Origin of the sequence: Mesorhizobium sp. M0633 (genome assembly GCF_040320645.1) — a bacterium.
Taxonomy (GTDB): Bacteria; Pseudomonadota; Alphaproteobacteria; order Rhizobiales; family Rhizobiaceae; genus Mesorhizobium.
Genome location: NZ_JAMYQC010000020.1, coordinates 54,848 through 110,417, shown reverse-complemented (window position 1 = coordinate 110,417; position 55,570 = coordinate 54,848). Strand labels below are relative to the sequence as shown.

At 62.3% G+C, this 55,570-nt stretch carries 57 protein-coding genes and 2 pseudogenes (2 of these 59 cut by a window edge); 23 read left to right on the top strand and 36 right to left on the bottom strand.

Going from position 1 to position 55,570, the window contains the following annotated elements:
• The 3 genes from smc to NKI47_RS21080 all read right to left on the bottom strand — a co-directional run.
• On the bottom strand, window positions 1-1,834 hold the 5' portion of the coding sequence (gene smc / locus NKI47_RS21090; RefSeq protein WP_352593407.1) for a chromosome segregation protein SMC. It extends 1,625 nt beyond the left edge of the window; the window shows 1,834 of its 3,459 coding nt (coding positions 1-1,834); it begins with the start codon at window positions 1,832-1,834; the stop codon falls past the left edge of the window.
• A 117-nt stretch (window positions 1,835-1,951) separates the two neighbouring features.
• Window positions 1,952-2,698: a DsbA family protein gene (locus NKI47_RS21085; protein ID WP_352593404.1), complete on the bottom strand. Its 747-nt coding sequence runs from the start codon at window positions 2,696-2,698 to the stop codon at window positions 1,952-1,954.
• Window positions 2,699-2,827: 129 nt separating this feature from the next.
• Entirely contained in the window at window positions 2,828-3,328 is a 501-nt protein-coding gene (locus tag NKI47_RS21080; protein ID WP_352593401.1) for a DUF721 domain-containing protein, read from the bottom strand.
• Window positions 3,329-3,377: 49 nt separating this feature from the next.
• Here NKI47_RS21080 and mutY point away from each other — a divergent pair, with 49 nt between their 5' ends.
• From mutY to NKI47_RS21065, 3 genes are all read left to right on the top strand, one after another.
• Entirely contained in the window at window positions 3,378-4,490 is a 1,113-nt protein-coding gene (mutY, locus tag NKI47_RS21075; protein ID WP_352593398.1) for an A/G-specific adenine glycosylase, read from the top strand.
• An 11-nt stretch (window positions 4,491-4,501) separates the two neighbouring features.
• Window positions 4,502-5,113: an HAD family hydrolase gene (locus NKI47_RS21070; RefSeq protein ID WP_352593395.1), complete on the top strand. Its 612-nt coding sequence runs from the start codon at window positions 4,502-4,504 to the stop codon at window positions 5,111-5,113.
• Between the two features lie 192 nt (window positions 5,114-5,305).
• On the top strand, window positions 5,306-5,509 hold the full coding sequence (locus tag NKI47_RS21065; protein WP_352593392.1) for a hypothetical protein: 204 nt from the start codon (window positions 5,306-5,308) through the stop codon (window positions 5,507-5,509).
• Between the two features lie 8 nt (window positions 5,510-5,517).
• Here NKI47_RS21065 and NKI47_RS21060 read toward each other — a convergent pair whose 3' ends face one another.
• Entirely contained in the window at window positions 5,518-6,651 is a 1,134-nt protein-coding gene (locus NKI47_RS21060; RefSeq protein ID WP_023674154.1) for a site-specific DNA-methyltransferase, read from the bottom strand.
• A gap of 180 nt (window positions 6,652-6,831) precedes the next feature.
• Here NKI47_RS21060 and NKI47_RS21055 point away from each other — a divergent pair, with 180 nt between their 5' ends.
• A complete protein-coding gene (locus NKI47_RS21055) occupies window positions 6,832-7,521 on the top strand; it encodes an HAD family hydrolase (RefSeq protein ID WP_023674153.1) in 690 nt (229 codons plus the stop codon).
• 38 nt (window positions 7,522-7,559) lie between these two features.
• Here the strand turns inward: NKI47_RS21055 and NKI47_RS21050 are convergent, their stop codons facing one another.
• The gene (locus NKI47_RS21050) at window positions 7,560-8,258 is read right to left on the bottom strand and encodes a hypothetical protein (protein WP_352593389.1); all 699 of its coding nucleotides are present in this window, start codon (window positions 8,256-8,258) and stop codon (window positions 7,560-7,562) included.
• A 128-nt stretch (window positions 8,259-8,386) separates the two neighbouring features.
• On the opposite strand from NKI47_RS21050, the gene thrC reads away from it, so the two are divergent.
• Genes thrC through NKI47_RS21030 form a run of 4 tightly spaced genes read left to right on the top strand, consistent with a single transcriptional unit; the run spans window position 8,387 to window position 14,594 of the window.
• Window positions 8,387-9,784 (top strand): threonine synthase, encoded by a 1,398-nt coding sequence (gene thrC, locus NKI47_RS21045; RefSeq protein ID WP_352593386.1) that lies wholly within the window; start codon window positions 8,387-8,389, stop codon window positions 9,782-9,784.
• 14 nt (window positions 9,785-9,798) lie between these two features.
• Window positions 9,799-11,091, top strand: a complete 1,293-nt coding sequence (locus tag NKI47_RS21040; RefSeq protein ID WP_023674150.1) for a M16 family metallopeptidase — start codon at window positions 9,799-9,801, stop codon at window positions 11,089-11,091.
• 15 nt (window positions 11,092-11,106) lie between these two features.
• Window positions 11,107-11,703: a GNAT family N-acetyltransferase gene (locus NKI47_RS21035; RefSeq protein WP_352593383.1), complete on the top strand. Its 597-nt coding sequence runs from the start codon at window positions 11,107-11,109 to the stop codon at window positions 11,701-11,703.
• 2 nt (window positions 11,704-11,705) lie between these two features.
• Window positions 11,706-14,594 carry an EAL domain-containing protein gene (locus NKI47_RS21030; protein ID WP_023674148.1) on the top strand — a complete coding sequence of 963 codons (2,889 nt, stop codon included), beginning with the start codon at window positions 11,706-11,708 and terminating at the stop codon, window positions 14,592-14,594.
• A gap of 24 nt (window positions 14,595-14,618) precedes the next feature.
• On the opposite strand, the gene NKI47_RS21025 is transcribed toward NKI47_RS21030, so the two are convergent.
• Complete coding sequence (locus NKI47_RS21025) at window positions 14,619-15,227, bottom strand: YqgE/AlgH family protein (protein ID WP_031211061.1); 609 nt, start codon at window positions 15,225-15,227, stop codon at window positions 14,619-14,621.
• Window positions 15,228-15,374: 147 nt separating this feature from the next.
• Here NKI47_RS21025 and NKI47_RS21020 point away from each other — a divergent pair, with 147 nt between their 5' ends.
• The 3 genes from NKI47_RS21020 to NKI47_RS21010 all read left to right on the top strand — a co-directional run bounded on the left by NKI47_RS21020 (window position 15,375) and on the right by NKI47_RS21010 (window position 17,391).
• Complete coding sequence (locus NKI47_RS21020; RefSeq protein ID WP_352593380.1) at window positions 15,375-16,181, top strand: protein-disulfide reductase DsbD domain-containing protein; 807 nt, start codon at window positions 15,375-15,377, stop codon at window positions 16,179-16,181.
• Window positions 16,182-16,263: 82 nt separating this feature from the next.
• Window positions 16,264-16,764, top strand: a complete 501-nt coding sequence (locus NKI47_RS21015; protein WP_023674145.1) for a peroxiredoxin — start codon at window positions 16,264-16,266, stop codon at window positions 16,762-16,764.
• Window positions 16,765-16,911: 147 nt separating this feature from the next.
• A complete protein-coding gene (locus NKI47_RS21010) occupies window positions 16,912-17,391 on the top strand; it encodes a DUF2938 domain-containing protein (RefSeq protein WP_352593377.1) in 480 nt (159 codons plus the stop codon).
• 4 nt (window positions 17,392-17,395) lie between these two features.
• Here the strand turns inward: NKI47_RS21010 and NKI47_RS21005 are convergent, their stop codons facing one another.
• The 12 genes from NKI47_RS21005 to coxB all read right to left on the bottom strand — a co-directional run bounded on the left by NKI47_RS21005 (window position 17,396) and on the right by coxB (window position 27,134).
• Window positions 17,396-17,989 carry a histidine phosphatase family protein gene (locus tag NKI47_RS21005; protein WP_352593374.1) on the bottom strand — a complete coding sequence of 198 codons (594 nt, stop codon included), beginning with the start codon at window positions 17,987-17,989 and terminating at the stop codon, window positions 17,396-17,398.
• 42 nt (window positions 17,990-18,031) lie between these two features.
• On the bottom strand, window positions 18,032-18,559 hold the full coding sequence (rnhA, locus tag NKI47_RS21000; RefSeq protein WP_352593371.1) for a ribonuclease HI: 528 nt from the start codon (window positions 18,557-18,559) through the stop codon (window positions 18,032-18,034).
• Entirely contained in the window at window positions 18,556-19,518 is a 963-nt protein-coding gene (locus NKI47_RS20995; RefSeq protein ID WP_023674141.1) for a homoserine kinase, read from the bottom strand. Before NKI47_RS20995 ends, rnhA begins: the two co-directional genes overlap by 4 nt.
• 5 nt (window positions 19,519-19,523) lie before the next feature.
• A complete protein-coding gene (ispH, locus tag NKI47_RS20990; protein WP_352593368.1) occupies window positions 19,524-20,528 on the bottom strand; it encodes a 4-hydroxy-3-methylbut-2-enyl diphosphate reductase in 1,005 nt (334 codons plus the stop codon).
• 107 nt (window positions 20,529-20,635) lie between these two features.
• Window positions 20,636-21,391 (bottom strand): SURF1 family protein, encoded by a 756-nt coding sequence (locus NKI47_RS20985; protein WP_352593365.1) that lies wholly within the window; start codon window positions 21,389-21,391, stop codon window positions 20,636-20,638.
• On the bottom strand, window positions 21,388-21,774 hold the full coding sequence (locus NKI47_RS20980; RefSeq protein WP_352593362.1) for a DUF983 domain-containing protein: 387 nt from the start codon (window positions 21,772-21,774) through the stop codon (window positions 21,388-21,390). The genes NKI47_RS20985 and NKI47_RS20980 overlap by 4 nt, the downstream gene beginning before the upstream one ends.
• Before the next feature lie 82 nt (window positions 21,775-21,856).
• Window positions 21,857-22,738 carry a cytochrome c oxidase subunit 3 gene (locus NKI47_RS20975; protein WP_023674137.1) on the bottom strand — a complete coding sequence of 294 codons (882 nt, stop codon included), beginning with the start codon at window positions 22,736-22,738 and terminating at the stop codon, window positions 21,857-21,859.
• 1 nt (window position 22,739) lies between these two features.
• The gene (locus tag NKI47_RS20970) at window positions 22,740-23,372 is read right to left on the bottom strand and encodes a cytochrome c oxidase assembly protein (protein WP_352593359.1); all 633 of its coding nucleotides are present in this window, start codon (window positions 23,370-23,372) and stop codon (window positions 22,740-22,742) included.
• A 7-nt stretch (window positions 23,373-23,379) separates the two neighbouring features.
• Window positions 23,380-23,547, bottom strand: a complete 168-nt coding sequence (locus tag NKI47_RS20965) for a cytochrome c oxidase system small membrane protein (protein WP_502898063.1) — start codon at window positions 23,545-23,547, stop codon at window positions 23,380-23,382.
• Complete coding sequence (locus tag NKI47_RS20960; RefSeq protein ID WP_352483710.1) at window positions 23,544-24,488, bottom strand: heme o synthase; 945 nt, start codon at window positions 24,486-24,488, stop codon at window positions 23,544-23,546. Before NKI47_RS20960 ends, NKI47_RS20965 begins: the two co-directional genes overlap by 4 nt.
• Window positions 24,489-24,564: 76 nt before the next feature.
• Window positions 24,565-26,217 carry a cytochrome c oxidase subunit I gene (ctaD, locus tag NKI47_RS20955; protein WP_031211058.1) on the bottom strand — a complete coding sequence of 551 codons (1,653 nt, stop codon included), beginning with the start codon at window positions 26,215-26,217 and terminating at the stop codon, window positions 24,565-24,567.
• Window positions 26,218-26,255: 38 nt separating this feature from the next.
• Window positions 26,256-27,134 (bottom strand): cytochrome c oxidase subunit II, encoded by an 879-nt coding sequence (gene coxB, locus NKI47_RS20950; RefSeq protein WP_031211057.1) that lies wholly within the window; start codon window positions 27,132-27,134, stop codon window positions 26,256-26,258.
• Between the two features lie 371 nt (window positions 27,135-27,505).
• Here coxB and NKI47_RS20945 point away from each other — a divergent pair, with 371 nt between their 5' ends.
• From NKI47_RS20945 to NKI47_RS20930, 4 genes are all read left to right on the top strand, one after another.
• A complete protein-coding gene (locus NKI47_RS20945; protein WP_023674131.1) occupies window positions 27,506-28,030 on the top strand; it encodes an invasion associated locus B family protein in 525 nt (174 codons plus the stop codon).
• A gap of 127 nt (window positions 28,031-28,157) precedes the next feature.
• Window positions 28,158-29,570, top strand: coding sequence for a metalloprotease TldD (gene tldD, locus NKI47_RS20940; protein WP_352593356.1), 1,413 nt, complete (start codon window positions 28,158-28,160; stop codon window positions 29,568-29,570).
• Between the two features lie 151 nt (window positions 29,571-29,721).
• Complete coding sequence (locus tag NKI47_RS20935; protein ID WP_023674129.1) at window positions 29,722-29,997, top strand: AbrB/MazE/SpoVT family DNA-binding domain-containing protein; 276 nt, start codon at window positions 29,722-29,724, stop codon at window positions 29,995-29,997.
• Window positions 29,984-30,373 carry a type II toxin-antitoxin system VapC family toxin gene (locus NKI47_RS20930; protein ID WP_023674128.1) on the top strand — a complete coding sequence of 130 codons (390 nt, stop codon included), beginning with the start codon at window positions 29,984-29,986 and terminating at the stop codon, window positions 30,371-30,373. The genes NKI47_RS20935 and NKI47_RS20930 overlap by 14 nt, the downstream gene beginning before the upstream one ends.
• A gap of 54 nt (window positions 30,374-30,427) precedes the next feature.
• On the opposite strand, the pseudogene NKI47_RS20925 reads toward NKI47_RS20930, so the two are convergent.
• The 3 genes and pseudogenes from NKI47_RS20925 to NKI47_RS20915 form a co-directional block, all read right to left on the bottom strand.
• Window positions 30,428-30,798 (bottom strand): annotated as a pseudogene (locus NKI47_RS20925) (antitoxin Xre/MbcA/ParS toxin-binding domain-containing protein).
• Window positions 30,799-30,873: 75 nt separating this feature from the next.
• The gene (locus tag NKI47_RS20920; protein WP_352578614.1) at window positions 30,874-32,115 is read right to left on the bottom strand and encodes a class I SAM-dependent RNA methyltransferase; all 1,242 of its coding nucleotides are present in this window, start codon (window positions 32,113-32,115) and stop codon (window positions 30,874-30,876) included.
• Window positions 32,112-32,891, bottom strand: coding sequence for a TlyA family RNA methyltransferase (locus NKI47_RS20915; protein WP_352593353.1), 780 nt, complete (start codon window positions 32,889-32,891; stop codon window positions 32,112-32,114). The genes NKI47_RS20920 and NKI47_RS20915 overlap by 4 nt, the downstream gene beginning before the upstream one ends.
• 175 nt (window positions 32,892-33,066) lie before the next feature.
• Here NKI47_RS20915 and NKI47_RS20910 point away from each other — a divergent pair, with 175 nt between their 5' ends.
• Window positions 33,067-33,468, top strand: coding sequence for a GFA family protein (locus tag NKI47_RS20910; protein ID WP_352593350.1), 402 nt, complete (start codon window positions 33,067-33,069; stop codon window positions 33,466-33,468).
• 27 nt (window positions 33,469-33,495) lie between these two features.
• Here NKI47_RS20910 and NKI47_RS20905 read toward each other — a convergent pair whose 3' ends face one another.
• From NKI47_RS20905 to NKI47_RS20875, 7 genes are all read right to left on the bottom strand, one after another.
• Complete coding sequence (locus NKI47_RS20905) at window positions 33,496-33,789, bottom strand: hypothetical protein (protein ID WP_352593347.1); 294 nt, start codon at window positions 33,787-33,789, stop codon at window positions 33,496-33,498.
• Window positions 33,790-33,999: 210 nt separating this feature from the next.
• On the bottom strand, window positions 34,000-35,913 hold the full coding sequence (gene dxs / locus NKI47_RS20900; protein ID WP_352593344.1) for a 1-deoxy-D-xylulose-5-phosphate synthase: 1,914 nt from the start codon (window positions 35,911-35,913) through the stop codon (window positions 34,000-34,002).
• Window positions 35,914-35,994: 81 nt separating this feature from the next.
• Window positions 35,995-36,915, bottom strand: coding sequence for a pirin family protein (locus tag NKI47_RS20895; protein WP_352593341.1), 921 nt, complete (start codon window positions 36,913-36,915; stop codon window positions 35,995-35,997).
• 9 nt (window positions 36,916-36,924) lie between these two features.
• Complete coding sequence (locus tag NKI47_RS20890) at window positions 36,925-37,191, bottom strand: DUF2277 domain-containing protein (protein WP_023716908.1); 267 nt, start codon at window positions 37,189-37,191, stop codon at window positions 36,925-36,927.
• Between the two features lie 109 nt (window positions 37,192-37,300).
• Window positions 37,301-37,552 carry an exodeoxyribonuclease VII small subunit gene (locus NKI47_RS20885; protein ID WP_352593338.1) on the bottom strand — a complete coding sequence of 84 codons (252 nt, stop codon included), beginning with the start codon at window positions 37,550-37,552 and terminating at the stop codon, window positions 37,301-37,303.
• Window positions 37,553-37,555: 3 nt separating this feature from the next.
• A complete protein-coding gene (locus NKI47_RS20880; RefSeq protein ID WP_352456880.1) occupies window positions 37,556-38,482 on the bottom strand; it encodes a histone deacetylase family protein in 927 nt (308 codons plus the stop codon).
• Between the two features lie 133 nt (window positions 38,483-38,615).
• Entirely contained in the window at window positions 38,616-39,269 is a 654-nt protein-coding gene (locus NKI47_RS20875) for a TetR/AcrR family transcriptional regulator (RefSeq protein WP_352593335.1), read from the bottom strand.
• Window positions 39,270-39,387: 118 nt separating this feature from the next.
• Between NKI47_RS20875 and NKI47_RS20870 the strand changes: the two genes are divergently transcribed.
• On the top strand, window positions 39,388-40,611 hold the full coding sequence (locus NKI47_RS20870) for an MFS transporter (protein WP_352593332.1): 1,224 nt from the start codon (window positions 39,388-39,390) through the stop codon (window positions 40,609-40,611).
• 59 nt (window positions 40,612-40,670) lie between these two features.
• On the opposite strand, the gene ribB is transcribed toward NKI47_RS20870, so the two are convergent.
• Window positions 40,671-41,771, bottom strand: a complete 1,101-nt coding sequence (ribB, locus tag NKI47_RS20865) for a 3,4-dihydroxy-2-butanone-4-phosphate synthase (protein WP_352593329.1) — start codon at window positions 41,769-41,771, stop codon at window positions 40,671-40,673.
• A gap of 101 nt (window positions 41,772-41,872) precedes the next feature.
• Window positions 41,873-42,982 carry a chorismate synthase gene (aroC, locus tag NKI47_RS20860; protein WP_352571393.1) on the bottom strand — a complete coding sequence of 370 codons (1,110 nt, stop codon included), beginning with the start codon at window positions 42,980-42,982 and terminating at the stop codon, window positions 41,873-41,875.
• A gap of 275 nt (window positions 42,983-43,257) precedes the next feature.
• Here aroC and NKI47_RS20855 point away from each other — a divergent pair, with 275 nt between their 5' ends.
• Window positions 43,258-43,521 (top strand): DUF1344 domain-containing protein, encoded by a 264-nt coding sequence (locus NKI47_RS20855; protein ID WP_023716902.1) that lies wholly within the window; start codon window positions 43,258-43,260, stop codon window positions 43,519-43,521.
• A gap of 63 nt (window positions 43,522-43,584) precedes the next feature.
• Here NKI47_RS20855 and NKI47_RS20850 read toward each other — a convergent pair whose 3' ends face one another.
• The 4 genes from NKI47_RS20850 to NKI47_RS20835 all read right to left on the bottom strand — a co-directional run bounded on the left by NKI47_RS20850 (window position 43,585) and on the right by NKI47_RS20835 (window position 48,063).
• Window positions 43,585-44,172 (bottom strand): histidine phosphatase family protein, encoded by a 588-nt coding sequence (locus tag NKI47_RS20850; protein ID WP_352571394.1) that lies wholly within the window; start codon window positions 44,170-44,172, stop codon window positions 43,585-43,587.
• A gap of 31 nt (window positions 44,173-44,203) precedes the next feature.
• On the bottom strand, window positions 44,204-45,022 hold the full coding sequence (fabI, locus tag NKI47_RS20845) for an enoyl-ACP reductase FabI (RefSeq protein ID WP_352593325.1): 819 nt from the start codon (window positions 45,020-45,022) through the stop codon (window positions 44,204-44,206).
• Window positions 45,023-45,547: 525 nt separating this feature from the next.
• Complete coding sequence (locus NKI47_RS20840) at window positions 45,548-46,705, bottom strand: DUF1501 domain-containing protein (protein ID WP_352593322.1); 1,158 nt, start codon at window positions 46,703-46,705, stop codon at window positions 45,548-45,550.
• The gene (locus NKI47_RS20835; RefSeq protein ID WP_023674107.1) at window positions 46,696-48,063 is read right to left on the bottom strand and encodes a S8 family serine peptidase; all 1,368 of its coding nucleotides are present in this window, start codon (window positions 48,061-48,063) and stop codon (window positions 46,696-46,698) included. The genes NKI47_RS20840 and NKI47_RS20835 overlap by 10 nt, the downstream gene beginning before the upstream one ends.
• 173 nt (window positions 48,064-48,236) lie before the next feature.
• On the opposite strand from NKI47_RS20835, the gene NKI47_RS20830 reads away from it, so the two are divergent.
• A complete protein-coding gene (locus tag NKI47_RS20830; RefSeq protein WP_352593319.1) occupies window positions 48,237-48,815 on the top strand; it encodes a hypothetical protein in 579 nt (192 codons plus the stop codon).
• Window positions 48,816-48,825: 10 nt separating this feature from the next.
• On the opposite strand, the gene NKI47_RS20825 is transcribed toward NKI47_RS20830, so the two are convergent.
• Window positions 48,826-50,556 (bottom strand): adenylate/guanylate cyclase domain-containing protein, encoded by a 1,731-nt coding sequence (locus NKI47_RS20825; protein ID WP_352593316.1) that lies wholly within the window; start codon window positions 50,554-50,556, stop codon window positions 48,826-48,828.
• A gap of 233 nt (window positions 50,557-50,789) precedes the next feature.
• On the opposite strand from NKI47_RS20825, the gene NKI47_RS20820 reads away from it, so the two are divergent.
• Window positions 50,790-51,965 carry a YcaO-like family protein gene (locus NKI47_RS20820; RefSeq protein WP_352593313.1) on the top strand — a complete coding sequence of 392 codons (1,176 nt, stop codon included), beginning with the start codon at window positions 50,790-50,792 and terminating at the stop codon, window positions 51,963-51,965.
• 177 nt (window positions 51,966-52,142) lie between these two features.
• On the opposite strand, the pseudogene NKI47_RS20810 reads toward NKI47_RS20820, so the two are convergent.
• A pseudogene (locus NKI47_RS20810) lies at window positions 52,143-52,358 on the bottom strand (SDR family oxidoreductase); the annotation flags it as partial.
• Window positions 52,359-52,459: 101 nt separating this feature from the next.
• Here NKI47_RS20810 and NKI47_RS35180 point away from each other — a divergent pair.
• The 3 genes from NKI47_RS35180 to NKI47_RS20795 form a co-directional block, all read left to right on the top strand.
• Window positions 52,460-53,722, top strand: a complete 1,263-nt coding sequence (locus NKI47_RS35180; RefSeq protein WP_502898062.1) for a tetratricopeptide repeat protein — start codon at window positions 52,460-52,462, stop codon at window positions 53,720-53,722.
• Window positions 53,723-53,992: 270 nt separating this feature from the next.
• Entirely contained in the window at window positions 53,993-54,721 is a 729-nt protein-coding gene (locus NKI47_RS20800) for a DUF6065 family protein (protein ID WP_352593310.1), read from the top strand.
• A 33-nt stretch (window positions 54,722-54,754) separates the two neighbouring features.
• On the top strand, window positions 54,755-55,570 hold the 5' portion of the coding sequence (locus NKI47_RS20795) for a DMT family transporter (RefSeq protein ID WP_352593308.1). 87 nt of this gene lie beyond the right edge of the window; 816 of the gene's 903 nt are visible here — the first part of the coding sequence; its start codon is at window positions 54,755-54,757; the stop codon falls past the right edge of the window.

The following is a 55,570-nucleotide window of genomic DNA, read 5'->3' as shown; positions in this document are numbered from 1 at the left end:
AGAGCGCGCCTTCGCGGCTGACCAGCCGTTGACCGGGAGCAAGCAGCGTCTGCAGCCGTCTTCCGTCGGCGGCTTCGACAATGCCGATCTGGGCCAGCCTGCGGGCCAGCTGTGCCGGCGCACGCACAACGCTGGCGAGGCTCCTTATGCCTTCGGGCAATGCGGCGTCGGCAGGCTGGATTTCGCTCTGGCCCCAATGTACCGGCGCACTGCGGTCGAGCGGCACGTCGAGATCTTCGCCAAGCGCGGCACCCAGCGCCGTCTCGTAGCCACGCTCGACGCTGATCTGCTCCAGCACCGAGGGAAATAGATCGCCGCTGGCGGCGTTGAGGATCTTGGCCAGCGTGCGGGCCTCGGTTTCGATCCGCGCCAGCTCGGCCTTTGCGTCCTGAACCGGTGGGCGGGCAGCACTTTCGCCTGCACGCGCCTCGGCGACCGCCTGTTCGGCGGCAATGGCGGCTGCCTCAGCCTCTTCGAGCAGCGCCAGCGCCTGATCGACCAGCAGCCGCTTCTCGGCGGGATCGGGCAGGCCGGCGACCCTGGAGACGATCTCCGACAGTTCGCGGTCGACATCGGCAAGCTGGCGGGCAAAGCGGTCGCGGCGCTCAGCGGTGTCGCGCAGCGTCCGTTCGATCTGGTTGCGCGAGGCGGCAGCCTCCGCCCGTTCGGCGGTCAGCGCGGCGAGCCTGGCCTCGCTCGAGGCAAGTGTCGATGCCGCCTGCTCGAAAGCCGCGCGGGTGCTGGCCTCGCGCTCGGCGGCGCCGGCGTTTTCGGCGTTGAGCGCGGCTTCTTCGGCGGCGAGGCGTTCGAGGATATCCGCATTGTCGCGGACCATGCGCTCCTCGCGGGCAAGGTCGCCATCGAGCTGTTGCAGTCGGCGGTCGAGCTCAGCCTGGCGGGCGCGGATGCGGCCTGCCTCTTCCTCGATCTGCGCCTTGGCGATCGATAGACGCTGGAAGGCGGCGGCGGCAGCGGCTTCCGCATCGCGCAGGTCCGGCAGCCGGTGGGCGTTGATGCCTTGTTCCCTGGCGGCAGCCATCTGGGCGGCGGCACGGTCGCCGACCAGCGCGGTGGCAATCGCCAGCGCCGAACGCGCTTCGCCTTCCTGCGTCTTGGCCAGCGTCCAGCGCAGATGCAGCAGCGTCGCTTCGGCCTTGCGGATGTCGGCCGACAGGTTCTTGAAGCGCGAGGCCTGGCGGGCCTGGCGTTTCAGGCTTTCGATCTGGCTTTCCAGCTCGCCGACGACGTCGTCCAGCCTTTCGAGGTTCTGTTCCGCCGCCTTCAGCCGCAGCTCGGCTTCGTGGCGGCGCGTATGCAGGCCGGAAATTCCGGCCGCCTCTTCCAGCAGCGCGCGGCGCGCCTGCGGCTTTGCCTGGATCAGCTCGCCGATGCGGCCCTGGCCGACCATCGAGGGCGAGCGGGCGCCGGTCGACTGGTCAGCGAACAGCAGCTGCACGTCCTTGGCGCGGGCTTCCTTGCCGTTGATGCGGTAGAGCGAGCCGGCCTCGCGCTCGATGCGGCGCGAGACCTGCAATTCATCGGCGTCGTTGAAAGCGGACGGCGCGGTGCGGTCGCTATTGTCGAGGAAGAGCGTGACTTCGGCGGTGTTGCGGGCCGGACGCGTTCCCGAACCGGAAAAGATCACGTCGTCCATACCGGACGCACGCATGTTCTTGTAGGAGCTTTCGCCCATAACCCAGCGCAGCGCCTCGACCAGGTTCGATTTGCCGCAGCCGTTCGGCCCAACGATGCCGGTCAGGCCGCGTTCGATGACGAACTCGCCGGGTTCGACGAAGGATTTGAAGCCGAGGAGGCGAAGGCGCGAGAACTTCATTCGCGCCGGCCCATAGCCAAGTTCCGCAAAAGTCTTCCGCGGCTTTGCGACAAGAACCCGCGGCACAACAAAAAGCCGCGCACGCCGAAGCGCAGCGGCTTCGGCGTCGCCGAAACGTCAGAGCAGAGGGTCGATGATGGCCGACATTTCCGCAATCGACATCGCCCCTTTGTAGGTCTTTCCGTTGATGAAAAAGGTCGGTGTGGAATCGACCTTGAATTCGTCGGCGCCGCGCTTCTGGACGGATCTCACATCGTCCAGAAGTTTCTGATCCGTCAAGCAGGCCTCGAAGGACTCCTGTGTAAAACCGGCAAGCTTGGCGATTTGCAGCAGTGCGTCCTTGGTATTGTTCACACCAACCCAGTTCGCCTGCTGCCTGAACAGCACGTCGACCATCGGGAAATAATTGTCCTTGGAGCAGCGCGCCAGCATGAAACCGGCTTCGGCGCTGGGATCGAACGGAAATTCGCGCAGGATGTAGCGGGCCTTGCCGGTGTCGATATATTTCGTCTTCAGCTCCGGAAAAGTGGTTTCGGCGAAATGCGCGCAGTGCGGGCAGGTCATCGAGGCATATTCGACGATGGTGACCTTTGCGTCGTCCTTGCCGAGCTGCATGTCGGGCAGCGCGCCCGGCTTCAACAAGGCCGCCATGTCCACCGTACCCTGAGCTTCCGGCGCCTTGGCGGCGGCTGGAGCGGCCGGCTTCGCAGGGTCGGCGGGTTTCGTCGAATCGGCGGGGGCCGCAGGCGTCACATCCTGCGCCTCGGCTTTCTCGCCCGAGTCGCTGCATGCGGCAAGCAGAGCCACCGCTGGTATGGCGGCCAGCGAAGACAAGAGGTTTCTGCGGGACAAGGAGCGGATCATACGAATCACCTGGCAATAGTTGGATTTTGCAATGCAAAGGCTACAAAAAGCGAGAGTTGGCGCGAATTAAGGCATTGCCGTCCCTATTCCAATCGCCAAGTTCGAGCATGCCATCACGATAGCGCGAGATCACGGCTTCTTTTGGCCGAGAATGGTGGCGCCAAGCCGCTCCAGCGAGGCGCGCAGCCCGTCGTCCTCGATCAAACCGACCGCGCCTGACAGCTTCGCCTTCTCGGCCACGGTCAGCGGCCGCAAACTGGGTTTCGGCTTTTCCCGGCCCGTCATTACCGGCTTCTGCACGATCCTGATCCGGCCGATCGCATTGAAACCGAGAAACGCATTGACCCGGTTGATGATCTCGCCGGTCTCGTGCTGCAGATGCAGTGCCGCCACACCCTCGCAGGCAATGACCAGCACCGCCGGCTCGAACGGATCGTCCTCATGCATGCGGCGCGGCCACTGGATCTTTTCCGGGCGCGAGCGGCCGGCAAGCCGCGGCCCGGCAATCTCTTCCCACGACTGGACCAGCCCGATCGACATGCCGGCCCGCTTGCGCAGCACCGGGTCGAGTATCTCGGTTGCGAGATCGCTCACCGGAACGGGATTGCCGAAGGGCCTTTTCCCTGCCATGTGCGTTCTCCAGCTTCAGCACCAGTGGATTAGGGCCGATCCTCGATCAATGGCACTGCACGACCAGACCCGCAAGGCCGTATCCGGAGACGATGGCGAGATCGCGTTCCGGCTGCTTGGCTGGTACGACGCGCATCACCGCGACCTGCCCTGGCGCGTTCCGCCGCGCGCGCTGGCAGGCGGCGCGCGGCCCGATCCCTATCTGGTCTGGCTTTCCGAGGTAATGCTGCAGCAAACCACGGTCGAGGCGGTAAAATCCTATTTCCGGGCTTTCGCGCAGAAATGGCCGACGGTCGAAGCACTGGCGGCGGCACCGACCGAAGACATCATGAAGGCCTGGGCCGGGCTCGGCTATTATTCTCGCGCCCGCAACCTCAAAGCCTGTGCCGATCTCGTCGCGCGGCAAGGCGGTCGCTTTCCGGACAGCGAGACCGGTTTGAAGGAACTGCCCGGGATCGGCGCCTACACGGCGGCGGCAGTCGCGGCGATCGCTTTCGACCGGCCCGCCGCCGTCGTCGACGGCAATGTCGAGCGGGTCGTCTCACGGCTGTTTTCGATCGCCACGCCGCTGGGCGAGGCCAAGGGCGAGATACGCGGCCATGTCGAGCGCATGGTCCCCCGGACAAGGCCGGGTGACTTCGCCCAGGCGATGATGGACCTGGGCGCGACGATCTGCACGCCGCGCCGGCCCGGCTGCATGCTTTGCCCGGTACGGCAGGATTGCAGCGCGACCACCTCAGGCGACCCCGAACGCTTTCCGGTCCGCCTGCCAAAGGCCGAAAAACCCTTGCGCCGCGGCGCCGCTTTCGTTGCCGTCAGGGGCGACGGCGCCATCCTTTTGCGCAAGCGCGCGGATAAAGGCCTGCTCGGCGGCATGACCGAAGTGCCCACGACCAGCTGGACCGCGCGGATCGACGGCGCCACCACCGATGCGGCAGCCCCGTTCTCCGGCGACTGGCGGCGGGCCGGACGCATTGGCCATGTCTTCACCCACTTCGCGCTCAAACTCGACGTGTTCAAGGCGGAGACCGACAGCGCCGCCCCGGCAGGGCATTTCTGGTCGCTGGCGCATGAAATTTCCGGGGAAGCGCTGCCGACCGTCATGAAAAAGGTAATCGAAGCGGCGATACCGGGCGCGACGACGAAGCAGCGGCCGCATTGAAAGAGAGAAGAATGACTGAAATCCGCCACATCGTTTTCGACATCGGCAAAGTGCTGATCCACTACGATCCGAACCTGCCTTTCAGCCGCTTGATCCCCGATCCCGACGAACGGAAATGGTTCTTCGACAATGTCTGCACGCATGACTGGAATATCGAGCAGGACCGCGGCCGCAGCTGGGAGGAGGCCGAAGCGCTGGCAATCGCGGAGTATCCCGAGCACGCCGAAAACGTCCGCAATTTCCGCCGGCACTGGCACGAGATGGTGCCTCATGCCTATGAGGACAGCGTCGCCATCATGATCGGCCTGATCGACAGCGGCCATGACGTGACGATGCTGACCAATTTCGCCGCGGATACGCTTGCCGAGGCCCGCGAGCGTTTCGATTTCCTCAATCGGCCGCGCGGCGTGACCGTTTCCGGCGACATCCGCCAGATCAAGCCGGATCGCGCCATCTATGATCACCACGTCGCCGCGTTCGGCCTCGATCCGGCAGCCACGCTGTTCATCGACGACAGCCAGAAGAATGTCGACGGCGCCAAGGCGGCCGGTTGGCAGGCTGTGCTGTTCACCGACGCCCAGACGCTCAAGGCGGACCTTGAGCGATACGGCATCGCGACCTGACCGGAATTCAAAATGGGCAAACTTTTTTTAACCTTTGATCCCGACTGGCCAATACTCGATGCTGATATCGAGCATGGCCATTTTCGGGGACGTGGCTCCGCAAATTTTCCAACGAACGACGTAAGGGAATTTCTCGCGTCGCTGCGAGCCTATCCCCTTTAGCGCGCAACTCTGGCACTGAGTTCGCCCGGCTTGATAAATATCTCGGTCTTCCCGGCAGACGGTGTCGGCCATTTGACCGTCCAGATTGAGGTTGCGGAAGAGATCCAGGCCCGTGATTTTACACGCGTTCGGCTTCGTACGGACTATTCGCGTCTGGCCCGCTTCACCAGCCAGCTTTCACTGATGGCCAAAGGTGAGTTGACCGAAATTATTTTGGAGGAAGATAAGGCCTGATCCTACGATCAGGCCCCTGCCCGCTCCATGCCCAGCCGCGCAATGCGGCGAAGCTCGTCGATCGGTGTCAGGCCGCCGCTGCGCTCATAATGCCAGAAGGTCCAGCCATTGCAGGCGTCGAGCCCCTGGACTTCCGCACCGATCTTGTGGATCGACCCGGCACTGTCGCCGATCGCCAGCGTGCCGTCGGCGCGCACTTTTGCCGCCCAGCGCTTCTTGGCGTCGTAAAGCGTGGCGCCTGGCGCCACCAGGCCATTGTCGAGAAGCGTGACGAAGGCGACGCGCGGCTCAGCGCGCTTGCCGGTCAGTACCGTCAAATTGGCGCCTTCCAGCGGCCGGACCGCATCGATACGTTCCATGGCGGCATCGATATAGGTTTGTTCGCGCTCGATGCCGACGAAGTGGCGGCCAAGCCGCTTGGCCACAGCCCCGGTGGTTCCTGAACCGAAGAACGGGTCGAGCACGATGTCGCCCGGCCTGGTCGATGCCGTCATGACGCGGGCAAGCAACGCTTCCGGCTTCTGCGTCGGATGCAATTTGTCACCATTGTCGTTCTTCAGGCGCTCGCCGCCGGTGCAGATCGGAAACAGCCAGTCCGAGCGCATCTGGACGTCGTCGTTCGATGCCTTCAGCGCCTCGTAGTTGAAAGTGTAGCCCTTGCCCTTCTGGTCGCGCGATGCCCAGATCATCGTCTCATGCGCGTTCTGGAAACGGCGGCCACGGAAATTGGGCATTGGATTGGTCTTGCGCCAGACGACGTCGTTGAGGATCCAGAAGCCCAGGTCCTGCATCTTTGCCCCGACCCTGAAAATATTGTGGTAGGAGCCGATAACCCAGATCGTGCCGTTGGGCTTCAACACACGGCGCGCCGCCAGCAGCCAGGCGCGGGTGAAGGCGTCGTAGGCCTCAAAACTGTCGAACTGGTCCCAATGGTCGTCGACGGCATCGACCTTGGATTGGTCGGGCCGGTGCAGATCGCCATCGAGCTGCAAATTATAGGGCGGATCGGCGAAGATCACGTCGATCGACTTTTCCGGCAGCCGTTCGAGCGCGGCGACGCAGTCGCCCTTCAGGATCGTATCCAGCCACTCGGATTGCTGGGGAGCATCGGAAAGCTCGTCGAGAAGACGCACGGCAGACATTGTGACACCCAAGGCACGCGTTACTGTTTACTGTCCGTTATGGTTACCGATCAGCGTAAATATTCAGTGAAGCAGCCCGCCGAATTTGCGAAGCCCGGCCTGTTGGTGTATGCCGCGCCGCCTGAGCCGTTTGGACCAAAGGGCCCTCGGCATTCCCCTCATCCCGCTTTCCGGATCACCATGCCCCAGCCAGACCTTGTCATCTTCGATTGCGACGGCGTGCTCGTCGATTCCGAAATCATCGCCGCGCGGATCGATGCCGAGCTGTTGACCTCGGCCGGCTACGAGATATCGGCCGAGGAGATTTCCGAGGTCTATGCCGGGTTGACTTTCAAGGACATCATGATGCGGGTCGAGGAAAAGTCCCGGATCCCGTTCCAGGCCTCGCTGATCGACAAGGAGGAACAGCTGGTCGATCGTCGGCTGCGCAGCGACGTGCGTGCCATCGACGGGGCGCACGAGGCTGTCGCCGCGGTAGCAGTGCCGCGCTGCGTCTGTTCGAATTCGCGTTCGGAGCGAATCGAATTCATGCTGGAGAAGGTGCAGCTTTTGCCGTTCTTTGCCGGCCGTATCTTTTCCTCGCTGGAAACCCCGACCGGGAAATCCAAGCCGGCGCCGGACGTGTTTCGGTTCGCCGCGGAAAAGCTCAAGGCCGATCCTGCGAACACCTTTGTCATCGAGGATTCGGTGCATGGCGTCACCGGCGCCAAGACGGCGGGAATGCGCGTCATCGGCTTCACCGGCGCGGCGCACAGCTATCCCGGCCACGCCGATGCGCTGACCGAGGCCGGCGCGGAAACGGTCATCCGCCGCTGGGCGGAACTGAAAAGCGTGATCGCCGCGCTGTCGGAATGGTCGGCGGACGCCTGAGAGGCCGCCTCCAACCGCCGTGGCGCGAATGCAGCGGCTCAGTTGGTCGCGGCGGCTTTCTTCTTCCTCGGCTTGTCTGTCGCTACTTTCGGAGCGCCCTCGTCATACCCGGCATATGCCTGGTAGTCCTTCGCCGTCGGCTCCGGAACGACGACGTTGGAATCGGTGAAGACGAACTGCGTGGCACTCGAAGGATCGGTAACCTGGACCTGATAGGAGTGAAGCTGCGAATAGAGAACTTCGGTGCCGTGCATCACCGCGATGCGGATCGGCATGGTGATGGAGCCGGGGGTGAACATCGGGCCAGGCACGACCTTGCCGGCGACGGCTATCTTCATCGACAAGGAGCCGTTGGCGCGGCTGCAGTCGCGGGTCACATCGGTGATCGAAGCCTGATAGATGATCTTGGCGGAATCGTCCGGCTGATCGGCGCCAGCCGCGTCCGCTGCCGGCTGGGCGGCTTCCTCGGCGGCAACATCGGTTTTTTTCTTCGGCTTCGGACCGCTCTTGGCGTAGGTATTGAAGAAGGCAGTGCCGTCACGCAACGTCACTTTCGGGCAATAGGCCTGCAGCTGGCTGGAAAGCACCTTGGGATCGGGTGGCGGTGGCGGTGTCGTATCCTTTTTGCCGAAGCCGAGAATTCCATTGTCGCTCGATTGGCAACCTGCGGCGGCAAGCATAAAGCCGGCGAGCGCCAGACCCGCGACAAAACGACCGTTGAATGAATGAAACGCCATGAACTGCACTTCCCTCTCGCAAAGCCGGTGACGTATATCAACCGCGCGGCAAAAATGCGACTGAGCCTGCGCAGAAATCCACCACCTCGCGGCGGGCGAAAATTCCCGGCAGCAATGGAAACGTGACGATGCAATATGTGAGTACCCGCGGGGAAGCGCCCGCGCTTGGATTTTCCGACGCGGTGCTGGCCGGACTGGCGCGCGACGGCGGGCTCTACCTGCCGAGCGCCTGGCCGCATTTTTCCGCAGCCGAGATCCGCGCCATGCGCGGCCTTGCCTATCCCGATCTTGCCATCCGTGTGCTGTCGCCGTTCCTCGGCGGCGAGATCGCGGCGCCGGTGTTCGAACGGCTGGTGCGCGAAGCCTATGCGACCTTCCGCCATGAGGCCGTCTGCCCGCTCGTGCAGACCGGGCCGAACAGCTTCGTGCTCGAGCTGTTCCACGGCCCGACGCTCGCGTTCAAGGACGTGGCGATGCAGCTTCTTGCGCGGCTGATGGACCATGTGCTGGCCGAGCGCGACCAGCGCGCCACCATTGTCGGTGCCACCTCCGGCGACACCGGAGGGGCCGCCATCGATGCCTTTGCCGGGCGCAACCGCACCGACATCTTCGTGCTTTTCCCGTACGGCCGCGTCTCGCCGGTACAGCAGCGGCAGATGACGACCTCGACCGCCGCAAACGTCCATGCGTTGGCGATCGAAGGCAATTTCGACGACTGCCAGGGCCTGGTAAAGGCCATGTTCAACGACCACGGTTTTCGCGACCGGGTATCGCTGTCCGGCGTCAACTCGATCAACTGGGCCCGCATCATGGCCCAGATCGTCTATTATTTCTCGTCCGGCCTGTCGCTCGGCGCGCCCGACAGGCCGGTTTCCTTCACCGTGCCGACCGGCAATTTCGGCGACATCTTCGCCGGCTATGCCGCCAAGAAGATGGGGCTGCCGATCGAACGGCTGATCATCGCCACCAACGACAACGATATTCTGGCGCGCACGCTGGCGACCGGCGAATACCGCATGAAGGGGGTCTTTTCGACCACGTCGCCCTCGATGGACATCCAGGTGTCTTCGAACTTCGAACGCTTGCTGTTCGAAGCGTCCGGCCGCGATGCCTCGACCGTACGGCGCTACATGAACGGGCTCAAGCAGTCCGGCGCCTTCACCATCGAGCCCGGCGAAATCGCCAAGATCCGCTCCGAATTCGACGCCGGCCGCGCCACCATGGACGAGGTCGCCGCCACCATCCGCACCACACTTGCGGCGAGCGGCTATCTGCTCGACCCGCATACGGCCGCGGCCGTGCATGTGGCCGCCGGCAAGGCTGCGGGTGAGGTGCCGATGGTGGTGCTGGGCACTGCGCACCCGGCAAAGTTTCCCGCCGCCGTCGAAGCCGCCAGCGGCGTATCGCCTGCCCTGCCTGCATGGCTAGGCGGGTTGATGAGCGCCCAGGAAAAATACACGGTACTTCCATCCGACCTGAAAATGGTGGAAGATTATCTCGGCCGCCACACGCGGGCGGCGCGTTAGGGAGTAATTGCCATATGGGTGTTGAGGTAAGCCGTCTGTCGAACGGCCTGACAGTCGCCACCGAAACCCTTCCAAGCCTCGAATCTGTTGCCCTTGGCGCCTGGGTCAAGTCGGGCGCACGCAACGAGCGTGACGAAGAGCACGGAATGGCGCACTTGCTCGAGCACATGGCTTTCAAGGGCACCAGGCGGCGAAGCGCCTTCGAGATCGCCTCGGAGATCGAGGACGTCGGCGGCGAGATCAATGCCGCCACCAGCGTCGAGACGACCTCCTATTATGCAAGGGTTCTAAGCGACGACGTGCCGCTGGCCGTCGATATCCTTTCCGACATCCTGCAGGAATCCGAATTCGATCCGCAGGAGTTGGAACGAGAGCAGCATGTGATTCTGCAGGAGATCGGCGCCGCGCACGATACGCCCGACGACGTCGTTTTCGATCACTTTACCGAGACCGCCTTCCGCCACCAGACTATCGGCCGCTCGATTCTTGGCACGCCGGAAACCGTCAAATCCTTCACTTCGAAGCAGCTGCACGACTTCATCGAACGACAGTACGGCGCCGAGAACATGGTGATGGTGGCGGCCGGCGATATCAAGCACGACGATTTCGTGCGGGAGGTCGAAAAGCGTCTCGGCAGCTTCCGCGGCAAGGCCGACGGCACCATCCCGCAATATGCGCAGTATGTCGGCGGCGATTTTCGCGAGGACCGCGACCTGATGGACGCCCAGATCGTGCTGGGTTTCGAGGGCCGCGCCTATCACGTCCGCGATTTCTATGCCTCCCAGGTCCTGTCGATGATCCTGGGCGGCGGCATGTCGTCGCGACTTTTCCAGGAAGTCCGCGAGAAACGTGGCCTGTGCTATTCGGTCTATGCCTTCCATTGGGGTTTTTCCGACACCGGCGTCTTCGGGGTCCATGCGGCGACCGGACAAAGCGATATTGCCGAGCTGGTGCCTGTGATCATCGACGAGCTGCAAAAGGCCGGTGAAAACATCCTGCAGGAGGAGCTTGACCGGGCGCGTGCCCAATACCGCGCCGGGCTGATCATGTCGGCCGAGAGCCCGGCCAGCCGCGCCTCGCAGATCGCCAGGCAGTTGCTTCTGTTCGGCAGGCCGATCGCCAAGGAAGAGCTGATGGAGCGGCTGGCGGCGTTGACTGTCGAGCGGCTGACGGATCTGTCGTCCCGGCTTTTTTCGACCAAGCCGACGCTTACAGCCGTCGGGCCGGTGGGTACGCTCGCGCCCTATGAGGCAATCCTCGATTCGCTTTCGGGCACGCAGACCACTGCCCGTAAGCTTGCCGTCTAAGCCTATTCGAGCGTCGTGTTCGCGCTCCCTTTCTTTCGCCGCGACCTGCCGGCACTGAAGGGCGAGCTTGTCACGCTGCGCGTACCGCTGACCAACGACTATCGCGAGTGGTCGGTGCTGCGGAGTGAAAGCCGCGCTTTTCTTGAGCCGTGGGAGCCGCGATGGACCCCTGACGAACTCGACCGCACGGCGTGGCGGCATCGTATCGGGCGCTACCGCGAGGACTACGCGCAGGGGACGGCGATCGCCTTCTTCATCTTCGAGAAAAGCAGCGGCAGGCTGGCCGGCGGTATCACCCTCAGCAATATCCGCCACGGGGTCGCCCAAAGCGGCCATATCGGCTACTGGATCGGCGAGCGCTTCAGCGGACGCGGCCTGATGACCGATGCCGTCAAGGTGGTGACGCGTTTCGCCTTCGAAACGCTGCGATTGCACCGGATCGAAGCTGCCTGTATTCCCGACAACGCCCGGTCGATCCGCGTGCTTGAAAAAGCCGGATTCCGGCGCGAAGGACTGCTACGATCCTATCTCAGGATCAACGGCATCTGGCAGGACCATTACCTATACGCCCGAATCGCGGACGATCCGCCGGGCGTTGGAACAAAGGACTGATTTTGACGAATTTTCTGCGCAAGGGGTCGCTGCTTGCCTTTATGCTGGCGGCAATCGTCACGCTCTGCGCGGCATCCTCGGCGTTTGCCGTAGAACCGATCAAGATCGCCCGCGACGACGTTGCGCTCGATCTTTCGGGGGCCGTCTCGATCTACCGGAACCAGGGCGAGAATTTTCAGGTGTCGACCGCGCCAGGCCCGGACGGCATCGTGCGGCGCATCGAGGTCGAGGCAAATGATGCGCGCTCGACCGGTGACTGGGCGGTGTTCGCGCTCGCTAATACCACCGACCAGCAGCTCGACAGGCTGATTGTCGCACCGCATTTCCGGCTGGTGAATTCCGGCCTGTTCTGGCCCGATCTCGGCTCGACCCGTATCGCTGCGATCACGCCCAGCGAAGGCTTTGCGCTCGACCGTCAGACCAGCCCCGACGCCGACGTGTTCCGGGTGACGTTGAACCCCGGAACGGTGATTACCTTCATCGCCGAGCTCGCCTCGCCCAAGCTGCCGCAGGTCTATCTGTGGGACCCTGAATCCTACAAGGATTCGGTCAATTCCTACACGCTGTTTCGTGGCATCGTCATCGGCATCGCCGGCCTGCTGGCGCTGTTCCTGACCATTCTTTTCGTCGTCAAGGGGACCTCGATGTTCCCGGCAACGGCGGCCCTAGCCTGGGCGGTGCTTGCCTATATCTGCGTCGATTTCGGCTTTCTCAACAAGATCATAGAGATATCACCGGGCAATGAGCAGATGTGGCGCGCCGGAACGGAGGTGGCGCTCGCGGCGACCTTCGTGGTGTTCCTGTTTGCCTATCTCAACCTCAACCGGTGGCACGGCCATTTCAGCTACGGCGCACTGGTCTGGATCCTCGGGCTGGTGCTGATCGCCGGTGTCGCCATCATCGATCCGGCGGTTGCCGCCGGAATTGCCAGGCTGTCCTTCGCCGCCACCGCGCTGACCGGGCTCGGCCTGATCATCTTCCTCGGTATCCGCGGTTACGACCGCGCCATCATGCTGGTGCCCAGTTGGGTGATGGTTCTGCTGTGGCTATGCGGATCGTGGATGGCAATCACCGGCATGCTGGACAACGATATCGCTCAGCCGGCGCTGGGCGGTGGGCTGATCCTCATCATCCTGCTGATCGGCTTCACCGTGATGCAGCACGCTTTTGCCGGCGGCGCGCTGCATCAGGGCCTGTTCTCCGACCTTGAGCGGCAGGCGCTGGCGGTTGCCGGATCGGGCGATACTGTGTGGGACTGGGACGTGCTGCGCGACCGCGTCGTCACTCGTCCCGACGTCAGCATTCAGCTCGGTCTTGCCCCCAACAGCCTCGGCGGCCCTGCCCGCAACTGGCTGCCGGTGCTGCATGCCGACGACCGCGACACGTTTCGCACGACGCTCGACGTGGTGCTCGAGCATCGGCGCGGCCGGGTGTCGCAAAACTTCCGCCTGCGCGGCGCCGACGGGCACTATCACTGGTTTTCGTTGCGCGCCCGGCCGGTGATCGGCTCGGACGGCGAGGTCATCCGCTGCGTCGGCACCATGGTCGACGTGACGGAGCAGAAGAAATCCGAGGAACGGCTGCTGCATGACGCCGTGCACGACAATCTGACCGGCCTGCCCAACCGCGAGCTGTTCATGAACCGGCTGGAGGCGATCATTTCGATTGCCCGCACCGAAGAGAAGGTGCGCCCGACCGTCTTCGTCATCGACATAGACCGGTTCAAGCAGGTCAATGACGGGCTCGGCATCTCGGCCGGCGATACCATCCTTTTGACTATCGCGCGGCGGCTGCACCGACTGCTCAAGCCGAAGGATTCGCTGTCGCGCTTTGCCGGCGACCAGTTCGCGCTGATGCTTTTGTCGGAGCAGGATCCGGCCCGCATCGCGGCCATTGCCGATGCCATCAAGCACGCCATCAACAACCCGATCACCTTCGCCAAGCGCGAGATCGTGCTGACGGCCTCGATCGGGCTGATCACCTGGACCGCCACGCAGACCTCGGCCGAGGACATGGTCAAGGATGCCGAGCTTGCCATGCATCAGGCCAAGCGCTTCGGCGGCGACCGGATCGAGCCGTTCCGTCCCGCCTTCCGCACCGTCGGCACCGACCGGCTGCAGTTCGAGTCCGATCTGCGCCGCGCCATCGAACGACGCGAATTCACGCTTGCCTACCAGCCGATCGTGCGGCTGGAGGACGGCAGCGTCGCAGGCTTCGAAGCGCTGCTGCGCTGGGACCATCCGCGGCGCGGCATGATCCCACCGGCGGATTTCATTCCGGTTGCCGAAAACTGCGGCCTGATCGTGCAGCTTGGGCTGTTCGCCATGCAGCAGGCTGCCGAAGACCTGGCGGGATGGCAAAAGCAGATCGGCGATGCGCCGCTGTCGGTCTCGGTCAATCTGTCCAGCCGCCAGCTCATCCGCCGCGACCTGGTCAGCGACGTCCGCTCGGTGATCGCGCGAGCCAACCTGAAACCGCGCTGCTTCCGGCTCGAACTCACCGAATCGCTGGTGATGGACAATCCCGAGCAGACCGCCCATGTGCTGACCAAGTTGAAGCAGCTTGGCATCGGCCTGTCGCTGGATGATTTCGGCACCGGCTATTCATCGCTGGCCTATCTGACGCGCTTTCCGTTCGACACCATCAAGATCGACAAGAGCTTCGTCGACGACGCGACGCCGAAACGTGCGGTGCTGCTCAAATCCATGGTCAACATGGCGCATGAACTCGGCCTGTCGGTTGTCGCCGAAGGCATTTCGGACGAGAGCGATGCGCTGGAGTTGCGGCAGATGGGCTGCGAATACGTGCAGAGCTTCATGTTCGGAGCGCCGATGCCGGGCGACCAGGTGCTGAAGACGCTGAAGGAACAGTATCCGCTCACTCAAGCGTGACAAGTTTCGGGGACGTAATGAGGCTCAGGCGTGACCGGCAGCCAGGCTGAGATGCGCGAGATCGATGCCGATCGAGGCAAGGATCCGGTCGTATTTGCGGTCGATGTCGGCGTCGAACAGAAGCTCGGCACTTGCCGGGCAAGTCAGCCAGCCATTCTCGACGATCTCGTTTTCAAGCTGGCCAGCACCCCAGCCGGCATAGCCGAGCGCCATCAGAGCCCGCCGGGGTCCGCGGCCGGAGGAGATGGCGCGCAATATGTCGACGGTCGCGGTCAGACAGACATCATCGGACACGGCGAGCGAGGATTCCACCCGGTAGTCGCCCGAATGCAGAACGAAGCCGCGGCTGCGATCCACCGGTCCGCCATTGCGCACGACGAAGTCGCGCGCCGGCGGCGGCAGGCGAATTGCCTCCAGCTCGTTCATGATGCCGAGTTGCACGAGCAGGTCCGGAAACAGCATCTGCTGCGTCTGGTTGATGATCAGCCCCATCGCGCCTTCGTCGCTGTGCGCGCAAATGTAGATGACGGAGCGCGTGAAGCGGTCGTCCTTCATGCCGGGCATGGCAATCAGGAACTGATCGTCGAGAAAGCCGGGTCCTGCGGCCGTCCTTTTATGGCGCAACAAATCCATGGCCACAGGGTAACGCGTTTCCGGGGCGTCGAAAAGATGGGCGGCGCCCGATTTGATCAGGCTCGTAAATCGAAGGTCACGCAAATATGATGCTGGCGGCGTCATGAAATCATTGTGCGGCCATCAACAGACGATCAAATCATCGCCATGCAAAGCTTGAAAATCCTGCTGCTTGGTGTGGCCATTGGATCGGCGACCGGCCTCCCCGCCTCAGCCTCCTCGTCGGCCTGGTACAACAGCGAAGGCGGCAGGGTGCGGCTGGTAACAAGCGGCAAAGCCGACGAGGCCGGACGTCTCCAGGGCGTCCTCGACATTGCGCTGAAGCCGGGCTGGAAGACCTATTGGCGCGATCCGGGTGATGCGGGCGTGCCGCCACAGATCGACGTCTCGGCCAGCACCAACATTGCCGACGCGACGCTTTCGTTTCCGCCGCCGCAGCGCCACGATGACGGCTATGGCAAATGGGCCGGCTACGACCACCCGGTTTCGTTGCCGGTGACGTTCACGCTTGCCGCGCCCGGCCAGCCGGCCGTCATCGATGCGGACATCTTCCTCGGCATTTGCGAAACCATCTGCATCCCGGTGCAGACAAGGCTGACCGTCGATCCCGGCGCCGATCCCGACAACGCCGAGGATGCGGCACTGGTCAAGGCGGGCCTTGCAACCCTGCCCGCCACGGCAACGCCCGATTTCGGCATAAACGTACTGCCGGGCGACCACGAAACGCTGATTGTCGAAGCGAGCTTTCCGGGCAGCCCCGAGGGCGCCGACTTCTTCGTTGCCGGCGAACGCGACTACATGTTCGGTGCCCCGGCACGCAGCGAAAAGGATGGCAAGCTGATCTTTACGGTGTCGATCCTCGACAGGCCGTCGACAACGCCAACCGATGGCGGCCTGCACTACACACTGACAAGTGCCGCAGGCGCGGTCGAAGGCCTGTTGCCATTCCCGTGATGCCAACGTCTGGACGGTTGCCGGGCGCGCCTTAATTCGCTATCGCAAGGACACTCCCTTCCATTTCCAAGCGAGGACCATCATGACGATCTCCGTTGGCGACAAACTGCCCGATGCGACCTTCAAGACAATGACCGCCGACGGTGCAAGGCCGATCACGACGGGCGAGATATTCTCAGGAAAGAAGGTCGTGCTGTTTGGCGTTCCAGGCGCCTTCACGCCGACCTGCAGCAACAATCATCTGCCCGGCTACCTGGACAATTACGACGCCATCCTGGCGCGCGGCGTCGACACTATCGCCGTTGTCTCGGTCAACGATGTTCACGTCATGGGGGCTTGGGCCCGCTTCAGCGGCGGTGAAGGCAAAATCCTTTATCTTGCCGATGGCAATGGCGATTTCGCCAAATCGGTCGGCCTCGACGCCGACCTCTCCAGCGGCGGCATGGGGCTACGCTCGAAGCGTTTTTCGATGATCGTCGATGACGGCAAGGTCACCGCACTCAATGTCGAGACAAAGCCCGGCGTCGACGAATCCGGTGCGGCTCACATTCTCGGACAGCTTTCCGTCCTGGCGACAGCCTAGGCCAGGCACGGCAAAGGGCGCCTTCGAGCGCTCAACGTCCAAAGGACGCTGACTTTTGCATCGGCGCATGATCCTTCCGAAAGCCGACCCGGTTTTCGGGGCCATGTGTCGGCCCTTCGGGACTGCTTGCTTTTGGGGACCTCGATTATGTCTGACATCGTCTGGCGCAGCGTCGCGATCGGCATCGGCGCAACCGCGCTTATGGATGTCTGGGCGATTTTCCTGAGCAAGGCCTTTGCCCAACCGCGACCGAACTGGGGGCTGGTCGGCCGCTGGGTCTGGCATCTCAGGGAAGGCAAGGTCTTCCATGACGACATTGGCGAGGCCTCGCCCTACCCGCATGAATCAGTACTTGGCTGGGCCTTTCATTATGCTGTCGGTATCGTCTACGGCATCATACTGGTCGTGCTGGCCGGAACGGCCTGGCTCACCGCGCCGACCTTCCTGCCGGCCTTTGCCCTCGGCATCGTCACCGTCGGCGCCGGCTGGTTTCTGCTGGCGCCCGGCATGGGTGCCGGCTGGGCCGCTTCGAGGCGCCCCAATCCGATGCAGGTCCGCGCCCTCAATCTTGTGTCGCACACGGTGTTCGCAATCGGACTGTTCGGCACCGCCCTGCTGATCCGATAGGTAATTAACCGTCGCGGCGCTGCGTCGGCCTGTCGATCGGCTGCCATCCATGGATAACGCGACGCGCGCTGATATCGTATGCGAAGTAGTTCCCACCGCCCGCTGGCTGATCCGCCTCGCGGCTGATTTCCCGACCGCTCAAAGAGAGCAGCAGGAGCGTTCCGACACCTCCGTGACCTATGAAAGCAACGTCGACGGCGGCGTCGGTGCGTAGCACAGTGTCTACCTCGCTTAGAATACGACGCTGGGCTTCGATAGCTGGCTCCCATCCACGAATGCTGCTGTTTGGATTGGCGAAGAATTGGTCGGCGACCGCTTCGAACTCCGATGGCGGCAGGAAACCGGTTGCCGATCGGTCATTCTCATGCATCCGTTCCCTCACCTCGACTGCAAGGCGGAGATGCCTTCCGAGTATCTCGGCGGTTTCTATCGCCTTGCGTTCACCCGACGACACGATCCGCCGGATCGACCCAACCCACGGCTGATCGAGCATTGCAGATGTTCTCGCTCGCCCGATGTCGGACAGTCCCCACTCCGGCACTGGAACGTTGGCATCGACCTGAACCTGGGGATGCGTGATGTAGTATGCAATCGGCATGATAAGAGCTTTCCTGCCAGAGAGCGGACCCGCAGCCGGAATTCAATAGCTTTGCGTCGAGCGCCGCGCCTTTGTGGCGGCCGGCTGCTTTGACTGTGAACCTGGGTCTGGCGCCGCAGTCTTGACGAGGCCTTTCTTGAATGGCGCCATGCCGAGCCGCGCCAATTCGTCGGCGCGCTCGTTCTCGGGATGGCCGGCATGGCCCTTGACCCAATGCCAGGTGACCTGATGGCGGTTACGCGCCGCGTCGAGCTGCTGCCACAGCTCGGCATTCTTCACCGGCTGCCTGGCGGCCGTCTTCCAGCCGTTGCGCTTCCAGCCGTCGATCCAGCTGAAAATACCGTCCTTGACATAGTTGCTGTCGGTATAAAGATCGACGGCGCAGGGCTCCTTGAGCGCATTAAGCGCCGAGATGGCCGCCAACAGTTCCATACGGTTGTTGGTGGTGGCAGCCTCGCCGCCATGGAGCTCCTTAATTGCGCCGTTGAAGCGCAGGATTGCGCCCCAGCCGCCAGGCCCGGGATTGCCCGAACAGGCACCATCGGTGAAGATTTCAACGCGCTTGGTCATGTCAGTCCATATTCGGAAGGAGAGTTGATCGCCCGGTGGAAGCGCATCCGGCGGATATACTCGGTCGGGTCGCGTTTCATCACCAGCCCGCCGTCCGGGACCGTCAGCCAGTCGTAGAGCCGGGTCAGCATGAAGCGCAGCGCCGAGCCGCGCGCCAGCATCGGCAGCGCAGCTTTCTCGTCACTGCTCAACGGCCGCACGCTTTGGTAGCCGGCAAGCAGCGCCGTGCCCTTGGTCAGATTGAAGGAAAAATCCTTCTCGAAGCACCAGGCGTTCAGGCACGTGGCAACGTCATAGGCGTAGAGGTCGTTGCAGGCGAAATAGAAGTCGATCAGCCCGGACAGTTTCTCGCCGAGGAAGAACACATTGTCCGGGAAAAGATCGGCATGGATGATGCCTCGCGGCAGACCGTTCGGCCAGTTCCGCTCGAAATCGGCGAAATCGGCATCGACCTCGGCAGCCAGTCCCGGCTCGACCTCGTCGGCGCGGGCGCGGGCGGCATTCCACAGCTTGCGCCAGCCATCGATGGCAAGGGCGTTGGGGCGGGTCATCGGAAAATCCGCGCCGGCGAGATGCAGTGCCGCCAGCGCCTTGCCGACCTCGCCGCAATGCGCAGCCGTCGGCCGCCGCAGCGACAGGCCTTCGAGAAAGGTGATGATGACCGCCGGCCGGCCGGCAAGTGTTCCGATCACACCGCCATCATGTGCGGTGACCGGGAGCGGGCACGAAATGCCCTTTCTGGCGAGGTGGGCCATGAGGCCGAGAAAGAACGGCAGGTCAGCCTTGTCGACGCGCTTCTCGTAAAGCGTCAGGATGTAGGAGCCGCTGCTGGTGTGCAGCAGAAAATTCGAGTTTTCGGTACCTTCGGCGATGCCCTTGTAGGACAAGAGGTCGCCGACCGGATAGTTCCTGAGGAATGCGCCGAGCTCGCCCTCGTTGACGTCGGTGTAAACCGCCATCGTTGCTACGCGGCCCCGTTGACGAAGGCCATGTCGGCAGCCGTCAGTTCGACATCGCGCAACACCCGCATCACCGGAAAGTCCTCCGTCTCCGTCGCCGTCACGGCCAGCTCGATGGTCACGTCGAAGCGCTGCCTGAACGCATCGACGATCTCGTCGACGATGATCTCCGGCGCCGAGGCGCCCGCCGACAGGCCGAGCGTCGAAATGCCGGCAATCTCATTCCACGGAATTTCGGAGGCGCGCTGCACAAGAAGCGACATCGAGGCGCCGGCGCGCTCGGCCACTTCGACCAGGCGCCGCGAGTTGGAGGAGTTAGGTGCGCCGACAACCAGGAAGAGATCGGCGCCGGCCGCTGTTTCCTTGACCGCTTCCTGGCGATTGGTGGTGGCATAACAGATCGATTCCGCCGCCGGCGCGTGCAGCTCGGGAAAACGCTGCCGCAGGGCGCGGATAATACCGGCGGTGTCCTCGACCGACAGCGTCGTCTGGGTGACGAAGCCGAGCGCTTGCGGGTCTGCGGGCACGAAGCTTGCGGCGTCGGCCTCGGTCTCGATCAGAGTGACCGCGCCGTCCGGCAACTGGCCCATTGTGCCGATCACCTCCGGATGCCCGGCATGACCGATCAAAAGCACGTGGCGGCCAAGCCGCTGATGGCGCATTGCCTGCTTATGGACCTTCGAGACCAGCGGGCAAGTCGCATCGAGATAGAACAAGTTGCGGGACTGGGCGTCGGCTGGCACCGATTTCGGCACGCCGTGCGCCGAAAAGACGACCGGGCTCTGGCGATGCTCGGGCGGGATCTCGGAGAGCTCCTCGATGAACACCGCGCCGAGGCTTTGCAGCCCTTCGACGACGTAGCGGTTGTGCACGATCTCGTGGCGGACATAGACCGGCGCGCCGTATTTCTTCAGCGCCAGCACGACGATCTGGATGGCACGGTCAACGCCCGCACAGAAACCGCGGGGCTGGCAGAGCCGGATGGTCAGCGGCGGCTTTGTGTGAAGCATGATTGCATCTTACGCTGATTGTAGGCCGGTTGATCGGACTATGACTTCTGAGCTCAAGGCGCGAAATGAGGTGCGCGGCCCTGCCCTGTCAAGGGTAGTGGCGGCGATCATTGGTCTTTCGCCGGGCGGCGGAGCCAGGAGATCAGGACGCCGGCAAGGGCGGCGGCAAGGCCGTACCAGGTTATCGCATATTGCAGATGGCTGTTCGGCAGGTCGATGACGGTGACACCGCCAACTGGCAGCCCGCCGGGGTTGGGCGTGGCGTTCGCATCGATGAAGATCGGCACCAGCGCCGCACCTGTCGGCAGGCCGGCGCTCGAGGCCATCGCGTCACGATCTTTCCAGTAGAAGATATTCTTCTGTGGATCATTGTCGGGAAGCATCATCGAGGGCTTGGCCGGCAGCGGGTTGCGGGCGAGCCCCGTCACCGTCACTTTGCCCGTTACCTGCCCCTGCGGCCGCTTGGCTGGATCCTTGAAATCGTAAGGCACGAAGCCGCGGTTGATCAGCACGAAACGGCCATCGTCGAGCTGTAGCGGCGTGAAGACGTCGAAACCGGACTGGCCTTCCCAGGTGGCGAGGAAATGCCGCTCGTCTTGATGCAGGAAAGTGCCGGTCACTATCACCGGCGTGTAGTCCACGTCGCCGGCGGCAGCAAACCGCTTTTCGAGCTCGGCCAATGGCACAGGCGCCGAATGCGTGCGCTGGTCTATCGTCTGGAGAAGGCCCTCTTTCCAGTGCAGGCGCTGAACCTGCCAGGTGCCGAGCGCCAGCAGGATCAAAAACACGACGATACCCAGGCCGAGCGCCAATGCGCGCTTCGGCCGCGACCGGCCGGCCACCAAACCTGATGCCTCGCTCATTCGCCGCGGTCCAGCTGGCCTTCGGCCGCCTTGTTGCGGTATTGCAGCGTCAGCAGCACGCCCTTGATCAGCCGGAGCGCCGCCAGGCAAAGCACCAGCGTCAGCGGAATCCACAGCAGCAGATGCAGCCAGAGCGGCGGATTGAGCGTCACCTCCATCCACAACGCCAGGCCGACGACGATAAAGCCGATGATCAGGATAACGAACACCGCCGGCCCGTCGCCGGCATCGGCGAAGGAATAATCGAGGCCGCAATTGGAGCAGCGATCACCGACCGTGAGGAACCCGGAGAACAGCTTGCCCTCGCCACAGCGGGGGCAGCGGCCATGCAAGCCGGCCGAGATCGGATCGATTGGTGGCCAGATCGCCTTGTCGTCGCTCATGAGGTCATCCTAGGAGCATTTGCCGCAAAAGATAAGGCGGCCACGTCGCCGCAGCCGCCTTGTCGATTTCCTCAGCTCGATCTCAGTGCGGTTCGATCATCGCGCCGTTCGATGCCCAGACGTAGATCGAGGCAAACAGGAACAGCCACACCACGTCGACGAAGTGCCAATACCAGGCGGCGGCCTCGAAGCCGAAATGCTGCTTGGGCGTGAAGTCGCCCTTCATGGCGCGGATCAGGCAGACCAACAGGAAGATCGTGCCGATGATGACGTGGAAACCATGGAAGCCGGTCGCCATGAAGAAGGTGGCGCCGTAGATCGAATCCCTGAAGCCGAACGGCGCGTGCATGTACTCGTAGGCCTGCACCATGGTGAACAGCATGCCGAGGCCGACGGTCAGCACCAAGCCATTGATCAGGCCCTTGCGGTCGCCGTGGATGAGCGAGTGGTGCGCCCAGGTCACCGTGGTACCTGACAGAAGCAGGATGACGGTGTTGTAGAGCGGCAGATGGAAAGGGTCGAGAACTTCGAGGCCCTTGGGTGGCCAGACGCCGCCGGTGAAGGCGGTACGGGCGTATTGATGGACCTCGCCCGGAAACAGGCTGGCGTCGAAGAAGGCCCAGAACCAGGCGACGAAGAACATCACCTCGGAGGCGATGAACATGATCATGCCGTAGCGCAGATGCAGCGACACGACACGGGTGTGGTGTCCCTCATGCGCCTCCTTGATCGTATCCGACCACCAGGCGAACATCGTGTAGATGACGATCAGCAGGCCGATGAAGAACAGCCATGGATTGGCGACATTGAAACCGAAGATCGGGAAATCGCCGCCCTTGAGGTATTGCATGTAACAGACGCCGCCGAACGCGGTCACCAGCGCCCCGACGGAGCCCAGGAAAGGCCACGGGCTCGGGTCGACAAGGTGGTAGTCATGTTGTGGTTTTGCGTGTGCGTCTGCCATATCAACCCCCGAGGCTTGCTTCGGTATCTGAAATCTTGTTGCGGCGGCCGTCGGCCGGCACCGATGATGCGACCGGCTTGGTCTTGTCGACCGGGAACATCGTGTAGGACAGGGTAATCGTCGTCAGATCCTTCAATTCCGGCGCGTTGACGATGTCGGGATCGACATAGAAGACGACCGGCATGTCCAGTGTCTCCCCCGGCTTCAGTGTCGTGTCGGTGAAGCAGAAACACTCGACCTTGTTGAAGTAAGGTCCGGCCAGTTCAGGCTGCACGTTGAAGGTGGCGCGTCCGGTGATAGGCCGGCTGAATTTGTTCGTCGCGCTGAAATGCGCCTCGGCGGTCTCGCCGATCTTGATGGTGATCGAGCGGGCGACCGGCTGGAATTGCCAGGGAACGCCGGCGGTGTTGGCGTCGAAGCGGATGGTGATGTCGCGATCGAGCACCCGATCGGCATATTGCTGGGTCGCCCGTTTGACGGTGCCGCCGTAGCCTGTCGCCTGGCAGAACATCGCGTAGAGCGGCACCGCGGCGTAGGCCATGCCGATCATGCCGCCGAAGAACGCGATGCAGACGCCGGCGACGACGCGGTTCGTATTCTTCTTCTTAGGATCGGTGACTGTTTGCCTGGTCATGTTCAGCTCACATCGAGCCGGTGGGGCTGTGACCAAATTTCACGATGGTCGCGACGTAGAATATGACGACCAGCGCCGCCAGCGCGAAACCGATTGCGGCCGAGCGATTGCGGCGGGCCTTCTGCTGACGTTCGGTCAGCGTGACCAGTTCAAGCTTCTTTTCGGCCATGCTCATGCTCCACCAATGGTCAGCGCGCGCGCGACGACGCAATCGCCAAGGTAGGCGGCGAAGATGGCGAAGAGATAGAGCAGCGAATAGCCGAACAAGGCCTTGGCCGGCTTCATCGCCCGATCGTCATCGGCCATTTGCAGCACCTTCCACGCATACCAGACGAAGCCGGCGCCGAGCAGCAATGCAACGACGCCATAGGCTGGCGTGGTGAAGCCGAGAACCCAGGGCAGCACGCCAACCGGCGCGAGGACCAGCGCATAGGCAAAGATCTGGCGTCTGGTCGAGGCCTGGCCGGCGACATTCGGCATCATCGGAATGCCTGCCTTGGCGTAGTCCTCCGACTTGAAGAGCGCGAGCGCCCAGAAATGCGGTGGCGTCCACAGGAAAATGATCAGGAACAGCACCAAGCTTTCGAGGCTGACCGATCCGGTTACCGCCGCCCAGCCTATGACCGGCGGAATGGCACCGGCAGCCCCGCCGATGACGATGTTCTGCGGCGTCCAGCGCTTCAGCCACATCGTATAGATGACGGCATAGAAAAAGATCGTGAAGGCCAGAAGCGATGCTGCCAACCAGTTGACCAGCACGCCGAGCGTCATCACCGACAGAACCGACAGCACCAGCCCGAAACTCAATGCCTCGCCTGGCCGGATGCGGCCGGCCGGCACGGGACGGCCGGCGGTGCGCGTCATCACCGCATCGATGTCTGCGTCATACCACATGTTGAGCGCACCGGAGGCGCCGGCGCCGATGGCAATAGCCAGGATCGCGATCACCGCCAGCAGCGGATTGATGGTCACCGGGGCGGCGACCATGCCGACAAACGCAGTGAACACCACCAGCGACATGACGCGCGGCTTCAGCAGGGCGAAGAAATCGCCCGCCGTCGCTTCCGACATGCGGAAGCCTGGCTCGTCAATCAGTCTGTCTTCGGCAAGGGCCATGCGTACTTAAAGTCCATCATTCCGTTGGCCAAAACCGCCGGCCGGCCGGCGGTTCCGTATTAAAGGAGGCAACCGCCTACTTGATCTTCGGCAACTGTTCCCACTGATGGAACGGCGGCGGCGAAGGCAGCTGCCATTCCAGCGTGGTCGCACCCTCGCCCCAAGGATTGGCGCCGGCGACCCGCTTCTTCTGGAACGCCTCGAAGACGCCGAACAGGAAGATGACGACGCCGACAGCCGAGATGTACGAGCCGTAGGACGACACCATATTCCAGCCGGCGAAGGCATCGGGATAGTCGATATAACGACGCGGCATACCGGAAAGCCCGAGGAAGTGCTGCGGGAAAAAGACCAGGTTGACGCCGACGAAAGTGACCCAGAAGTGAGTGTTCGCGATCACGGGCGAGTACATGTAGCCGGTCATTTTCGGGAACCAGTAGTACCAGCCGGCGAAGATCGCGAAGACCGCGCCCAGCGACAGCACGTAGTGGAAGTGCGCGACCACGAAATAGGTGTCGTGCAGCGGGCGGTCGAGGCCGGCATTGGCCAGCTGCACGCCGGTGACGCCGCCAACAGTGAACAGGAAGATGAAGCCGATCGCCCACAGCATTGGGGTCTTGAGCGAAATCGACCCGCCCCACATAGTGGCGATCCACGAGAAGATCTTCACACCCGTCGGCACCGCGATGACCATGGTGGCAAAGACGAAATAGCGCTGGGTGTCGAGCGACAGGCCCGTCGTGTACATGTGGTGGGCCCAGACGATGAAGCCCACCGCGCCGATGGCAACCATCGCATAGGCCATGCCGAGATAGCCAAACACCGGCTTCCTCGAAAAGGTCGAGATGATATGGCTGATGATACCGAAACCCGGCAGGATCAGAATGTAGACCTCCGGATGGCCGAAGAACCAGAACAGGTGCTGGAACAGGATCGGATCGCCGCCGCCGTCCGGGGCGAAGAAGGTGGTGCCGAAATTGCGGTCGGTCAACAGCATCGTGATGCCGCCGGCCAGCACCGGCAACGACAGCAGCAGCAGGAAGGCGGTAATCAGCACCGACCAGGCGAACAGCGGCATCTTGTGCATTGTCATGCCGGGCGCGCGCATGTTGAAGATGGTGGTGATGAAGTTGATGGCGCCAAGAATCGAGGAGGCGCCGGCGATGTGGATTGACAGGATCGCCAGATCCATGGCTGGTCCGGGCTGGCCGGATGTCGACAGCGGCGGATAAAGCGTCCAGCCGCCGCCGACGCCGTAAGCGCCGGGCGCACTCGGAACGAAGGCCGAGAAAATCAGCAGGATGAAAGCCGGCGGCAGCAGCCAGAACGAGACGTTGTTCATGCGCGGGAAGGCCATATCCGGCGCGCCGATCATGATCGGCACCATCCAGTTGGCAAAGCCGCCGATCAGCGCCGGCATCACCATGAAGAAGATCATGATCAGCGCATGCGCGGTGGTGAAAGCATTGTACATGCTCTTGCCCCCGTCGATGGCGGCGTCGCCGTTCATGCCGTAGACCATCTGCGCCAGGCCAGTGAAGATCTGGATGCCCGGCTCCTGCAATTCCATGCGCATGACGACCGACAAGGCGCCACCGATGCAGCCCGCCATGATCGCGAAGATCAGATAAAGCGTGCCAATGTCCTTGTGGTTGGTCGAATACACCCACCGGACCCAGCCATGATACGGCTTGTGGTCGTGGTCGTCGTGAGCTGCAGCGTGCGCCATGGTCGGCTCCGTTCCCTGAATCTTTTCTGGTCGCGGCATCAATTGCCGGCGGCCGCTACCTTGTTCGTGCCATCGACCTCGGCCATCAGCGCCTTGTTGGCGCCGGGAAGGTCGGTCTTGGCTGCCGCCAGCCAGGTCTTGTATTGTGCATCGGAGACGACGCGAATGGCGATCGGCATGAAGGCGTGGTCCTTGCCGCAGAGTTCCGAGCACTGGCCGTAATAGAGGCCTTCCTTGTCCGCCTTGAACCAGACCTCGTTGATGCGGCCCGGCACCGCATCGGTCTTGATGCCGAAGGACGGCATGGCAAAGGCGTGAATGACGTCGGTCGCCGTCACCAGCACCCGGGTCATGGTGCTGACCGGCACCACCATCTCATTGTCGACGGCGAGCAGGCGCGGATACGCGGCGCGATCTTCCTTGCCGGCAGCGGCCCTGTCGGCATCCTGAAGGATCGCGGAATTAAAGGAAAGCGTGTTGTCGACCTGGTATTCGTAGTCCCAGTTCCACTGATTGCCGGTCGCCTTGACGGTCAGCTTGGCTTCTTCCGGCGGCGTGTATTGCGCGGTCAGCAGCTGGAACGAGGGAATGGCGAGACAGAGCAGGATGACCACGGGACCGACAGTCCAGATGACCTCGATCAGCGTGTTGTGGCTGGTGCGCGACGGCGTCGGGTTGACGCTCGCCCGGAACCGCAAAATGCAATAGGCAATCAGGAAAAGCACCAAGGCGGTGATCACAATGATGAACGCGAACGAGTAGTTCCCGAACCACTCGATCTGCCTCATAATGTCGGTCGCCGGAGGCTGAAAACTGGTTTCCCAAGGTTGGGGCTGGGCTGCATGAGCGGATGCAGCGGCAAACAACGTGGCGGCGGCACTAGCTACGATTTTGGCGGTTGCCAGGAATTTTCTCATCGCCCTCGTCATCTCCCAGTTCCTCGCGATCGGACCGCAAGAATGTCGAACAATGCCGGGACGGGAATCCCGGACAATTCAAGGCTGGTTCAAACCATACTCTATTTGCCTCCGCAAGAAAGGAGCGCCGGAACCCGTGCGGCATTTTTGCGCGCAAGCGCGGCGCTGGCTTCGTGCGGTGACGGCTCGCCGCGAATCACCAGAGCGGCATCCGGGTAGAATGAGCTGCGCGGCGCGCGGAACCGTCGCAATTAGGGCGAAATTGGCACGGAAAAGCGCATTGTTGCCTGTGTCGGGGCGGATCGCCGGGGTCTCGTCCTTTACTTGGGTTTAGTGCGGCTTAAAGTGCCGTGATTCGCAATGGAGCCGTCATGAACCCTTGGCTTTCGAGAACCTTGGCGAAGGTCATCTTTGTTGCCGCCGCAATAGCCTTGTCCGGCGCCGGCCTGGCCAATGCCGCGCAGCCAAGCGGCACGGTGAAGTCAACGCATGGGGCGTGGTCGATCATCTGCGATACGCCCGCCGGTGCTACATCCGAACAATGCGTGATGATGCAGAACGTCGTCGCCGAGGACCGTCCGGAAATGGGTCTTTCCGTTGTCGTGCTGCGCACAGCCGACAACAAGGCCGAAATCCTGCGTGTGCTGGCGCCGCTCGGCGTGCTGTTGCCCAACGGCCTCGGCCTCAATGTCGACGGCAAGGATATCGGCCGCGCGTATTTCGTGCGCTGTTTCCAGGACGGCTGCTATGCCGAGGTCATCCTGGAAAAGCCGCTGCTCGACACGCTGAAGACCGGTACGTCCGCCACCTTCATCGTCTTCCAGACGCCGGAAGAGGGGATCGGCATTCCCGTCGACCTCAAGGGTTTCGCCGACGGCTTCGCCGCCCTGCCTTGAGACCGGGTCTTGTAGCACGATCCAGTGATGTTGACCGGCCGGGTCACGGCAAATCTCATTTCAGATTGTCTGTGCGGGCCTTCGCGCCTACATCGTGGGAAACAATCCTCCTGCGAATGGACCTGCCATGAACAGCCTGATCGGCCAATTTGACATTTCCGACGATCGCATCAAGCAAATCGTTGCCGAGACTATTAACGGCGCCGACGACGGCGAACTGTTTCTCGAATATAGCGAAAGCGAATCGCTGATGTTCGACAATGGCAAGCTGAAGACCGCGAATTTCAACACCGACCAGGGTTTCGGCCTGCGCGCCGTCGCCGGCGAAGCCAGCGGCTACGCCCATTCCAGCGATCTCTCCGAAGCCTCGCTGCTGCGCGCCGCCGATGCCGTTTCGACGGTGAAGAGCGGCTATTCCGGCACGCTTGCCGCAGCGCCTGCCCGCACCAACCGCCATCTCTACAGCGACGGAAACCCTATCCCCTCGCCTTCCTTCGAGGCCAAGGCCAAGCTGCTTCAGGAAATCGATGCATGGCTGCGGGCCGAGGATCCGCGCGTCAGGCAGGTGACGGCGTCGCTCGCCGCCTCCTGGCAGCATGTCGAGATCGTGCGCGCCGACGGCCAGATGGTGCGCGACATCCGTCCGCTGGTCAGGATCAACGTGTCGGTGGTGGTCGGCGACGGCGACCGCCAGGAGAGCGGCTCCTACGGCATGGGAGGCCGCAAGGATTTTGGTGAATTCCTGATCGAGGACAGCTGGCGGCACGCGGCCAAGGAGGCATTGCGGCAAGCGCTGGTCAATCTCGAAGCGGTTCCAGCACCTGCCGGCACTTTCGACATCGTGCTGTCGAGCGGCTGGCCGGGCGTCATGTTGCACGAGGCCGTCGGCCACGGGTTGGAAGGCGATTTCAACCGCAAGAAGACGTCGGCCTTCGCCGGCCTGCTTGGCCAGCAGGTGGCGGCGAAAGGCGTCACCGTCGTTGACGACGGCACCCTGCCCGAGCGGCGTGGTTCGCTTACCGTCGACGATGAGGGCACGCCATCGGCCCATAACGTGCTGATCGACGATGGCAAGCTGGTCGGCTACATGCAGGACCGCCAGAACGCCCGGCTGATGGGCATGAAAGCCACCGGCAACGGGCGACGCCAAGGTTACGCGCACGAGCCTATGCCGCGCATGACAAACACCTACATGACAGGAGGCGACATGGAGCCGGACGAGATCATCGCCTCAGTCAAGAACGGCATCTATGCCGTGTCGTTCGGTGGCGGCCAGGTCGACATCACTTCGGGCAAGTTCGTGTTCGGCTGCACCGAAGCCTACATGATCGAGAACGGCAAGGTGACGCAACCGATCAAGGGCGCCATGCTGATCGGCAACGGGCCGGATGCCATGCATCGGGTTTCGATGGTCGGCAACGATATGAAGCTCGACACCGGCATCGGCATGTGCGGCAAGGCCGGACAGGGCGTGCCGGTCGGCGTCGGCCAGCCGCATCTCAGGATGAACCAGATGACAGTCGGCGGCACCAGGGTTTGATGGAGTTGACGCCGAATTATCGCCGCTCCGGAACAACCAATCCCCGCCGCCCACTGCCTTGTCATCGCTTTAAGTAGGAGTAGCTTGCGCCTTGAATTTGCCGAGAGCTTCGACTATCTTACATTCGTCTTACACCTAAGGACGTGCCGAGATGGCTGCCGCAGAGAAGCTCGTAACTACGGTCTCGACCAAGGGACAGGTCATCCTGCCCAGCGCGATCCGGAAACGGAGGGAATGGCATGCCGGCACACGCCTTCTGGTCGAGGATACCCCGGAGGGCGTGCTACTGAAGCCTGCGCCAGTCTTCGCCGAGACGCGGCCAGAGGACGTGTTTGGATCGCTGCGCTATAGCGGCAGGCCGAAGACGTTGGAAGAAATGGACGCGGGCGTGCTCGCCGAAGCGCGGCGGCGCCATGCTCGCAATTGATACCAACCTGATCGTCCGCTACCTGACGGGCGATCACCCGTCGCAGTCTTCCCGCGCCCGGGCGCTGATCGATAGCCAGCCGGTCTTTGTCGCCGTCACGGTGATGCTGGAAGTCGAATGGGTGTTGCGCAGCGCCTACGGTTTTGCGCCGCTTGAAATCGCCCGTACGCTACGGGTGTTTAGCGGGCTTCCCACGGTAGAGGTGGAAGACGGGGCGGTCGTGTCGTCCGCGCTCGACCTCTCGGAACAGGGGTTGGATTTCGCTGACGCGCTGCATCTGGGCAAGTCCGCTCACTGCGCTGGCTTCGCGACTTTTGACCGCAAGTTCGTCAGGGCCGCGAAGGCGGCCGGATACGAACGCGTGCAAGAAGCATAGCAGCTCACAGCGGCCCAGCGCGGCACAAAAGCGCGCCACAGGGTCAGCCTGGTTTCAGGCATAGATGCCGGAGCGGACTGCCTCCAGATAGGCAAGCACCTTGTCCGTCTTGCCTTCGCGAACCAGATCGTAGGCGGTCTTTCCGGCCCAACCGGGGATCGGCTGATGCTTGAACCAGATCGCCGCACGATGTTCATCACCGGCCATCTCGCCGGCCATCGCCAGGATACGGACGATGGGACTCAATGCGGCGTCGACCTTGCGCGCACCGGACTTGGCGGCAAGCGTGTTGCGCGCGAGACCGGTCAGCCCCGCCAGTTCTGTCATATTAACCCCTAGCAGTTCAGCGACCCGCCTTGGCGAGAGAAACGCGCCCGCTCCTCGCCGAAGCGCCATGCCGAAATTTCGAAGGCTGCGGTGCTCATGGCAATTCCCTAGCACAGTCTGAACGACGTGCGTTCAAAATGTGCTTTTTTGGTGCGCGTTTCAGGCCCTGGCTGCTAGCGCCTTCGTCTCGGCTTCTCCAACAGCGCCACGACCTCGACATGCGGCGACCACAGGAACTGGTCGATCGGCGTCACGCTCTTCAGGGCGTAGCCGCCGTCCATGAGGATGCGTAGGTCCCGCGCCAGCGTTACCGGATTGCAAGACACCGCGGCGACGAGCGGCACGTCGGAGCGCGCGATCTGCTTCGACTGGTCCTCGGCGCCGGCGCGAGGCGGGTCGAAGACAACGCCGTCAAAGGCATTCAACTCCTTGAATGTCAGCGGCCTCCGGAACAGGTCGCGACGTTCGCCGGTCACCCGCTTCAGGCCGCTGGCGAAACGGAATGCCCGGTCGAGCGCCGCGAGTGCTGCCGCATCGCCTTCCACCGCATGAACCTCCGATCTTGCGGCTAGGCGCAGCGCGAAGCTGCCGCAGCCGGCGAAGAGATCGGCGACCTTTTTGGCGCGCGCGAAATGCTGGACGACAATGTTGGCCATCGCCTGTTCGGCAGCCTCGGTCGCCTGCAGGAAAGCGCCCGGAGGCACTGCGACGGCGACGCCACCAAACAGGACGACCGGTTTGTTTGGTTCGATAATGACCTCGCCGTCGACCGACAGCCTGGCTAGCCGCTCGGCGATGACGAAGTTGGAAGCGACGCGGCGCTGGTTCTCGCCGAGCTTGCCGGAATCGTGAACCGCGACATCGAGGCCGGAACCGGTCACCGTCACCGCCATGTGGAACGATTTGGTCGTGGTGCAGATCAGTCCGGCAAGCATCCTCAAACGGTCGAGCGCAGCGACGATCTGCGGCAGCGAGATCGGGCATTCCTCGATCGAGATGATCTCGGATGACAGCGCGCGAACAAAGCCGAACTGCATTCCCGCCTCGCTCCGCCGGGCGGTGAAGACGACGCGGCGGCGCGTGTGCGGCGCGCACGGCACCAGCGCCCCGACATCGCAAGCGATGCCCTTGCTCTTCAGCGCATGCACGACCTTTTCGCGCTTCCACCGGTGATAGGCTTCAGTCTCGAGATGCTGGACGGCGCAGCCGCCGCACGCGCCGAAATGCCGGCACGGCGGATCGACCCGCAACGGCGAAGCCTCAAGGACCGACATCAAGGTGGCGCGATCTTTCTCCCGCGCGGCGGTGACGACCTCTCCCGGCAGCGCGAACGGAATGAAAACCTCGCCGGTTTCCGTCTCGGCGATGCCGTCGCCCTGCGAGCCCAACCTTGCGATCGTGAAACGAGTGCTCATCGCTTCTGGGTCTCGACGTCCTTGATGCCGCCGAGCAGGAACTCGCGGTTGCCGTCGCCGCCCTCTATCGGTGACAGATGAAGCCCCAGCGAGCGCCAGCCGGGAATGGCATCGAGCCAGTCCTGCATCAGGCCGGCAATGCGCGCCGCATCATAGGGGTCCTTAAGCAGGCCGCCCTTGCCGATCGCCTCACGGCCGGCCTCGAATTGCGGCTTGACCAGAAACACAGCTTTTGCGCCATTCCTGGCCAAGGCAAGCGCCGGCGGCAGCGCCAGTTTCAGCGATATGAAGCTGACATCCGAGACGATGAAATCCGGCACACGGCCGCCGAGATCGGCGGCCGACAGTTCGCGCGCATTCAGGCCTTCAATTACCGTCACGCGCGGATCGCCGGCAATGTCGGAGTGCATCTGGCCGTGCCCGACATCGATCGCCGTGACATGCGCCGCGCCGCGTTCGAGCAGCACCTGCGTAAAGCCGCCGGTCGAGGCGCCGACATCGAGCGCTTCGTTGCCGGTGGGGTCGAGGGCGAAATGGTCGAGACCAGCCTTCAGCTTCAGTGCGGCGCGCGACACGTAACCTTGCGCCGGATCGTCAACGACAATGTTGCACTCAGGCAGAACGGCCTGGCCCGGCTTGAGGGCGACGATGCCATCGACCGTCACGGTGCCGCGCTCGACCGCGTCGCGGGCACGCGAGCGGCTGGCAAACAGACCGCGCTGGACGAGCAATTCGTCGAGCCGCTGGCGTATGCTGGCTGGCGGGATGGAAGTCATCGGCCTTCATGGCGAAAGCCAACGATGATGGCAAGGTTATTGGCGATGAGAGAAGGCATAGTTGGAAAATCGAGTGAACTCATCAGCCGCTGCGCTGTTTGTCGAACCTCGCACGAGACCCGACGCAATGCTAAGAAAGAGATGCCGTTTAGCCGTCGAAACGTGGAGGAGGTACATGCTGACGGGAACCTGCCACTGCGGCGCAGCCCACTGGACCCTGGAGGGCGATCCCGGTTCGATCACTGCCTGCAATTGCACACTTTGCCGTCGCTACGGCACGCTCTGGGCTTACGACTATGTCGACGAACGCATCCGCCTTGCGGGGCCCGTAAGCGCCTATCGGCGCGTCGGAAAGGCTCATCCTTCGCTTGAGATTCTCTTCTGCCCAACCTGCGCTTGCGTCCTGGCCTGGCGCGGTTTGCATCCCGATGCGGCTGGGCGCTACCGCATCGCCGTCAATGTGAGGCTTGCGCCGCCCGAGGCCGTCGCCGATCTCCCGATCGACCATTTCGATGGTCTCGATACATTCGAGGATTTGCCGAGAGATGGTCGCTGTGTGCGCGACATGTGGTTCTAGTTTCTAGAGTCTCTTCGGGATCGTGCTTTAGAATATGGTCCGCGAAGCCCGCCGTTCGACGGCCGGCGTCAGACCGTCGCTGCTGTCGCCGGACACCTGCGTGTGCGGCCGGTCAGCGGAACTGGACGCCTTCGGCAAGGTATCTGGCACGACGACGAATTGCGGCGCCTGCTTGTAGGAAAAGCCGCCACGGATTTCGCCGATCTTGCCGGCGACGATGCCCATCACCGCCTTTTCGAGTTTGCGGTCGTAGCGCGTTTCGGCTGTAGCCGACAAGACGAAGATGGCCGCAAGCGCGATGCCGCCCAAAAGCGATCTCATTGGTCTGCTTTCCGCTGCCTGGTTGCCTTCTAGCAGGGCGGCGTTGAAAAACGGCCAAAGGACACGGTAAGCAGATCACCAAACGGCAGCGTAAACAGCATCTTACGACCGTCCGCCGGCAATTTTATTCAAGCAGTTGAGAATTTGATTCAGACTGGCATCTTGCAGCCAAGTTGAATCGCGTCGGCGTCGCGGGAATGCGTCTAAAAGCTAGGCGCGCTGGGCCTGCGCGGTATGCCCCAGCGCCACGAACACGGTGCGCACGATGCCGGCGCTGTCCAGCCCGGCATCGGCATACATCTTTTCCGGCTTGGCATGGTCGACAAATGTGTCGGGCAGCACCAGCGGGCGCACCTTCAAGCCGCTCTCCAGCAGCCCTTCATGGGCCAGGAACTGCAGCACATGGCTGGCGAAGCCGCCGACCGCGCCCTCTTCCACCGTCACCAGTATCTCGTGTGAACGGGCCAGCCGCCGGATCAGGTCCTCGTCGAGCGGCTTGGCAAAACGGGCATCGGCGACCGTGGTCGAAAGCCCGGCCGCGCCAAGCTCCTCGGCTGCGGCCAGGCAATCCTGCAGCCTGGTGCCGAAGGAAAGCAGCGCAACCTTAGTGCCTTCCCTGACGATCCGGCCCTTGCCGATCTCCAATACCGAGCCACGTTGCGGCATCTCGACGCCAACGCCGTTGCCGCGCGGGTAGCGGAACGCGATCGGGCCGTCATCGTAGCTTGCGGCGGTGCGTACCATGTGGCGCAGCTCGGCCTCATCGGCCGCGGCCATGACGACGAAACCGGGCAGCGTCGCCAGGAAGGTCGTGTCGAAGGCGCCGCAATGGGTGGCACCATCGGCGCCGACGAAGCCGGCGCGGTCGATCGGAAAGCGCACCGGCAAATTCTGGATCGCCACGTCGTGGACGACCTGATCGTAGGCGCGCTGCAGGAAGGTCGAGTAGATCGCCGCGAAAGGCTTGAAGCCTTCCGTGGCAAGGCCGGCGGCGAAGGTCACCGCATGTTGCTCGGCGATGCCGACATCGAAGGTCCTCGCCGGAAACGCTTCGCCGAACAGATCAAGCCCGGTGCCGTTCGGCATGGCGGCGGTGATAGCGACGATGCGGTCGTCCTCTCGGGCCTCCTGGATCAGGCTTTCGGCAAACACCTTGGTGTAGCTCGGCGCATTGGCGGGCGCCTTGGCCTGGGCGCCAGTGATGACGTCGAATTTGTTGACGCCATGATATTTGTCGGCCGCCGCCTCGGCCGGGGCGTAGCCCTTGCCCTTCTGGGTCACGACATGGATCAGCACCGGGCCGTCGGCATTGTCGCGGACGTTCTTCAGCACCGGGATCAGGTGCTCGAGGTTGTGACCGTCGATCGGGCCGATGTGGTAGAACCCCATTTCCTCGAACAACGTGCCGCCGGTGACGTAACCGCGCGCATGCTCGACCGCTCGCTTGATGGCGCGATCGGCGCGCTCGCCGAGATACGACGTCAGCTTCTTGCCGAAATCGCGCAAGCCCAGATAGGTCTTGCCCGACGCCAGACGGGCCAGATAGGCGCTCATTGCGCCGGTCGGCGGAGCGATCGACATATCGTTGTCGTTCAAGATGACGATCAGCCGGGCATCGAGTGCGCCGGCATTGTTCATCGCCTCATAGGCCATGCCGGCCGACATGGCGCCGTCGCCGATGACGGCAATGACATTGTTGCGGCCATCGGACAGATCGCGCGCCATCGCCATGCCGAGGCCGGCTGAAATCGAGGTCGAGGAGTGGGCTGCGCCGAACGGATCGTATTCGCTCTCGACGCGACGCGTGAAGCCGGACAGGCCGCCCTCCTGGCGCAGCGTGCGGATGCGATCGCGGCGGCCGGTCAGGATCTTGTGCGGATAGGCCTGGTGGCCGACGTCCCAGATCAGCCGGTCGTCCGGCGTGTTGAAGACGTAGTGCAGCGCGACGGTCAACTCGACCACGCCAAGGCCGGCGCCGAGATGGCCGCCGGTGTGGGAAACGACGTCGATCAGTTCGGCGCGAAGCTCTGACGCCAGCTGCGGCAGGTCGCCTTCGGCAAGCGTGCGCAAATCGGCTGGGACGCGGACCTTGTCGAGAAGCGGCGTATCGGGCTTTGCGTTCACTGTTTGCGAGCCTGGTCAGATTTTCTGTTCATCGTGAAATATGCCGCTGGCCGGCGAATGTAAATGTGGCGGTAACGCGCATCAGCTTTCGGGCAGCGGGATGAACTCTTGCTCGTCTCCAGGAACGATATCGAAGCGGCCCGTCTTCCATTCTTCTTTCGCCTGCTCGATGCGTTCCTTTGAGGACGATACGAAATTCCACCAGATATAACGTTTCGAACCGAGCGAAGCGCCGCCAAAAAGCATGAAATGGGCGCCGCGTTCCGATGAGACAACGATCTCATCGCCGGGCCGGAAAACCAGCAGCCGCTCGGCCGGGAAGCGGTCACCGGATATCGAAACCTGGCCTTCCAGCGTATAGATGGCGCGCTCCTCGGCATCGGCCGGGATTTTCACGCTGGCACCCGGCGCCAGCCTGAGATCGGCATAAAGCGTGTCCGAAGCGGTGGCGACCGGGGAGCGCAGTCCGGAAAACGCACCGATGATCACACGGCCGCTAACCCCCTCCGCATCGATTTCGGGCAGGCGCAGGGCCGGGGTGTTCTCGAAGACCGGCGCGACTTCTTCCTTGCCGTCCGGCAGCGCCAGCCATGTCTGCAGGCCGGAAACCGACATCGGCGCGCCGCGGAGTTCTTCCGGCGTCCGCTCCGAATGGACGATGCCACGGCCGGCGGTCATCAAATTCACGTCCCCGGGCTGGATTACCATCTCGGTGCCGAGCGAATCGCGGTGCCTGATCTTGCCATCGAACAGGTAAGTCACCGTAGACAGGCCGATATGTGGGTGCGGACGCACGTCCAGCGCCTGGCCCGCTCGCAGAACGGCTGGACCCATGCGGTCGAAGAAGATGAAGGGTCCGACCAGCCGGCGCCTGGCCGTCGGCAAGGCGCGGCGAACCTGAAATCCGCCAATATCTTTGGCGTTCGGAATGACCATCAGCTCGATCTGATCGCTGGCGAAGGCATCGCCCATCTGCGGATCGTTTCCGGGAAAGAAGCTCACGCGGTCCCCTCAGGCGAAGCGAAGTGCAGATTTGGCCTTCGCCTTGGCCGCCACCTCTTCGCGATTGCGCGGGTGCTGCGTCGTCTCGAGGCTGTCGAGCAATTCGCGCGCCGAGGCGGCAATGGCCTCGACGGCATGGTCGAACGCATGCTGGTTCTGTTTCGACGGCCGCGTCGTTCCGCTCAGCTTGCGGACAAACTGAAGCGCGGCATCGCGGACCTCGTCATTGGTTGCCGGCGGATCGAAATTGAACAGGGTTTTGATGTTTCTGCACATCGTTCGCAATCTCCTCTCGTCCTGGAGCCGTTTCAAACGGGATGAGTTTTATCCTCAATCGTGATGATGTCCAAAGCCGGTAAGCAAAATTGTCGTTCGAGGCCGCGCCTCAATCCGCGTCCAACGGCTCTGTCCCCGCCGGCTTGCCGTCACGCGACAGCCTGATTTTCTCGACCTTGTCCTCGGCCGCCTTCAGCAGCCGGTCGCAATGCGCCTTCAGCGCCTCGCCGCGCTCGTAGATGCGGATCGACTGGTCGAGCGGAACGTCGCCGCGCTCCAGATCGTCGACGATCCTCTCCAGCGCCTCGAGCGCCTGCTCGAAGCTCATCGCCTTGACATCTTCGTTGGTCTCACCAGCCATCGTCTATCCCTTCATCAGCCGCCCGACATGGGCGGCGACTGAAAATGCCAATCCCTGCAGATCGTAGCCGCCCTCGAGCACGCTGACGAGCCGGTTGCGGCTATGGCGCCCGGCTCGTTCGAGCAACTGGCCGGTCGCCCAGTCGAAATCATCCTCAGTCAGGTTGATCTCGGCCAGCGGATCGCGGTGGTGGGCATCGAAACCGGCGGAGATGATGATGAGGTCGGGCGCAAAATTGTCGAGCGCCGGCAGGATGCGCGACAGAAAGGCGTCGCGGAAACTATCGCTGCCGCTCTGCGGCGCCAGCGGCGCGTTGACGATGTTGCCGGCGCCGGTTTCGCTCACGGCCCCGGTTCCCGGGTAAAGCGGCATCTGGTGTGTCGAGCAATAGAGCACCGATGGATCGTCCCAGAAAATGTCCTGCGTGCCGTTGCCGTGATGCACATCCCAGTCGACGACGGCGACGCGGTCGGCGCCATGGTTCTTCTGCGCGTAGCGTGCCGCGATCGCGGCGGTGTTGAACAGGCAAAAACCCATGGAGGTGGTCTTTTCGGCATGATGGCCGGGCGGCCGTGCGGCGACGAAGACGTTTTCGGCACGGTCGGTGAAGACGTCGTCGACCGCGGCGTTGGCTGCGCCGATCGCGGTCACGGCCGCCTGCCAGCTCTTTGGGCTGGCGGTGGTATCGGCGTCGATACGGGCGATGCCGGTGTCCGGTATCGCTGCGCGGACACGTTCGACGAATTCGGGCGGATGCGCGTAGAGGATGGTTGCCTCGTCGCCTTCGGGCGCCTGGACGCGATCGAGCGCCGCGAAGGCCTCGTCGTCAAGCACACGCTCTATGGCGCGCAAACGGTCCGGCCGCTCCGGATGACCGGGCGGTGTTATGTGCTCGAGGAAAATCGGGTGGGTGTAAAGTCTCGTGACCATGCCCCGATATAGGCGCGCCTCGCCGCTTTGGCCATGTTTTCGCGCGCTGGTGAGGCGATGTTCAACAGGGTTTAGGCAACCGGCGTCGGCTGAGCCCACCGCGAGCCGCCTGGGATCTGCGAAAAGAATGACCTCAGGCCGGTGATCGGTCAATCTGGGGCTGCTTCGCTGACGATCGATCAGGCTGAGGCAGCCTGCCGGTGCGATTGAGCAGCCCTTCCAGAAGAACCTTGAACGCCTTCACTGCCTTCTTCGACGTCGCTTCGGGATCGTTCGAAGTTGCGATCCACTGCGCCGCATGCAACGAGGCGCCGCTGACCAGCCTTGCCGCGGCTTCGGGATCGACGGCGAGAATTGTCCCCTCGTCGCTCAGTCTTTGCAGGCTCTCTGTCATCGAGCGGATGCATGTGCTCTGGCTTGGCCATTGCGATGGATCGCCGAGCACCGCCGGCCCGTCACGAAGCACGATACGCTGGATCTCCGGCTCCAGCGCCATCTCGATATAGGCGGTGCATTCGTCGACAAAGCCCTGCCAGAGATTGTCCGGCTTGGCCGAAACGACCTTCAGCCGGGCCGACATTTCGGCGTCGATCTCGGCGATAACCGCCTGGAGCAGGCCCTTCTTGTCGCCGAAGTGATGATAGAGCGCACCGCGCGTCAGCCCGGCCGATGCCGTGAAATCGTCCATCGAGGCTTCGGCATAGCCGAGCGTGCCGAAGGCCTGGCGCGCCGCCCCGATCAGCTTGGCGCGGGTTTCGGCAATCATCTCCTTGCGTGGTCTATGCATGCTCTGGCCCTATTAACATACGTCTCGTATGCCAATTGACATACGCCGCGTATGATCTATTTAAACTCATACGCCACGTATGTAATCGCCGAACCGGCCGTTGTCGAGGAACCAGACCATGCAAAATCCCTATTCCCAGATCTTTCGCGCGCCGGGCGCCAAGGGCTTTGCCGCCGCCGGCTTCGCTGCCCGGCTGCCGATCGCCATGGCTCCGATCGGGATCGTCGCGATGCTGTCGCAGACCGATGGCGAATACTGGCTGGCCGGCGCCGTCTCAGCGACATATGCGCTGGCCAACGCTTTCGTCGCCCCGCAGGTATCACGGCTGGTGGACCGCCTCGGCCAGACGCGGATTGTGGTGCCGACCACCATCATTTCCACGCTCGCTTTCGCGATCCTGACTGCAGCGGCCAATCAGCATTGGCCGATATGGACGCTATTCGTCTCGGCGCTGCTCGCCGCCGTCATGCCCAGCATACCGGCAATGGTGCGCGCACGCTGGACCGAGATTTTTCGCAACCGCCCCGAGTTGAACACGGCGTTCGCCTTCGAGTCGGCGGCGGACGAACTGGTGTACATAGCCGGCGCATCGCTGTCGGTAGGGCTGAGTGTCGCGCTTTTCCCGGAAGCGGGAGTGCTCGCGAGCACATTGTTCCTCGCCTTCGGTTCGACGGCCTTCATCCTGCAGCGCTCGACCGAACCGCGAGCCCGACCGGTGGAACATGATTCAGGCGGCTCGGCAATCCGCCTGCGGCCGGTCCAGATCATCACCTTGGCCCTGATCTTCATCGGCGCGACCTTCGCCACCACGGAGGTGAGCACGGTGGCGATCACCAAGGAGCTTGGCCAGCCAGGGGCCGCCAGCTTCGTCATCGGTGTCTACGCGCTCGGATCGTTCGTCGTCGGCATCATCATCGGCGCCCTGAACCTGAAACTGCCGCTGCAAATTCAGCTTGCCATCGCAATCGCCATCATTGCGCTTACCACGCTGCCGCTGCTCGTCGCCGACACAGTACCGCTGCTGGCACTGGCCGTCTTCGTCAGCGGCGTGGCGATTTCGCCGACCTTCATCACGGCATTTGGCCTGATCGAACGGCGCGTGCCCGAGGCGGTGCTGACCGAAGGCGTGACCTGGGTGATGACCGGCATCGGCATTGGCATGGCGCTCGGCTCGTTCGCCGCCGGCTGGGTGGTGGACGCTTTCGGCGCGCAGAACGGGTTCTGGGTATCGGTGGCATCGGGCACAATCGCGCTGGTCATCGTGCTCGCCGGCCAGCGCAGCCTTGCCGCGCCGGACTGCGACATGGCTGCATGCGACGCAGCGGCGGTCGCTGCGGAATAGTTTCCGGTGCGTCCGGCCCCCCGGCGGGGCCGGACGCATACCAGCATCGTGAGAATGGCCTAAAGAATCTCGGTCTTGGCGATGTGGATGCCAAAACCTTCGAGGCCGACATAATGGCGCTCGCGCGAGGCGATCAGATTGATCGAGGAAATGCCGAGATCCTTGAGGATTTGCGCGCCGAGGCCGATCTCGCGCCATTCGTTTTCGCGGCGGCGAGCCTCTTCATGATCCTCGCGGTCGCCGGCAGCCGGCCGCTTGCGTTCCTGATGGGCGACGCCGACCGAGCCTTCGCGCAGATAGACGATGACGCCGCGCTGACGCTCGCCCATCGCCTTCATGATGGCGTCCAGCCTGTGGCTGGTGCCGAAGACGTCGCTGACCACGTCCTCGGAATGAAGGCGCACCGGCACCTCGACGCCGTCGCGGATATCGCCGAAGACGACCGCCACGTGATGCATGGAATCCCAGGGCAGCGTGTAGGTGAAGACCTGTGCCTTGCCGCCGGGCGTCTCGATGTCCGAACAGGCGACGCGCTCGACCAGCGTTTCCTTGCGTTGCCGGTAGCCGATAAGGTCGGCAACCGAGATCTGCTTCAACCCGTGCTTTTCGGCGAAGGCCTGCACCTGCGGGCCACGCATGACGGTGCCGTCATCGTTGACCAGCTCGGAAATGACGCCGACCGGCGACAGGCCGGCGAGCTTGCAGAGGTCGACAGCGGCTTCGGTGTGGCCCGAACGCATCAGCACGCCGCCTTCACGCGCGATCAGCGGAAAGATGTGGCCGGGGCGAACGAAATCGGAGGCGCCGACATTGCCGTTGGCGAGATTGCGCACCGTCAGCGTGCGGTCGTCCGCCGAAATGCCGGTCGTGGTGCCGTGCTTGAAGTCGACGCTGACGGTAAAGGCAGTGGTGTGGGCGGAATCATTGTCAGCCACCATCGGCGACAGGTTGAGCCGCTTGGCTTCCTCGCGCGGCATCGGCGTGCAGACGATGCCTGACGTGTTGCGGACGATGAACGCCATCTTTTCCGGCGTGCAATGGACGGCGGCTACGATCAGGTCGCCCTCGTTCTCGCGGCCGTCATCGTCCATAACGACGACGATCTCGCCGCGCTCGAAGGCGCGCAGGGCTTCAACGATCTTCTTCTGGTCGTAAGGCATAAGTGCTCGCTTCGCTCGCAGGGAGTAGGGGAATAGGGCAGTACGGCAGTAGGGGAAAGCGAAAATGGCTGCCTGGCGGGCATTAACATAAACATACTGCCCTACTGCCCTACTCCCCTACCTGTCTGTCCCCGATGACGCAGATAATGATCGGCAATGGCGCAGGCAACCATCGCCTCGCCGATCGGCACGGCGCGGATGCCGACGCATGGATCGTGGCGGCCCTTGGTCATGATCTCGACGTCGTTGCCGTCCTTGTCGATAGACTTTCGCGGCGTCAAGATCGACGAGGTCGGCTTGACCGCGAAACGCGCGACGATCGCCTGGCCGGTCGAGATGCCGCCGAGGATGCCGCCGGCATTGTTGGACAGGAAGACCGGGTTGCCGTCATTGCCCATGCGCATCTCATCGGCATTCTCCTCGCCGGTGATGCGGGCGGCCCCGAAACCGTTGCCGATCTCGACGCCCTTGACGGCGTTGATCGACATCAGGCCGGCGGCGATGTCCTGGTCGAGCTTGGCATAGATCGGCGCGCCAAGCCCCGCCGGAACGCCATCGGCGACGATCTCAATGACCGCACCGACCGAGGAGCCCGCCTTGCGGATGCCGTCCAGATATTTGGTGAAGACGGCGACGGACGCCGGATCAGGCGTGAAGAACGGGTTTTCAGCGTCGCCGACGAAATTCCAGTTCCAATTGGCGCGATCGATCGATTTATCGCCCATCGACACCAGCGCGCCGCGCACCACCATGCCGGGCACGACCTTGCGGGCAAGCGCCCCGGCCGCCACCCGCGCCGCCGTCTCACGCGCCGAGGAGCGGCCGCCGCCGCGGTAATCGCGCAGGCCGTATTTGACCTCGTAAGTGTAGTCGGCATGGCCCGGCCGGAACTGGCGGGCGATGTCGCCATAGTCCTTGGAGCGCTGGTCGACATTGTCGATCAGCATCGACACCGGCGTGCCGGTGGTGATCATCGTCTCACCGTCCTCATCGAGGATGAAGCCGGACAGGACCTTCACCTCGTCCGGTTCGCGACGTTGCGTCACAAAACGTGACTGGCCGGGGCGGCGCTTGTCGAGTTCGGCCTGGATCTCGTCGCGAGTGAAGCGGATGCCTGGCGGACAGCCGTCGACGACGCAGCCCAGCGCCGGCCCATGGCTTTCGCCCCAGGTGGTGACGCGGAAAAGATGGCCGAACGTGTTGTGCGACATGGAACCAGCCCTGCCGGCGTCGGAGCCGGCTCAGCGCATGACCCCGAAAATCGGAGCGATTTTCGGCAAGGATCATGCACAAAATCAAAAGTGCTACAGCGTCCCTTCCGCGTCCAGGAGGACGCGCGGCGTTGTAGCCTGCCTTCTATTGGCGTTTTCCACAGTGGTCAAACTGTGATCCCGCGGATTTAGTTTTGACACATTCGATTGGTTTCTGCTCAGTTCCGTTCCGTTGGACCGAGCCGCTGTACCGGCAATGATTAAAGAGGACGATGATGCGTATCCTGATTGGCGCTGTTGCCGCCACGCTGTTGATTTCCACCGCCGCCTTCGCCGGCCAGACCGAAGGCCTGATCAAGAAGGTCGACAAGGATGCGCTGACGCTGACGCTGGACGACGGCAAGTCCTACAAGCTGAACGCCGAAACCGACCTCGATGCGCTGAAGCCAGGCATGGACATCGTCCTCGCCTACGACGTGACGAATGGCGAGAACGTCGTCACCGACATGGAACTGCCGGACACCGGATCGACCGAGTAGGACGCGTCGATATTCAGCTGATGCCGGCCCGACCTGATCTCAACATACGCTACGTCATCGGTCTCAAAGCCACTCCAGGCGCCGGCCGTCCAGCCTGAGCACGCGGTCCTGCGGCACTTCCATGCTGACCGCATCTTGTTCGGACATCCCCAGCACGAAGCGGAACATTACGCGCATGACGCCACCATGGGTCAGGCAGACCGTCTGGCGATCGAGCGCGTCGAACCACGGCTTCACCCGTTCGAGCAGCATCTGGTAGCTTTCGGCGCCTTCGCCGGGCGGCTGGAAATTCCATTTATCGAGGCGGCGGTGCCTGGTCGAACCGGGATCGTTCGCCTCGAGTTCGGCAAAGGTGAAACCCTGCCAGTCGCCAAAGCTCAATTCTACGAGTAGCGGCTCGGTACGATAGGCGTGCGGATCGAGCTTCATCGCCGCGCGCAGGCGCTCCATCGTCTCGCGCGTGCGCCGCATCGGGCTGGCGACAAAGTCGAAATCTTCGGGCTTGTCGATGAGTTCGGCCAGCCTGCGCCCGTTGCGGCTAGCCTGCTCGCGGCCAAGCTCGTTGAGGTCGGTATCGGCCTGCCCCTGCAGCCGGGCCTCGGCGTTCCACGCCGTCTGGCCGTGGCGCACGATATAGACGAGCGGGTACATCAGGTCTTCCGGAAGAGGTCAGGCGGTGGCGTCAGTCCTTGACCGTCGAAATATCCGGCGCGTCGACCGCCTTCATGCCGACGACATGATAGCCGGAATCGACATGATGGATCTCGCCGGTGACGCCGCGCGAAAGGTCGGACAGGAAATAGACGCCGGAATCGCCAACCTCCTCCTGCGTGACCGTCTGCTTCAACGGCGAATTGTATTCGTTCCATTTCAGGATATAGCGGAAATCGCCGATGCCGGATGCGGCAAGCGTCTTGATCGGGCCGGCGGAGATCGCGTTGACACGGATCTTCTTGGCGCCGAGGTCGACGGCCAGATAGCGCACGCTGGCTTCGAGTGCCGCCTTGGCGACACCCATGACGTTGTAGTGCGGCATCACCTTTTCCGCACCGTAATAGGTCAGCGTCAGCAGCGAGCCGCCGTCGGTCATCAGCGCCTCGGCACGTTTGGCGATGGTCGTGAAGGAATAGACCGAAATATCCATGGTACGCAGGAAATTATCGCGCGTCGTCTCGACATAGCGGCCGGTCAGCTCGTCCTTGTCGGAAAAGGCGATGGCGTGGACGAGGAAATCGAGCTTGCCCCAATGGCTGGCGATATCGGCGAACACCGCATCGAGGCTGGCCGGGTCGGTCACATCACAATGGCCCGCGACATGCGCGCCCAGTTCCGCCGCAAGCGGCTCGACACGTTTCTTGAACGCCTCGCCCTGATAGGTCAGCGCGATCTCGGCGCCGTGGTCGACACAGGCCTTGGCGATGCCGTAAGCAATCGAGCGATTGTTGGCGATGCCAAGGATAAGGCCGCGCTTGCCGGCCATAAGGCCCCGTTCACCCGCCATGTCAGCGCTCTCCGCAAGGTTCTCTGCTTTGTGAAGTGCCTATCGCACAGCCACAGTGCCCCTTCAAGCGTTCAAAGCGGACAGTTCGGGGACAAAGCCGATGGTCTACAGAGCCGCGCGCCCTTTGGGCGCGCAAAGGACGCTGTAGCGCTTTGACCTTGCAGTCGTGGACCAGTGGAAAAATCCGACGCCAGGATCGGTGTGGCACGGCGGAAGATGACCCTTTGGCGGAAGTTCGTTGGCCAGTGGCCGAAGTCACGCTCATGACCCCGAGCCGACTTCCATACTTTGGGCCGTGGACGATCGCTTTGCGCCTCATCTCGGCCATTCAAGTTAGCTCGGCCATTGCCTTAAACCGGACATTATAGGCGACCGCGCCGGGGGCCGGCATTCGAAACCCTTCACAATAGCCGTGATTCCGGAAGCTTCTTAGAAGCGGCCACTTAAGATAGGCGTCGCCTATTGCAGTCCGATGCGTCCCGTAGCCGACGAAAACGCGGATAAGAAGCTAAACCGCGCTGGAGATCACATCGAAGCCAGTCGACCTCCGCCTGGACAACGGCTCCCGATAAACAGTCCACGCACCGCCGGTATCCCGGCAGCGCCTGGGAAAATTTCAGCCATTGCTCGGTCAGGAAGACGCAGGTGTTCCGTCAGCACGCCCTGTATGATCGATCGTACGTCCGTCGTAGCAGCCAAGTCTGTTCCGCCATGAAGCAGGTCTCGAGCAAGACCGGGCCAGCGATTGCCTACTCGCCCGCCGGCAACGGCGCCACCCATTAACAAGGTGACACTCGCGACGCCGTGATCAGTGCCGCCGTCGGTGTTGGGCACCACGGAACGGCCGAACTCCGTGACCACCAGCACCGCCGTCCTGTTCCAGGCAGGCCCGGACGCTTGGGCAAATGCAATGAGGCCCCGCGCCAGCCCATTCAAACTCCGCGCCAGCCTTCCGAAGTCCGCTCCCTGCGCCACATGCGTGTCGAAGCCGGCCACCTCGAGCATCGCGATCCGCGGTCCGCCCGTAGCTGACAGGGCAAGCGCCGCGCTCCTGGCCGCGTCGCCGAAGCGAGCCGCGTCGCATGCGGCATGTTGTTCCAGCAGGCTTTCGCTGCCCTTTGCGCCGGACGGCCAAGTGCCCTCGGCGTAGAGGCGGACGAGGTCGAGCCGAGGATTGGCCAGCGCAAGATGGGCCAGCATGTCCATCGATCGATCGGCCGGTCTGGCCCGCCACACCGCCTTCTGCCGGCGCGACAGTACAGACGAAGCCCGGTCGAGCCATCCGGCGCTGCCGCCGTCAATATCGCCGTCGAACAGCGCCGCCTGGGCGGTCGCGTGGGACCGGCCCGCATCCGGAATGGCGGTCGCGGGCACGATGAGCAACTCGCCGCACGAGTAGTGGGGCAGGAGAGACCCGAGCGCCGGATGAAGCGCGAAGAGCCCGTCGAGCTTGAGCATCTCGGCGACGCCAGAGTTCGGGAAAGGCACGAGGGGCCCGCGCACCGAGGCAAAATGCGGATCGCCGTAGGGCGGCACGGCAGCTAGTGCATCGAGTCCGCCACGCACGTGGACGAGCAGAAGGCGAGGATCTTCGTCCACAAGCGAGGCACCGGCCAGACGCACGCTACCGAACGCGGACGCCAAGGCCAAACCTTGCAGCGCTGCCCTTCGGGTCAGTTGCATTTAGGCTCGTCCGAACTTGGGTTCACCGGCGTACCCGCGGTCATATACCCTAGCAGATCCGTATTCGGGCTAAGACTTCCCGTTGTCAGAGCCTTGTTCGTCGGCTGCGCGTTGCGAACCAAAAGGCCGGCAAGTGCCGGGGCTGCGAAAGATGTGCCCGAACAGATGTTCCTCCGGAGCTTGCCGTTCTTTCGGCTCTTCCACAGTGACAGGACATTGACGCCCGGTTCGGCATAGGACGCGCCGAACGCCCCCCCGCGCCATAGCGTGTCGCACCAGGCGTTGCTGATGCCTTGGCATTTCCCAGGAGTTGCCACCTGAATATATTCGCTGTTGGAAGCCGAAGCGCTGTATATCGCTCCCACCTTGTTTCCTGTCGTCACAGGCGAAAAATAAGTCGCCGCATTGGCCGGGAAATAAGACTGTACCCAAGGGCCCTCTTCGTCTTCCCGGGGGTTGCCCGCAGCTACCACAACGCGCACCTGACGGTCGGCGATCTGATAAAGAAGGGCGTCGAGAAATTTAAGATCTTGCAACGTGCTTCCGCGTCTGGTGCTCTCCAGATATAATGCACCCCAACTCAAGTTCAGAATATCCCCAGCGACCGCGTTGTCCCGAACATGGCGAAGCGCGAGAAGAGGCGGGCCGAAAATTTCGGTCTTCAGCTTACTGAAGGCCTTTACGATCTTGAGCGGGGCGTCGGGGCTGACACCAACCAGACCTATATACTGGTCGCCCTGCTTGACACGCTTTCCGCCGATAACTGCTGCCACCATCGTCCCGTGCCCTACCGTGTCGTCGAGGCTCGACACGGTCTGGCATGGGCTGCTCGTGCAATCGATGGCTTCCTGAACCTTGAGGAGCCCGGCGGTGACAACGCTCCAATCCACTCCGCTGTCGATGATCCATACGGTGGGCGATCCTGAAGCCACCGGCTGTGGTGACCCGACGACCCTGCAGACGCTGGGAGGGACAACATCCGCAGTCGGCGAGATGCCCAGGAGTTCCGGCCCCTCGCAGGTGGCACCATCGAACAGGTTCACCACGAAAGGATCCGGCTCCTCATATCCCCTGGAGCGCAGCTCTTCGATCTCGCTCTCGGAAAAGGTCCCCGTCACGATGCTGATACCGATATCCGGCATGTCCACCGCTTCCAGCTTGCCCTTGCCTGCGATGAACTTGTTTAGCGCGCCGATATCCTTGCGTAACTCCGCCGCCCTGGCGATGTCGACGATGAAAGTCTTTTCGATGTCACCGCTGTCGGTGAAGCCCTCCTCGCCTGACGCTTCCGGTCTCGCTGTTCCGACAACGGCGAGGAGACAGCCGAGCAACAGCACACGAAGTTGAGCAAGTATCATTCGTACACCCTCCGGCTGTCGTTACTGATACCGCGAGGATCAGAATGCTCCCAATACGGCTTTCTGTCCATGAAAACATCGAGTCGATGCGAGCATGCCGCCTGCGCATTGCTTGCGACAGATGCAAAATGCGTTTAGGCTATTTGCATTGACCTCGGAGGGGAGCCTCGGCGATGCCCAGGGCAGAATTGAAGCCAGGTCGGCAAGTCCAAGAGATCGGCGCAGCGATCGTAGGGGCCTGGCTCAAGCTTTTGCCGGCCTCGTCACGTATCTTGTCCATGGATTCAACAGATCCCCTAACAATTACCATTGATCGGCAGATTTTCGCCGTCGGTGATACTATCAGACTTCGGCCGGAAGCAGGCCGTGCCATCGGCAACATCAGGGTCCGGACCGCCGCCGCCGGAACAGCGCCACATTCGCAGACGCTGACGATAGAAGATCTGAATGGTCAGCCCATAAAATACGAGGATGACCCTCTCGACGGGGGCGACGCGATCCCGAATGCTGCCGCCTATGCGGACCTGAAGCGTGATCTCAAATTGGTGCTGGAAGACATCGTGGAAACGGGAGTGTCTGTCGAAGTTCACGTGGACGAACCGAACTTGATCAACGTGGTGGTGCCCCAGGTGCCGAGGGGGGTCCTGACCCGCAGCGATCTGATCGATTATCTCCACGACTATCACAAATACGCCCAGGGCAGGCACTACCATGACGAGCTCGCCACGGCCGTGCTCTTCGGCTGCAGGTAGTCGCCAGTCCCTACTCGGGCAATCCCGCTTCCCGCATACCGTTGAGCAGCGTGTTACGGTCTCCGTCCAGCTTGTAGGGTTCCTTGGTGGCGAACCGCCGCCCGGAGAACTCCGGTGCGCCACGCAGAACCAGAAACGTGTAGCTCTTCGCCTCTTGGCTTCGGCCAAGCAGGGCGTTCGCTGCAGCCAGATAGACCTTAACCCAGGTCGGCATGGTGGACGAGCGGCCCAGATCGACAACTGCCTTATCCGGACGGTGGGCAATGAAATGGGCAACACCGCGGAACGGCCAATACCATGAAGGCTCGTACAGGGGATCGAGCACTCGCGCCCGTTCGAACCAGTCCAAGGCACTTTGGGGCTCGCCGGCAAATGTTTGATAAGTCCCTTGATAGGAGACCTGCTCGGGATCGTGCGGATTGAGTTCGAGCGCGCGTGTGTATAGCTGAGATGCGACGTCGAAATCACGACGGTGGAGGAGCACCCAGCCCAGTATGTTCAGGCAGACTGGATCATTGGGGGAAAGCGCCACCGCTTTTTTGGCGATGTCATAAGCCTCGGCAAGCACCGCATCCGACGGCCCCATGTCGCGAAACCATTCAAGCTGCTTATAGTGGGCGAGCTTGGCGTACGCGCGCCCGTAGGATGGATCGAGCTCGATCGCTCGCTGATACCACTGTCGAGCCTCCATTTCGGCCGCGATGTCGCCCAGGGGCAGGGCATTGCCCCGGAGCACGCACTCATAGGCCGCGAGATTGGCAGGTGGTTTACGCCGCGCCTTCTCGGCGCCTGCGGCCGTAAGACGGCCGATAACGGTCCCGACGATCTTCCCGATCAGTTCGTCCTGGACATCGAAGATGTCCTGCTCGTCCCCGTCGTAGCGCTCGGCCCACAAGCACTCACCCGAGGTTGCGTCGACCAGCTCGCATGTAATGCGCATTCGCCGGCCCATGCGGCGGATGCCGCCTTCGATGACGAAATCCACGCCGTTATCCGCGACCAGGTCCACATCCTTGAGCCGCGTCGACGTATAATGGGACGCAACCGTAAGCTGAGTAAAGCGCGTCAGTTCCGTGACGATGTCTTCGGTGAAGCCGCCACTGAAATAGGGTTGGACGTCGCCCGCGCTCTTGAACGGGCGAACGAGGATGGAGGGCTTGCTCGGACCAGCCACCTGCGCAGTCGATGCAGGTGGCAGCCCTTTGGGCTTTTGGAATAACGAGTATACGGGAATCGGGCGTGGAATGTTCTTGAGATGCTGTTCGCCGCAATATTCAAACGGAAGATTAAATTTGTCGCGAACTTCGTCGTGTACCTTTCCGGAAAGGCAGATACCGCCCGGGCTGGCGAACTGTTCCAGGCGCGCGGCTATGTTGACGGTATCTCCAAACACATCGCCATCGGTATCGACAATAATATCACCGAAGTTGATCCCAATCCGGAGAAAAATTTCCTGGCTGGCCTTCCCCGAAGACTGGCCGACAAGCAGTTCCTGGACTTCCACTGCTGACTGCACGGCTCCGAAAGCGCTTGGAAACTCGGCGAGCATCCCGTCTCCGGTCGTTCTCACAACCCGTCCCCGGTGCTGCGTGATCCTAGGCTCTATTTCGTCCTGCATGAGATGTTTGACGAGCGCGAAGGTGCGCTCTTCGTCGCGGGCCATCAGCGACGAGTAACCGACCATGTCAGCAGCCAGGATAGCCGTCAGACGTCGCTGAAGATTGCTGTCGCCCGCGTTCATTATCTCCCTCGGCGGGTTATATTTATGTTCGACGTCGGCTTGACGATATCAAAGCGTCTCGCAGGAGTTTGCATCATACTCCAGTGCGTGTCAGCGTGCGAATGAGCAATTGGTGCCGATACTGTAGAGGATTGAACATGTGAGGGCCGTGCTTGGGTGAGGGGTCCATATTGCCGGAGCGGCGGGCGTCCGAGGCAGGGGCCGGCGGGTCAAGCCTGGTTTACGGCCCCATCGTGATCACCGATCCCACGCTCAGATGCCCGATCACGGTCGCGGTCGGTCCCGTCCGAGGGGCCAGACCTTCTCGTTTTGTGTCAGGGTGGGGCAACACCACCCAGGAGGCGGTAACCGCCTGCGGGTATGAGGCCGATGAAACCTATTTCGCCCAGATGATCCCTCATGAGCGACTCTCACGCGCCCGCGCCGGCGAATTGCGCGGGCGCGTGATCGAGCCGCCTGCACTCACACTTTTCAGTGATGCGCAGTATTGCGAGCGGCTGCATTGGAACAAAAACGTCGATGATAGCCGCGCGGTCCCGATCCGCTGGCGCAGGTCGCAGCCGCTGGACTGGATCCGGAGCGATCCGCGCTTCAGCACGAGCGAGGCCTGGGTGCCTGCGGGATTGTGCTTTCTCGGGTATCCCAACGATGAGTCATCAGGTCTGCCCCCGGCGGACTCCAATGGTCTTGCGAGGGGATCGAGCATAGAGGACGCGGTCGTGCGCGGCTTCTGCGAAGTCGTGGAGCGCGATGCAACAGCCATTTGGTGGTACAATCGGCTGGTTCTGCCTCGGATAGACCTGACTTCGCTGTCGGATGGACTGGCGTCCCAGTACGCCGATTGGCTGCTGACGCAGAACCGCGAATTGCGGCTTCTGCTCCTGACGCTTGACCTGCCCATCCCCATTGTCGCTGCAATTTCTCATCACGTTGGGGGTGGCGCGATTGCGTTCGGATTCGCGGCCGGACGATCCATGTCGGAGGCGGCCCGGCGCGCGGTGGGGGAACTTGCAGAATGTGAGGCGAACCTTACCCTGCTCAAACGGAATGCCGATACGTCCGGCACGGCGGCCTTCACCCCCGGCGCGCTGCACCTCTATCGGTGGCACATGGACGAGAACATTCATCGCCTTCCTCACCTTTCCGGCAATTCAGCAGTTCAGGCCTCGTCGGCCGAGTTGCGACTGGATTGGAACTATTGCCTCGACATCTGCCACGAGCAGGAACTTGAGATCTTCGCGGTCAACCTGACGCACAACGCCGAATCGCCTGTTGCACGAGTGTTTGTACCTGGACTTCGTCCTACCAAGCCCCGGTTGGGCGGCGGCAGGCTCTATGATGTTCCTGTGCGCCTAGGTTTGAAGCCATCAGTTTCCCAGGCCATCAACGAGGTTCCCTTTCCATTGTGATTCGTATGGTCGCGGGCATGCCCACCCCGGAGTGCCCGCTTTTCACATACGACATCAAGCGCCGGCCTTTTCGACCGTCAGCCCTTTCGCCGGCGCATCAGCGCCTCGAGCTCGGCGTCGCCGCCTTCCGGCAGCATCAGCCGCACGTGTGCGTGGAGGTCGCCGTGACCGCCGGCTATCCATGGTACGCAGGAAATTGTCGCGCGTCGTCTCGACATAGCGGCCGGTCAGCTCGTCCTTGTCGGAAAAGGCGATAGCGTGGACGAGGAAATCGAGCTTGCCCCAATGGCTGGCGATGTCGGCGAACACCGCATCGAGGCTGGCCGGGTCGGTCACATCACAATGGCCGGCGACATGCGCGCCCAGTTCCGCCGCGAGCGGCTCGACACGCCTCACTTCTGAACTCGTCGCGGCTATGCTTGGGCCTGGTTCGCGTTGCCAGGTGGACGGAGGGCTCCGCTGACAGGGCCGTCAGCGACCTTGTCCTGGATCTGGTGGTTCGATCGATCCTGAATTTCGAAGTGGTCGACGTCGTGGATTTTCAAGCGCAGGGACCGCTGACCCAAGCGCCTGACACTGCGCTACCAGACTGGCTGTTGCAAACCAGGGCAACGGTGGTGGGCGACAGAGTGGGCCTGACATTTGCATTAATTGCGCCCGGTGACAGCCGGCTCTTGTGGTCGCATACGGATTTTCTCGAGCCGGCCGACCTGACTGGCCCGGCGAGCCTGAAGCTGATGTCGTTGGTCAATCAGATCGTGTTTTCGATCCTCGAATTCGTTCTCGATCCTAAGTCCATCCGCGACGAGCCCCGACACCGGGCGTCTCGGCTTGCATTGACAGCGCTGCGACAGGTATTCCGCATGCGCGATACGGACCTGGATTCGGCGGAGCGCATGCTCGCCGAAGCATATGAGCTAGACCCGCGTAGCACGTATCTGGGGTGGCAGCTGTTTGTGTTTGTCACCCGCTTTGGCGAGAGACGGGTCGGCCGCTCGGGCACCTTTCACGATCAGGTTCGGGAATGCGCCAGTCGCGCCGTCGAAGTGGCCCCCTTCAATCCTATCACCCTGGCGTTGGCCGCTCATGCCCATTCGTTCGTTTTTCGTGAATACGCACAGGCACTGGAACTCGCCGATCGAGCGATAGCCGCTAACCCGCTGCAAGCCATTTGCTGGGACATGCGTGCCTTGACGCTCGGCTACCTCGGCGAGGTAAAGCGTGGCTATGAGGATGCGATACACACGCGCGCTGGGCGGACCGCCCCTGTATCGCTACTGCATCGATGCCACGTGATGCATTTTGGCAACTTTGAACGCCGAAGAGCCACGCGGGTCGAAATCTGGTTCCAGTACGAAGCCCGCATCGGCAAGAAGAACGACTTGGTCCGGCAATGGGCGAGGCGCGCCACGCGTTGGCCCTTGGACCAACGCTGCGAGAGCACCAAACTGTTCGCCGCAATCTGTCCGGCGCACCACTTGCTGCTGCTCGATCGCGCCGGCTGGCACGCCACTTCCATGTTCGATGTGCACAAAAACCGCATCTTCGACAGCTACGACGCCACCATCAATGCCGCTGCGACGCCTGGGTCAGGCTCCTCGCTCGACCCCGGACTGTCACACCATCGGAATTCACGACGGGGCTCACGTCGTCATTCTTCGCGACTGTTGGTATTGCCCAATTGCAACCGTTCAAATCGCCGGCAGACAGCACGTCATTACATCCCTCTACTATCCATTCTTGACAAGAAGGAGTAAGAGAAACACAAGCGAGACCTTGACAGCTGTACGACGTAGTGCAAGCGTGCGGCTGCAACGTTTTTGAAGCATAAGGGAAGGGCCAGGTTATGAAGATTGTAATCTCGAGTAGTGTTCCCTCTTTGACGAGCAAGGGTACTCGTTATGGGCAAGTTGGAGGCCGCAAATCCGGCTGCCGTAAAACCCGCTAGTCTCAAGTGTTGTATGAACCCCAGGTGGTCGACATAGATTGCCGACCACTTGGTTTATGGTCCCCTGTGAGGATCGACGATGGGCCAAGTTGAATTCTATCGAGTTTGGCCCGAAGCTCCGTTTCCCGCGCAACCTTCAATAACAATCAACGGGGAGATACCAGCAAGGGCACACCAATTTTGCGAACCCTACTTAGTCGCTAACTCTGTTGGATGGCTGCTTTATCCGCCGACTGACTTTAATTTGATATGGGATGGCGCCCAAACACTGATCCAGTTTGAGGGTGAAGATACTTGGGTAGTTGTTGATCATATTTTCTTGCCTGGTTTTGCAGATTTGTGGTTGAAGTATTTCCCTGATAGGCTTAGTATTGCTATGCCAGTTTTTATTGAGGCTTTTCCTGAGCGGGGAATACTGCAGATTTGGACTGGTTATTTTTGCCGCACCGAACCGGGCGATAGCTTGTGGATCCGTTCGCCGATCAATCAAACCTCCTCAAACGCATTTCGCATTGTTGAGGGCATCGTAGAAACTGACTGGTGGGCTGGCCCCCTCTTCACAAATATCGAGATTGTGAAGGCGGACTTTCCTATTGCTTTTCGTAGGCATTGCCCGATTCTGCAAATCGTCCCGTTTCCGAAGACATACCATCAGATGCGACGGAACGACGTTGTACGGGTTTCAGATATCGACAATGGATTCCCAGCTTCGTACCTAGACTCCATGGAACAGACCTTCAGGCGAAGAAATTCCGAGAACCCAGGTTCGTACCGCCGCATGACGCGTGGGCGAGGCTCCGTGACATAATTTGCACTGTCGATAGCTGGCTGGCGGACATAGATGCGGAGCAGATCTCCACAAGCAATTGGCTGCCTGTGTTTGGGAATCTTCCTATTCTCGATTCAGGACTTGGTTCTAAAATTCTTGTCCGGAACTTATCCGGTCACGCAAGCTATGACGATCCGGGCGGTAGTCGCCTTGCCCATCCTGTCTTTCCTTGTGTGGGCGTCGACTGGAACGACGTCGCTGCGCTCACCGAGAATGATCTTGCTCATAGTTCGCGCGGTAACCGCCTTCGGGGCATATCTTTGCTACTACATGGCGGTCGCCGCGCTGCCGCTGGCAGACGCCGTTGCATTGTCCTTCGTCGCGCCGCTGATGATCGCCGGTTTGGCCATCCTGGTGCTCGGCGAGAGCCTTACTTGGCCAACTCTTGCTGCCCTTGTCGCTGGCCTTGTCGGTGTCGTCATCATACTTCGCCCAGGCGAAGCTCTTTTCGAATGGGCCGCGCTGCTGATGCTACTATCAGCGGGCCTCTACAGCACTGCCCAAGTGCTGGCTCGCAAGCTCGGCGACAGCGATAGCGCGCAGGTAATAACGTTCTACCAGAACCTCGCCTTCATTCTCATAGCCCCGTTGTTGGCAATACTATTCCGCGTAGGCGATTTCAGCCACAGAAACCACCCGAGCCTTGACTTCCTCACTCGGCCATGGACGGTTCCCAGTTTACGCGACTTTCTCCTAATGGCGGCATGTGGGGTTATCTTCTCAGTGGGGATGACGCTAATATCCCAAGCTTACCGGCTCGCGCGAGCCGCTAGGGTGTCGGTGTTCGAATATAGCGCCATTCTTTGGGCGCCGCTCTGGGGTTTTGTA

Bases quoted from the DNA above. Each gene is read 5' to 3' on its own strand.
- NKI47_RS21085 (WP_352593404.1), bottom strand. From the start codon at position 2,698: ATGATCCGCTCCTTGTCCCGCAGAAACCTCTTGTCTTCGCTGGCCGCC.
- NKI47_RS21080 (WP_352593401.1), bottom strand. From the start codon at position 3,328: ATGGCAGGGAAAAGGCCCTTCGGCAATCCCGTTCCGGTGAGCGATCTC.
- mutY (WP_352593398.1), top strand. From the start codon at position 3,378: ATGGCACTGCACGACCAGACCCGCAAGGCCGTATCCGGAGACGATGGC.
- NKI47_RS21070 (WP_352593395.1), top strand. From the start codon at position 4,502: ATGACTGAAATCCGCCACATCGTTTTCGACATCGGCAAAGTGCTGATC.
- NKI47_RS21060 (WP_023674154.1), bottom strand. From the start codon at position 6,651: ATGTCTGCCGTGCGTCTTCTCGACGAGCTTTCCGATGCTCCCCAGCAA.
- NKI47_RS21055 (WP_023674153.1), top strand. From the start codon at position 6,832: ATGCCCCAGCCAGACCTTGTCATCTTCGATTGCGACGGCGTGCTCGTC.
- NKI47_RS21050 (WP_352593389.1), bottom strand. From the start codon at position 8,258: ATGGCGTTTCATTCATTCAACGGTCGTTTTGTCGCGGGTCTGGCGCTC.
- thrC (WP_352593386.1), top strand. From the start codon at position 8,387: ATGCAATATGTGAGTACCCGCGGGGAAGCGCCCGCGCTTGGATTTTCC.
- NKI47_RS21040 (WP_023674150.1), top strand. From the start codon at position 9,799: ATGGGTGTTGAGGTAAGCCGTCTGTCGAACGGCCTGACAGTCGCCACC.
- NKI47_RS21025 (WP_031211061.1), bottom strand. From the start codon at position 15,227: ATGGATTTGTTGCGCCATAAAAGGACGGCCGCAGGACCCGGCTTTCTC.
- NKI47_RS21020 (WP_352593380.1), top strand. From the start codon at position 15,375: ATGCAAAGCTTGAAAATCCTGCTGCTTGGTGTGGCCATTGGATCGGCG.
- NKI47_RS21015 (WP_023674145.1), top strand. From the start codon at position 16,264: ATGACGATCTCCGTTGGCGACAAACTGCCCGATGCGACCTTCAAGACA.
- NKI47_RS21010 (WP_352593377.1), top strand. From the start codon at position 16,912: ATGTCTGACATCGTCTGGCGCAGCGTCGCGATCGGCATCGGCGCAACC.
- NKI47_RS21005 (WP_352593374.1), bottom strand. From the start codon at position 17,989: ATGCCGATTGCATACTACATCACGCATCCCCAGGTTCAGGTCGATGCC.
- rnhA (WP_352593371.1), bottom strand. From the start codon at position 18,559: ATGACCAAGCGCGTTGAAATCTTCACCGATGGTGCCTGTTCGGGCAAT.
- NKI47_RS20995 (WP_023674141.1), bottom strand. From the start codon at position 19,518: ATGGCGGTTTACACCGACGTCAACGAGGGCGAGCTCGGCGCATTCCTC.
- ispH (WP_352593368.1), bottom strand. From the start codon at position 20,528: ATGCTTCACACAAAGCCGCCGCTGACCATCCGGCTCTGCCAGCCCCGC.
- NKI47_RS20985 (WP_352593365.1), bottom strand. From the start codon at position 21,391: ATGAGCGAGGCATCAGGTTTGGTGGCCGGCCGGTCGCGGCCGAAGCGC.
- NKI47_RS20980 (WP_352593362.1), bottom strand. From the start codon at position 21,774: ATGAGCGACGACAAGGCGATCTGGCCACCAATCGATCCGATCTCGGCC.
- NKI47_RS20975 (WP_023674137.1), bottom strand. From the start codon at position 22,738: ATGGCAGACGCACACGCAAAACCACAACATGACTACCACCTTGTCGAC.
- NKI47_RS20970 (WP_352593359.1), bottom strand. From the start codon at position 23,372: ATGACCAGGCAAACAGTCACCGATCCTAAGAAGAAGAATACGAACCGC.
- NKI47_RS20965 (WP_502898063.1), bottom strand. From the start codon at position 23,547: ATGAGCATGGCCGAAAAGAAGCTTGAACTGGTCACGCTGACCGAACGT.
- NKI47_RS20960 (WP_352483710.1), bottom strand. From the start codon at position 24,488: ATGGCCCTTGCCGAAGACAGACTGATTGACGAGCCAGGCTTCCGCATG.
- ctaD (WP_031211058.1), bottom strand. From the start codon at position 26,217: ATGGCGCACGCTGCAGCTCACGACGACCACGACCACAAGCCGTATCAT.
- coxB (WP_031211057.1), bottom strand. From the start codon at position 27,134: ATGAGAAAATTCCTGGCAACCGCCAAAATCGTAGCTAGTGCCGCCGCC.
- NKI47_RS20945 (WP_023674131.1), top strand. From the start codon at position 27,506: ATGAACCCTTGGCTTTCGAGAACCTTGGCGAAGGTCATCTTTGTTGCC.
- tldD (WP_352593356.1), top strand. From the start codon at position 28,158: ATGAACAGCCTGATCGGCCAATTTGACATTTCCGACGATCGCATCAAG.
- NKI47_RS20935 (WP_023674129.1), top strand. From the start codon at position 29,722: ATGGCTGCCGCAGAGAAGCTCGTAACTACGGTCTCGACCAAGGGACAG.
- NKI47_RS20930 (WP_023674128.1), top strand. From the start codon at position 29,984: ATGCTCGCAATTGATACCAACCTGATCGTCCGCTACCTGACGGGCGAT.
- NKI47_RS20920 (WP_352578614.1), bottom strand. From the start codon at position 32,115: ATGAGCACTCGTTTCACGATCGCAAGGTTGGGCTCGCAGGGCGACGGC.
- NKI47_RS20915 (WP_352593353.1), bottom strand. From the start codon at position 32,891: ATGACTTCCATCCCGCCAGCCAGCATACGCCAGCGGCTCGACGAATTG.
- NKI47_RS20910 (WP_352593350.1), top strand. From the start codon at position 33,067: ATGCTGACGGGAACCTGCCACTGCGGCGCAGCCCACTGGACCCTGGAG.
- NKI47_RS20905 (WP_352593347.1), bottom strand. From the start codon at position 33,789: ATGAGATCGCTTTTGGGCGGCATCGCGCTTGCGGCCATCTTCGTCTTG.
- NKI47_RS20890 (WP_023716908.1), bottom strand. From the start codon at position 37,191: ATGTGCAGAAACATCAAAACCCTGTTCAATTTCGATCCGCCGGCAACC.
- NKI47_RS20885 (WP_352593338.1), bottom strand. From the start codon at position 37,552: ATGGCTGGTGAGACCAACGAAGATGTCAAGGCGATGAGCTTCGAGCAG.
- NKI47_RS20880 (WP_352456880.1), bottom strand. From the start codon at position 38,482: ATGGTCACGAGACTTTACACCCACCCGATTTTCCTCGAGCACATAACA.
- NKI47_RS20875 (WP_352593335.1), bottom strand. From the start codon at position 39,269: ATGCATAGACCACGCAAGGAGATGATTGCCGAAACCCGCGCCAAGCTG.
- NKI47_RS20870 (WP_352593332.1), top strand. From the start codon at position 39,388: ATGCAAAATCCCTATTCCCAGATCTTTCGCGCGCCGGGCGCCAAGGGC.
- ribB (WP_352593329.1), bottom strand. From the start codon at position 41,771: ATGCCTTACGACCAGAAGAAGATCGTTGAAGCCCTGCGCGCCTTCGAG.
- aroC (WP_352571393.1), bottom strand. From the start codon at position 42,982: ATGTCGCACAACACGTTCGGCCATCTTTTCCGCGTCACCACCTGGGGC.
- NKI47_RS20855 (WP_023716902.1), top strand. From the start codon at position 43,258: ATGCGTATCCTGATTGGCGCTGTTGCCGCCACGCTGTTGATTTCCACC.
- NKI47_RS20850 (WP_352571394.1), bottom strand. From the start codon at position 44,172: ATGTACCCGCTCGTCTATATCGTGCGCCACGGCCAGACGGCGTGGAAC.
- fabI (WP_352593325.1), bottom strand. From the start codon at position 45,022: ATGGCGGGTGAACGGGGCCTTATGGCCGGCAAGCGCGGCCTTATCCTT.
- NKI47_RS20840 (WP_352593322.1), bottom strand. From the start codon at position 46,705: ATGCAACTGACCCGAAGGGCAGCGCTGCAAGGTTTGGCCTTGGCGTCC.
- NKI47_RS20835 (WP_023674107.1), bottom strand. From the start codon at position 48,063: ATGATACTTGCTCAACTTCGTGTGCTGTTGCTCGGCTGTCTCCTCGCC.
- NKI47_RS20830 (WP_352593319.1), top strand. From the start codon at position 48,237: ATGCCCAGGGCAGAATTGAAGCCAGGTCGGCAAGTCCAAGAGATCGGC.
- NKI47_RS20825 (WP_352593316.1), bottom strand. From the start codon at position 50,556: ATGAACGCGGGCGACAGCAATCTTCAGCGACGTCTGACGGCTATCCTG.
- NKI47_RS20800 (WP_352593310.1), top strand. From the start codon at position 53,993: ATGGGCCAAGTTGAATTCTATCGAGTTTGGCCCGAAGCTCCGTTTCCC.